The 56643-nt window shown below is 71.8% G+C and carries 54 protein-coding genes and 2 pseudogenes (2 of these 56 only partly in view); 19 read left to right on the top strand and 37 right to left on the bottom strand.

Annotation, left to right across the window (positions count from 1 at the left end):
* Both IE317_RS09705 and IE317_RS09700 read right to left on the bottom strand, forming a co-directional pair.
* On the bottom strand, window positions 1–1698 hold the 5' portion of the coding sequence (locus tag IE317_RS09705) for a WD40 repeat domain-containing protein (RefSeq protein ID WP_191308364.1). Its footprint begins 750 nt before the window's first position; the window shows 1698 of its 2448 coding nt (coding positions 1–1698); the start codon lies at window positions 1696–1698; its stop codon lies beyond the left edge, outside the window.
* Window positions 1695–3764, bottom strand: a complete 2070-nt coding sequence (locus IE317_RS09700; RefSeq protein ID WP_191308362.1) for an AAA family ATPase — start codon at window positions 3762–3764, stop codon at window positions 1695–1697. Before IE317_RS09700 ends, IE317_RS09705 begins: the two co-directional genes overlap by 4 nt.
* Before the next feature lie 134 nt (window positions 3765–3898).
* Here IE317_RS09700 and IE317_RS09695 point away from each other — a divergent pair, with 134 nt between their 5' ends.
* Window positions 3899–4234: a hypothetical protein gene (locus IE317_RS09695; protein ID WP_229902598.1), complete on the top strand. Its 336-nt coding sequence runs from the start codon at window positions 3899–3901 to the stop codon at window positions 4232–4234.
* Between the two features lie 151 nt (window positions 4235–4385).
* A complete protein-coding gene (locus IE317_RS09690; RefSeq protein ID WP_229902597.1) occupies window positions 4386–4538 on the top strand; it encodes a hypothetical protein in 153 nt (50 codons plus the stop codon).
* 433 nt (window positions 4539–4971) lie between these two features.
* On the opposite strand, the gene IE317_RS09685 is transcribed toward IE317_RS09690, so the two are convergent.
* Complete coding sequence (locus IE317_RS09685) at window positions 4972–5865, bottom strand: LysR family transcriptional regulator (protein WP_191308358.1); 894 nt, start codon at window positions 5863–5865, stop codon at window positions 4972–4974.
* A gap of 115 nt (window positions 5866–5980) precedes the next feature.
* On the opposite strand from IE317_RS09685, the gene IE317_RS09680 reads away from it, so the two are divergent.
* Together IE317_RS09680 and IE317_RS09675 are read left to right on the top strand one after the other, a co-directional pair.
* A complete protein-coding gene (locus IE317_RS09680) occupies window positions 5981–7012 on the top strand; it encodes an alpha/beta fold hydrolase (protein WP_191308356.1) in 1032 nt (343 codons plus the stop codon).
* Between the two features lie 153 nt (window positions 7013–7165).
* Window positions 7166–7432 (top strand): annotated as a pseudogene (locus IE317_RS09675) (response regulator); the annotation flags it as partial.
* 60 nt (window positions 7433–7492) lie between these two features.
* Here the strand turns inward: IE317_RS09675 and IE317_RS45565 are convergent.
* Window positions 7493–7660 (bottom strand): annotated as a pseudogene (locus IE317_RS45565) (GP88 family protein); the annotation flags it as partial.
* A 296-nt stretch (window positions 7661–7956) separates the two neighbouring features.
* Between IE317_RS45565 and IE317_RS09665 the strand changes: the two are divergent.
* Window positions 7957–8754 (top strand): alpha/beta hydrolase family protein, encoded by a 798-nt coding sequence (locus IE317_RS09665; protein WP_191308354.1) that lies wholly within the window; start codon window positions 7957–7959, stop codon window positions 8752–8754.
* A gap of 121 nt (window positions 8755–8875) precedes the next feature.
* Here IE317_RS09665 and IE317_RS09660 read toward each other — a convergent pair whose 3' ends face one another.
* From IE317_RS09660 to IE317_RS09625, 8 genes are all read right to left on the bottom strand, one after another.
* On the bottom strand, window positions 8876–9712 hold the full coding sequence (locus tag IE317_RS09660) for a molybdenum cofactor biosynthesis F family protein (protein WP_229902596.1): 837 nt from the start codon (window positions 9710–9712) through the stop codon (window positions 8876–8878).
* Window positions 9709–11190: an APC family permease gene (locus IE317_RS09655; RefSeq protein WP_191308351.1), complete on the bottom strand. Its 1482-nt coding sequence runs from the start codon at window positions 11188–11190 to the stop codon at window positions 9709–9711. Before IE317_RS09655 ends, IE317_RS09660 begins: the two co-directional genes overlap by 4 nt.
* A 55-nt stretch (window positions 11191–11245) precedes the next feature.
* Complete coding sequence (gene hpaD / locus IE317_RS09650) at window positions 11246–12289, bottom strand: 3,4-dihydroxyphenylacetate 2,3-dioxygenase (RefSeq protein WP_191308349.1); 1044 nt, start codon at window positions 12287–12289, stop codon at window positions 11246–11248.
* The gene (gene hpaE / locus IE317_RS09645; RefSeq protein ID WP_191308347.1) at window positions 12286–13791 is read right to left on the bottom strand and encodes a 5-carboxymethyl-2-hydroxymuconate semialdehyde dehydrogenase; all 1506 of its coding nucleotides are present in this window, start codon (window positions 13789–13791) and stop codon (window positions 12286–12288) included. The genes hpaD and hpaE overlap by 4 nt, the downstream gene beginning before the upstream one ends.
* Window positions 13788–14735, bottom strand: coding sequence for a 4-hydroxy-tetrahydrodipicolinate synthase (gene dapA, locus IE317_RS09640; RefSeq protein WP_191308345.1), 948 nt, complete (start codon window positions 14733–14735; stop codon window positions 13788–13790). Before dapA ends, hpaE begins: the two co-directional genes overlap by 4 nt.
* 17 nt (window positions 14736–14752) lie before the next feature.
* Window positions 14753–15421, bottom strand: a complete 669-nt coding sequence (locus IE317_RS09635; RefSeq protein ID WP_191308343.1) for a GntR family transcriptional regulator — start codon at window positions 15419–15421, stop codon at window positions 14753–14755.
* A complete protein-coding gene (locus tag IE317_RS09630) occupies window positions 15403–16824 on the bottom strand; it encodes a fumarylacetoacetate hydrolase family protein (RefSeq protein ID WP_191308341.1) in 1422 nt (473 codons plus the stop codon). Before IE317_RS09630 ends, IE317_RS09635 begins: the two co-directional genes overlap by 19 nt.
* 72 nt (window positions 16825–16896) lie before the next feature.
* Window positions 16897–18333: an aldehyde dehydrogenase family protein gene (locus IE317_RS09625; protein WP_191308339.1), complete on the bottom strand. Its 1437-nt coding sequence runs from the start codon at window positions 18331–18333 to the stop codon at window positions 16897–16899.
* Window positions 18334–18471: 138 nt separating this feature from the next.
* Between IE317_RS09625 and IE317_RS09620 the strand changes: the two genes are divergently transcribed.
* A complete protein-coding gene (locus IE317_RS09620) occupies window positions 18472–19911 on the top strand; it encodes a GMC family oxidoreductase (protein ID WP_191308337.1) in 1440 nt (479 codons plus the stop codon).
* Here IE317_RS09620 and IE317_RS09615 read toward each other — a convergent pair.
* The 3 genes from IE317_RS09615 to IE317_RS09605 are packed head-to-tail and all read right to left on the bottom strand — an operon-like array spanning window position 19898 to window position 22789.
* The gene (locus tag IE317_RS09615) at window positions 19898–20731 is read right to left on the bottom strand and encodes an alpha/beta hydrolase (RefSeq protein WP_229902595.1); all 834 of its coding nucleotides are present in this window, start codon (window positions 20729–20731) and stop codon (window positions 19898–19900) included. The genes IE317_RS09620 and IE317_RS09615 overlap by 14 nt on opposite strands.
* Window positions 20728–21675 (bottom strand): aldo/keto reductase, encoded by a 948-nt coding sequence (locus IE317_RS09610; RefSeq protein ID WP_191308335.1) that lies wholly within the window; start codon window positions 21673–21675, stop codon window positions 20728–20730. The genes IE317_RS09615 and IE317_RS09610 overlap by 4 nt, the downstream gene beginning before the upstream one ends.
* Before the next feature lie 10 nt (window positions 21676–21685).
* On the bottom strand, window positions 21686–22789 hold the full coding sequence (locus IE317_RS09605; protein ID WP_229902616.1) for a zinc-binding dehydrogenase: 1104 nt from the start codon (window positions 22787–22789) through the stop codon (window positions 21686–21688).
* Window positions 22790–22812: 23 nt separating this feature from the next.
* Between IE317_RS09605 and IE317_RS09600 the strand changes: the two genes are divergently transcribed.
* Window positions 22813–24135, top strand: coding sequence for an amidohydrolase (locus tag IE317_RS09600; protein WP_229902594.1), 1323 nt, complete (start codon window positions 22813–22815; stop codon window positions 24133–24135).
* Here IE317_RS09600 and IE317_RS09595 read toward each other — a convergent pair whose 3' ends face one another.
* Window positions 24136–24870 (bottom strand): SDR family NAD(P)-dependent oxidoreductase, encoded by a 735-nt coding sequence (locus IE317_RS09595; protein ID WP_191308331.1) that lies wholly within the window; start codon window positions 24868–24870, stop codon window positions 24136–24138.
* Between the two features lie 45 nt (window positions 24871–24915).
* Between IE317_RS09595 and IE317_RS09590 the strand changes: the two genes are divergently transcribed.
* Window positions 24916–25836, top strand: coding sequence for an aldo/keto reductase (locus IE317_RS09590; RefSeq protein ID WP_268246861.1), 921 nt, complete (start codon window positions 24916–24918; stop codon window positions 25834–25836).
* Between the two features lie 54 nt (window positions 25837–25890).
* Here IE317_RS09590 and IE317_RS09585 read toward each other — a convergent pair whose 3' ends face one another.
* The 5 genes from IE317_RS09585 to IE317_RS09565 are packed head-to-tail and all read right to left on the bottom strand — an operon-like array spanning window position 25891 to window position 31776.
* Window positions 25891–26610: an alpha/beta fold hydrolase gene (locus IE317_RS09585; RefSeq protein ID WP_444859537.1), complete on the bottom strand. Its 720-nt coding sequence runs from the start codon at window positions 26608–26610 to the stop codon at window positions 25891–25893.
* 12 nt (window positions 26611–26622) lie between these two features.
* Window positions 26623–27528 carry an ABC transporter permease gene (locus IE317_RS09580; RefSeq protein WP_191308329.1) on the bottom strand — a complete coding sequence of 302 codons (906 nt, stop codon included), beginning with the start codon at window positions 27526–27528 and terminating at the stop codon, window positions 26623–26625.
* The gene (locus tag IE317_RS09575) at window positions 27525–28469 is read right to left on the bottom strand and encodes an ABC transporter permease (protein ID WP_191308327.1); all 945 of its coding nucleotides are present in this window, start codon (window positions 28467–28469) and stop codon (window positions 27525–27527) included. The genes IE317_RS09580 and IE317_RS09575 overlap by 4 nt, the downstream gene beginning before the upstream one ends.
* Window positions 28466–30043: an ABC transporter substrate-binding protein gene (locus IE317_RS09570; RefSeq protein ID WP_191308325.1), complete on the bottom strand. Its 1578-nt coding sequence runs from the start codon at window positions 30041–30043 to the stop codon at window positions 28466–28468. The genes IE317_RS09575 and IE317_RS09570 overlap by 4 nt, the downstream gene beginning before the upstream one ends.
* Entirely contained in the window at window positions 30040–31776 is a 1737-nt protein-coding gene (locus IE317_RS09565) for a dipeptide ABC transporter ATP-binding protein (RefSeq protein ID WP_191308323.1), read from the bottom strand. Before IE317_RS09565 ends, IE317_RS09570 begins: the two co-directional genes overlap by 4 nt.
* Window positions 31777–32004: 228 nt before the next feature.
* Between IE317_RS09565 and IE317_RS09560 the strand changes: the two genes are divergently transcribed.
* Together IE317_RS09560 and IE317_RS09555 are read left to right on the top strand one after the other, a co-directional pair.
* A complete protein-coding gene (locus IE317_RS09560; protein WP_229902593.1) occupies window positions 32005–32979 on the top strand; it encodes a methyltransferase family protein in 975 nt (324 codons plus the stop codon).
* A complete protein-coding gene (locus tag IE317_RS09555) occupies window positions 32976–33899 on the top strand; it encodes an alpha/beta hydrolase (protein ID WP_191308321.1) in 924 nt (307 codons plus the stop codon). The genes IE317_RS09560 and IE317_RS09555 overlap by 4 nt, the downstream gene beginning before the upstream one ends.
* Window positions 33900–33901: 2 nt before the next feature.
* On the opposite strand, the gene IE317_RS09550 is transcribed toward IE317_RS09555, so the two are convergent.
* The 4 genes from IE317_RS09550 to IE317_RS09535 all read right to left on the bottom strand — a co-directional run bounded on the left by IE317_RS09550 (window position 33902) and on the right by IE317_RS09535 (window position 38168).
* Window positions 33902–34489 (bottom strand): TetR/AcrR family transcriptional regulator, encoded by a 588-nt coding sequence (locus IE317_RS09550; RefSeq protein ID WP_191308319.1) that lies wholly within the window; start codon window positions 34487–34489, stop codon window positions 33902–33904.
* Between the two features lie 67 nt (window positions 34490–34556).
* Window positions 34557–36158: an amidohydrolase gene (locus tag IE317_RS09545; protein ID WP_191308317.1), complete on the bottom strand. Its 1602-nt coding sequence runs from the start codon at window positions 36156–36158 to the stop codon at window positions 34557–34559.
* A 2-nt stretch (window positions 36159–36160) separates the two neighbouring features.
* Window positions 36161–36298 (bottom strand): hypothetical protein, encoded by a 138-nt coding sequence (locus IE317_RS09540; protein ID WP_191308315.1) that lies wholly within the window; start codon window positions 36296–36298, stop codon window positions 36161–36163.
* 7 nt (window positions 36299–36305) lie between these two features.
* Window positions 36306–38168 (bottom strand): primary-amine oxidase, encoded by a 1863-nt coding sequence (locus IE317_RS09535; RefSeq protein ID WP_191308313.1) that lies wholly within the window; start codon window positions 38166–38168, stop codon window positions 36306–36308.
* A gap of 113 nt (window positions 38169–38281) precedes the next feature.
* Here IE317_RS09535 and IE317_RS09530 point away from each other — a divergent pair, with 113 nt between their 5' ends.
* Both IE317_RS09530 and IE317_RS09525 read left to right on the top strand, forming a co-directional pair.
* A complete protein-coding gene (locus IE317_RS09530) occupies window positions 38282–38980 on the top strand; it encodes an SDR family NAD(P)-dependent oxidoreductase (RefSeq protein ID WP_191308311.1) in 699 nt (232 codons plus the stop codon).
* 13 nt (window positions 38981–38993) lie between these two features.
* Window positions 38994–39794 carry an SDR family NAD(P)-dependent oxidoreductase gene (locus IE317_RS09525; protein WP_191308309.1) on the top strand — a complete coding sequence of 267 codons (801 nt, stop codon included), beginning with the start codon at window positions 38994–38996 and terminating at the stop codon, window positions 39792–39794.
* Between the two features lie 20 nt (window positions 39795–39814).
* On the opposite strand, the gene IE317_RS09520 is transcribed toward IE317_RS09525, so the two are convergent.
* The 7 genes from IE317_RS09520 to IE317_RS09490 are packed head-to-tail and all read right to left on the bottom strand — an operon-like array spanning window position 39815 to window position 46424.
* Window positions 39815–40507: an ABC transporter ATP-binding protein gene (locus IE317_RS09520; RefSeq protein ID WP_191308307.1), complete on the bottom strand. Its 693-nt coding sequence runs from the start codon at window positions 40505–40507 to the stop codon at window positions 39815–39817.
* Entirely contained in the window at window positions 40504–42222 is a 1719-nt protein-coding gene (locus tag IE317_RS09515) for a branched-chain amino acid ABC transporter ATP-binding protein/permease (RefSeq protein ID WP_191308305.1), read from the bottom strand. Before IE317_RS09515 ends, IE317_RS09520 begins: the two co-directional genes overlap by 4 nt.
* On the bottom strand, window positions 42209–43069 hold the full coding sequence (locus tag IE317_RS09510; protein ID WP_191308303.1) for a branched-chain amino acid ABC transporter permease: 861 nt from the start codon (window positions 43067–43069) through the stop codon (window positions 42209–42211). Before IE317_RS09510 ends, IE317_RS09515 begins: the two co-directional genes overlap by 14 nt.
* 10 nt (window positions 43070–43079) lie before the next feature.
* A complete protein-coding gene (locus IE317_RS09505) occupies window positions 43080–44252 on the bottom strand; it encodes an ABC transporter substrate-binding protein (RefSeq protein ID WP_191308301.1) in 1173 nt (390 codons plus the stop codon).
* On the bottom strand, window positions 44249–44644 hold the full coding sequence (locus IE317_RS09500) for a nuclear transport factor 2 family protein (RefSeq protein WP_191308299.1): 396 nt from the start codon (window positions 44642–44644) through the stop codon (window positions 44249–44251). The genes IE317_RS09505 and IE317_RS09500 overlap by 4 nt, the downstream gene beginning before the upstream one ends.
* A 10-nt stretch (window positions 44645–44654) precedes the next feature.
* On the bottom strand, window positions 44655–45422 hold the full coding sequence (locus IE317_RS09495; RefSeq protein WP_191308297.1) for a MoaF C-terminal domain-containing protein: 768 nt from the start codon (window positions 45420–45422) through the stop codon (window positions 44655–44657).
* Window positions 45423–45479: 57 nt separating this feature from the next.
* A complete protein-coding gene (locus IE317_RS09490; RefSeq protein ID WP_191308296.1) occupies window positions 45480–46424 on the bottom strand; it encodes a helix-turn-helix domain-containing protein in 945 nt (314 codons plus the stop codon).
* A gap of 267 nt (window positions 46425–46691) precedes the next feature.
* Here IE317_RS09490 and IE317_RS09485 point away from each other — a divergent pair, with 267 nt between their 5' ends.
* Both IE317_RS09485 and IE317_RS09480 read left to right on the top strand, forming a co-directional pair.
* Window positions 46692–47528: a leucine-rich repeat domain-containing protein gene (locus IE317_RS09485; RefSeq protein WP_191308295.1), complete on the top strand. Its 837-nt coding sequence runs from the start codon at window positions 46692–46694 to the stop codon at window positions 47526–47528.
* Window positions 47529–47948: 420 nt separating this feature from the next.
* A complete protein-coding gene (locus IE317_RS09480) occupies window positions 47949–48086 on the top strand; it encodes a hypothetical protein (protein ID WP_191308293.1) in 138 nt (45 codons plus the stop codon).
* A gap of 81 nt (window positions 48087–48167) precedes the next feature.
* On the opposite strand, the gene IE317_RS09475 is transcribed toward IE317_RS09480, so the two are convergent.
* Window positions 48168–48722 carry a CGNR zinc finger domain-containing protein gene (locus tag IE317_RS09475; RefSeq protein ID WP_229902591.1) on the bottom strand — a complete coding sequence of 185 codons (555 nt, stop codon included), beginning with the start codon at window positions 48720–48722 and terminating at the stop codon, window positions 48168–48170.
* A 100-nt stretch (window positions 48723–48822) separates the two neighbouring features.
* On the opposite strand from IE317_RS09475, the gene IE317_RS09470 reads away from it, so the two are divergent.
* The 4 genes from IE317_RS09470 to IE317_RS09455 all read left to right on the top strand — a co-directional run bounded on the left by IE317_RS09470 (window position 48823) and on the right by IE317_RS09455 (window position 51988).
* On the top strand, window positions 48823–49602 hold the full coding sequence (locus IE317_RS09470) for a class I SAM-dependent methyltransferase (protein ID WP_191308289.1): 780 nt from the start codon (window positions 48823–48825) through the stop codon (window positions 49600–49602).
* Between the two features lie 58 nt (window positions 49603–49660).
* Window positions 49661–49882, top strand: a complete 222-nt coding sequence (locus IE317_RS09465) for a three-helix bundle dimerization domain-containing protein (protein WP_191308287.1) — start codon at window positions 49661–49663, stop codon at window positions 49880–49882.
* A gap of 585 nt (window positions 49883–50467) precedes the next feature.
* Entirely contained in the window at window positions 50468–51661 is a 1194-nt protein-coding gene (locus tag IE317_RS09460; RefSeq protein WP_191308285.1) for an AI-2E family transporter, read from the top strand.
* A 150-nt stretch (window positions 51662–51811) separates the two neighbouring features.
* Entirely contained in the window at window positions 51812–51988 is a 177-nt protein-coding gene (locus IE317_RS09455; protein ID WP_191308283.1) for a hypothetical protein, read from the top strand.
* 8 nt (window positions 51989–51996) lie between these two features.
* Here the strand turns inward: IE317_RS09455 and IE317_RS09450 are convergent, their stop codons facing one another.
* Window positions 51997–53469, bottom strand: coding sequence for an MFS transporter (locus IE317_RS09450; RefSeq protein WP_229902590.1), 1473 nt, complete (start codon window positions 53467–53469; stop codon window positions 51997–51999).
* Between the two features lie 45 nt (window positions 53470–53514).
* Entirely contained in the window at window positions 53515–54189 is a 675-nt protein-coding gene (gene wrbA, locus IE317_RS09445) for an NAD(P)H:quinone oxidoreductase (RefSeq protein ID WP_191308281.1), read from the bottom strand.
* A gap of 93 nt (window positions 54190–54282) precedes the next feature.
* On the opposite strand from wrbA, the gene IE317_RS09440 reads away from it, so the two are divergent.
* On the top strand, window positions 54283–54741 hold the full coding sequence (locus IE317_RS09440) for a MarR family winged helix-turn-helix transcriptional regulator (protein WP_191308279.1): 459 nt from the start codon (window positions 54283–54285) through the stop codon (window positions 54739–54741).
* Between the two features lie 226 nt (window positions 54742–54967).
* On the opposite strand, the gene IE317_RS09435 is transcribed toward IE317_RS09440, so the two are convergent.
* Complete coding sequence (locus IE317_RS09435; protein ID WP_191308277.1) at window positions 54968–55780, bottom strand: SDR family NAD(P)-dependent oxidoreductase; 813 nt, start codon at window positions 55778–55780, stop codon at window positions 54968–54970.
* Between the two features lie 54 nt (window positions 55781–55834).
* Window positions 55835–56643, bottom strand: the 3' portion of a protein-coding gene (locus IE317_RS09430) for a LysR family transcriptional regulator (RefSeq protein ID WP_191308275.1). Its footprint extends 91 nt past the window's final position; 809 of the gene's 900 nt are visible here — the last part of the coding sequence; the start codon falls outside the window, past its right edge; it ends in the stop codon at window positions 55835–55837.

Genomic DNA, 56643 nt, shown 5'->3' with positions numbered 1-56643 from the left:
CCGGGGGCTCCCGGTCACCACCACCTGGCGCTGGGCGATGGTGGCCACCGCGATGTCGGTTATCCGGAGGTCTCCGTGCGACAGCAGCGCCGTCCACGACCCGGTGCGGGCGTCGCGACAGTGGAGATCGCCGAGATGGCCGCCGCTGAGCACCACCGGATGCCCGCCGACCCGGGTCAGGGCGATGGACTCGACGCCGATCTGGTGGCCGGGAGACGGATCAGCCGGGCTTGAGTCCGACGGTGACAGGTCGGCTACCCGCAGGGCGCCGTCGTCGCACGCGGCGAGGACCAGGACGTGCCCGTCGGCCCGGGCGATCGCGAGATCGCCCACCCAGCCCCGGGCAACCCCGACGCGGAGCAGCTCGTACGCCTCGCCGACACTCAGGTCCCGTACGGTCACGGCACCGCTGCCGTCGCCGGCCACGAGCACCGCGTGGCCGTCCATCAGCGTCACCGCCAGCGCCGTGATCCCCTCGAACTGCGTCCAGGTGGGGAACCGTTCCTCTCCGGTGAACACGTCCCGGATTTCGACCTTGGGGTGATACCGCTGGCCGTTCATGTCGGTGTGCACGCCCCAGGGACCCAAGACGACGACCGGGCGGCCCTCGTGCAGGCCGAGGCGGGCGATCACCGTGCCCGACCGGGGTGAGCACCGGTGGACAGGGCCGATCCGGGCGCCGCTGTGCAGGTCGATGACGTGGCACGTACCGCCGGGGTCCTCGTCTCCGTATCGGCCGCTGTGGGTGGCGTAGACGAGGACAGGGTGATCACCGATCTCGCCGATCTCCAAGGAACAGACACGGTCCGACGGCGTCCGGATCGCCGGTCCGACGGGCGCCCCGGTGACGAGGTCGCGTACGAAAATCCCCGGACCCTCGTCGGTCGCGGCGACCGCGCGGCCAGCCAGCATCCCGGTGGCCAGGCAGTTTCCCTCGCCGGTGGGGTGCTCGCGCACGACCTGCCCGGTGGCCACCGACCGTACGACCAGCCCGCTCTCGGAGCGGAGGACCACAACGGCCTCGCCGTCGACCTCGGATGCCGCGATCACACGCTGGTACCGCGACGCCCGTCCCGGATGCTCGCGGTCGCCGGTGATCGTGATGGGCGGCAGCGTGGGCTCGCCCGTGCGCAGATCGCGAAACCGGATGATCGTGTCGTAGCCCTCCCGGTCGGTGCTGCTGGTGACCACGACGTGCCGGCCGCCGGTACGTGCCACCGCCACCGCGTACACCCGGAAGTCGCCGTCGTTGAACACGGCCCGGACGGCGGGCTTGATCTCGGAGCCGGTGGAGAACAGCGGCTCCAGCGCGAGGGCCGGCGATCCGAAGGGCCGGCTGAGGCGCCGGGCCAGCGCCCGGGCGCCGACGCGGGCGCCGCTGATGGCGAGGTACTGGCGGCGCCGCTCGGGCAGCGCGGACGGGAGGTCTTCCAGCACGCTGCGGTAGACCGTCGCGGCGATGACCGCGTCCGGACCGGATGCGCCGGGCAGCGCGGGGATCAGCGTGGCGGGGTCGGCGTAGACGAGGAACTCGGGGTCGGCAAGCAGCTCGTCGAGGCGTCCGCCCTCGACCGCGTGCTGCACGGCGTGCCGCAGCAGATACGGGTCGGCCTCCGCCCAACGACGTGACCCGTCGGGGTGTCGGCCTACCTGGCCGAGCAGGATGTCGGCGAGTGCTCCGCGGTCCGTACCGCTCATGTCGCCAACTCCGATGCCGCGTCGGCGGGTACGGCGCGGGGATGCTCGCGCAGGTACTCGACGAGGCTCTCGTGGAAGAGACGGAACACGCTGGTGCCGCTGTCATCGGCCGACTGGCGTAGGTAGAAGCGCCCGTCCGCCAGGGCGCGGCGCACGTCCCGGGTCGATGGTGATCCCAGGTCTTCCGGCGCGAACAGGGGTGCGATGGCCCGGATGATCTTCGGTGGCATGCCCACGCCGCGCGCGTGCGCCAGCGCCGCCAGGACCGGACGCATCCAGGGGCTGACCCCGGGCTGGGACAGCGTCATCTCGAGTACCTCGGGCAGCGAGGCGGGGACCTGGGCGAGCAGCCGCTCGGCCTGGGCCTGATCGGTCACCGGGGGCAGCGTGTGGGCGACGTACTCGGCGAACAGCCGGGCGATCAGGAACCCTCCCCACTGCGGCTGGGCATCGCCGGGACGAGTAAGCGTAGCGGCGACCCCGTCCGCGATCGTGGTCACGAACCAGTGGCCCTCCACCGAGCCGTACCAGCGGCCTGCCCGCAGGACGCGCTGGACGTACGCACGCAGGTTCCCGGCCAGCTCCGTGGCCGGGACCTGGTCGAGGTCCAGGATCGTGCCGCCCGCAAGGGCGACGGCCCGCCGGAGCGGCTCGAACTCCTCCCAGGGGCGCATGCCGACGATCAGCCGGCACGCCGCGGAGCCATCCGGCCGGCGTACGCGGGTGAGCGGCACCACCAGCCGCATACTCAGCTCCTCGGAGTCGATGGCCTCGTCCAGCGAGTCGATCACGATCACCGGGGCGACGGGACGGTCGGCGACCGCCTCCAGCAGCGCCTCGACCGACGGCGGCGCCGACTCGGACGCCGACTCCGGCGCGAGCTGCGTGAGCAGGGACGTCGTGATGGCGTCGACGGCCTGCTGCCGGGCGTGTACAGCCGCGAGGTGTGGCGTGGCGGCCGGCGCGGGCAGGTGGCCCCACACCTCCTCGGTCGCGTGTCGCAGCGTGGGGTGGGCCGCGCACACCAGCACCCCGAGCAGGGCCGATTTCCCCACCCCGGGGCTTCCTGTGATGATCCACGGCACTGCCGCAGCCGCTCCGTCGACCAACGCCGAAAGTGCCCGCAGCTCGCGCTCACGCCCCTGGAACAGCCCGGGCCGGCGGCCTGCTTCCCAGCGGGCAGCTGCACGGTCACGGAAATGGCGGGGGTCGACGAGGTGGTCGACCTCGCGCGCGAACTCGGCGAGCCTGTCGTCCATGGCGGCGAGGGCATCATCGAAGGCGGCGCGCCGGTAGTCCGGGTTCGGGAAGAACGGCAGATCGAGCCGGGCGGCCGTCATCGTGTCGATCGGCGTCCCGGTGGGCTCCTGGACCGGCAGCAGAACGTCGTCGCCGTCATCCCCCGCGACGAGGTCCCGGATCCTCGCGGACACCGCCAGGTACGGGACCGTGGGCCGGGACGGATGCGTGCAGAAGTCTCCCGCCGCGACCTCCCGAAGCACCTGGACGACGGCGCGGCTGAAGGCGCAGTCGAAGGCGTCGGAGTCGGGGGCCGACGCGGCGAGGACCCAGGCCCGGTTCGACGCCTGGAAAGGGCGGCGATGCCACCGAGGCACGGTGGCAACGCCGGAACGGCAGAAGTCGAGCAGGAACAGGGTCCGTGGTCGTGCGTCGCCGCCGGCGACCACGGTCCGGACCCACCCGTCGACGTTGCACGCCTCGTCGCGCCGCCCGTCGGCGCCGATCGCGTAGGCGGTGTCCAGATCCGGGGGCTGGTCGCCATGGGTGATCACGTGGACGATCACGACATCGTCCGGACCCGCCTCCTGGATGGTGCGGGTCACGGCCGCGCCCAGGTCGGCCGCCGCCGGCGCACTCGCCCCGGCCAGTAGGGTCACCCGGTAGCCGAGCTCGTCGAGCATCGCCGCGGTGCGGCCCGCCCAGTCGCCGGCCTCGGGCAATGGCGGCCAAGCCGGGGAGTCGGTCGCCTCGTCCGCGTCGAACACAGTCCGCGAGCTGGCGGCGAACTCCGCGATCCCGACCACAAGAGCGCGTCGCTGGCCCAATCCGTTCACCATCCGTGTCCCGGGGTCAAGGCCGATGATAGGCCGAACAGGCATCCGACGGAGCTTCGTACGGTGGTCCGGCCCGGTGAGCGGCGGAGGCAGGATTACTCGAAATCTCCTCTCAGGTTTTCATCGTGACGAGCCCTTCCGGTGGAAATAAGGTCAGCGAGCTGGAGGGAAGTCCCACCATGGCGAATCCGGTTGACATGATCGATTCGGGCGGCGACGCATTCCGGGTGGTACAGCCGGAGGGCGTCCTCCGGCTGCTGCACGGACTGTTCCATCTGCGCAGTGACCGACTGAAGGCCGGTGACCGCGGCGCGACGATCATCGAGGTCGCGCAGGTCCTCAGCGACTCGAGTCATGACGGTCGGGTGGTCAGCCGGTGCAACGACGGCGACCGCTGGTCAGTCACCGTTTCGGCTACAGGTGCCGCGCGGCCGGACGGAACTCGAACGGAGGTCCGGTGATCGACGATGATCCGGATGCAGTGCCCTTCGGCGAGTCCGCAGTGCAAGCGCTCGTCACCCGCTATGGCGAGACCGCGTTGGTGTCGAGATCAAGGGCACGGTCCGGCAAACCTGGCTGATCCCGCGCGAAGGGCAGTGCGAGATCACGCTGATGATCCAGATCGGCGCCCGCCAGCACCGCTTCCGCGCGCTGCTCATGCGCACCCACCGGGCATGGCTCACCGGGAAGCAGGGAAACCGGGACCTGAAACGTTCGCCACGTGCCGAGGCAGTCAGTCAATACGCGATCGACCTTGCACCCTGATCGACCTCCCGCCTGAGCCGCTGCGCAAACTGACACCCGATCAGCTGCGAGTCGTCTTCGGCCGGGACGGTATGCGCAAACGCATGATCGCGCTGTTCGGCTACCTGCGCGAAGAGGTGATGCCCCGGACGACGATCACCACCGTGGGCGCCGGCCTAGGCGATCCACTCAAGCGGGCACGCGAAGCCAAGCCAGACGTCCTCAAAGACCATGACCTGGTCGTACTGGTCGAGACCTGGCCAGTCAGACCTCGACGCCGCAGCCAAGCTTGGCCACGACCTCAAGAACGAGGCCTGGGTCGCAGTATCACGGGCAAAAGTCGCGGCGCTGGGCCTCAGCCCAGACGACTTCAGACACTGAGTCCACACCCACTCTCATCCCGCGAGCAATCCGGGGTGCTGTCGCCGACATGGTGCCGATGTGGACCGGCGCCTCAGCTCGGGCTGGGGTGTCGTTCGCCGAGCAGGTCGAGCAACGCCGTGGTGGCCGCGCCCGGGCGCCGCGCCGAAGCCGTGGCCACGGCGAGCCGCCACCGCAGTTCCTGGTCCGCGACCTGGACGGTGTCGAGGCCGGTCAGGTCGGGCACCAGCCGCTCGCCGAGGAACCCGATGCCCAGTCCGGCCCGGATGAAGTCGGCGACGGTGCCTACGTCGGGCACCTCGAGGGTCACCTCCCGCTGCACGCCCGCTGCGGCGAACGCCTGGTCGGCGATGGTGCGGTTGGTGAAGCCGGGCGGGGAGTCGATGAACGGGAACTCGGCCAGCCGCGCCAGTGACGCGCGGCCCTCTCCGGCCAGCGGATGCGAGCTGGGGACGTAGACGACCATGGGAGCCGAGGCCAGCAGCCGCGTGTCGAGGTCGGCCGGCGGGGGACCGGGCAGGGAGAGGATGGCGACGTCGAGCCGGCCTTCACGCAGGTGCTGAGCCAGGCCCGCCGATCCCTCCATCGCGGTCCGGAGCCGGACGGTGACCCCGGGGTGGCGGGTGCGCAGCTCGGCCAGCAGTCCGGGCATGCCGACGAAGTCGACCGAGATCTGGGTGCCGACCATGACCGTGCCGTGCACCGTGCCTTGGGTCCGGTGGACGGCGTCCTTGGCCGCGCGGGCCGCGTTGAGGGTCTCCCGCGCCCGGGGCAGCAGGGCGTGTCCGGCCGCTGTCAGGGTGACGGCCTGCGGGCTTCGGGTGAACAGCGCCGATCCGAGCTCACGTTCCAGTGCCTTGATCGTCGCCGACACCCCTGACTGCACGACGTGCAGCGTTCTGGCCGCCGGGGTGAAGCCGCCGGTGTCGGCGACCGCGACGAAGTACTCGAGATGACGGAGTTCCACGCCGCATTATCACTGATCGTGCTGGCATTCATCACCAAGCATCGTTGGACATGATGACTCGCCTGCCGTGAAGGTGGAAGGGCAAAGACCCGCGAGTCGTGACGAGGAGACCGGCGTGACTGTCGAGGAAACCAAGGAATTCCCCTGGCGCTACACCGAACTACCCGACCGGGCCCGGCAGGCGATCAAGCACTTCGTGCCGCCGGACGCCCTGCTGGCCGAGCGCCTTGAGCGCTACGCCGACGTGCGGCCGCGGCCGGCGGACCACGACGGGGACACCGAGGTACTCGACGGCCGGGTGTTCACGCACCGCTTCGTGGACGCCCCGGGTGACCAGGAAACAGTGCGGTGGCACTACGTGGAGACCGGCACCGGCGAGCCTGTGGTGTTCCTGCACGGCATGCCCGACTCGTGGTTCATGTGGCACCACCAGATGGCCGCGCTGTCGGACTCGTACCGCTGCATCGCGGTGGACCTCAAGGGCTACGGGCAATCCGGGAAGGATCGGGGCGACTACAGCCAAGCCGGTGCCGCCGCGCAACTCGTCACATTGCTCGACACGATCGGAGTGGACCGGTTCGTCCTGGTCACGCACGACCGGGGAACCGTGCAGGGCGACCACATCGCGGCCGCCCACCCCGCGCGGATCCGCCACTACGTGCGCGGCGAAGGGCACCTGTACCACTACCACCCCGACCTCGCCCCGCACGACGAACTGCTCGCCGAAGCCCCGTGGTCCGGGTTGCTGGAGGACCCGAACCGGTTCGTCGTCTGGGCCTACACCATGATCGGCGAATTGCCGGTGGCCGACGACGACATGCGCCGCGTCATCCAGGAGTTCTCCTATCCCGGCATCACCCGGGCGGTCCCGCGCTACAGCATGGCCTCCACGTTCCGCAAGGAGTGGATCCAGCGGTGTAGCGAGCTGATCCCCCGCTGGCGCTCGCCGGTGACCATCATCCAGGGCCGGGACTCCCGGACCCAGCCCCGCGAGTTCTTCACCGACGCCGCCGAACGCATCCCCCATGCGGCCCGCGTCGAAGTCCGCTACGTCGACGGCGGGCACTTCTGGCCGCTGGAGAACCCCGGGCAGAGCAGCACGGTCCTGCGCGAGGTCCTCGGTGCCGAGCAGGCGCCGGAACACTGACCGAAGGACGAGCGTGGATCTCATGCTCGAGGGCCGGACCCAGGCCGCGGTGCAGGACCCCACCGCTCGCCGGCCGGGGGCGGGTCAGAGATGGGGAGGCCTCGATACCGCAGCGGCGGCGCTTTAATCCTGGCCTCAGGTTGACCGGGGAGGATGAGCGGCAAAAGCGTCGACGGGAAGGGGCGGGCCGGCGTGCGGATCATGATCGCGGATGACGAGGCCGCCATCCGTGAGTCGCTGGAGCGGGTGCTCCAGGTCGAGGGTTACGACACCAGCACCGTCGCCAACGGTTTCGCCGTGCTCGACGGGGTCGATGCCGACGCGCCGGATCTGCTCATCCTCGACGTGATGATGCCCAGCCTCGGCCGGGTTGGAGACTTGCCGGCGGTGCGGGCGGCCGGCCGGGATCTGCCGGTGCTGATGCTGACCGCCCGGGATCAGGTCGCCGACCGGGTCGCGGGGCTGGACGCGGGCGCCGTGCCCGGCCAGCCGCTTGAGGTAGGCGGGGATGCGGTTGGCCGGCACGCCGACCAGCCGCGGGCCGAGGACCGCGAGCAGATCACTGGCTTCCGGCGAGGCCCACCCCGCTTCGGTGAAGTCCGGCGGCGCGTCCGGCTCGACGAACTCCCGGAATCGGGAGACTTCCTTGATTTTACCGACTGAGGAGGCAAGCTCTAGTCCGTCGGCCCGCGATAATGCGTAGTTACATGTTTGCGACGACCGAGCCCTGCTGTCGTTGACAAACCATCCGTCTCGGGTCGCTATGTGTTTACTGTGTCACGGCCTGGTTCTTCTTACTTGCATCGCGCCGGATGTGTTTGCCCGTTTGGGCAAACACAGTGATCTAGTGGCTGACCTTTACGAGACGTGCCAGTCGCTGTCACTGATTTCGCTGGTAGCGCAACGGATTCCCAGTACGCTGCCGCAGACGTTACCGTGGCCGCATGCATTCACCGATCACGGGCACGGCGGCCGGCGTGCCGTTCACCGCTCTGCCGCCAGCCGACGACGGCCCGGCGCCGTTGATCGTCACTTGGCACATGCTGGACGCGCCGCGGTCGGACGCTGCGTTCGCTGCCGCGTTGCCGATGAACGGCCTGCCCGCCTGGCGGGTGCACCTGGGATTGCCGATGTGCGGGGCGCGCATGGTCGACGGCAGCATGGACGCGGGTTTGGAGCTTCTCCGCAAGGACGTCCTGATGGCCGCTCTGTACCCCATCCTCGTGCAGGCGACCGAGGAGTTCCCGGCCGCGCTGGAGTCGATCCGTGCGCAGCTGCCGGTCGATGACGGCCCGATCGGCGTGCTCGGTGGCTCGCTGGGTGGGGCCGTCGCGCTGCGGATTCTCGCCGACACCGACATTCCGGTCTTCGCGGGCGCGGTCGTGAACGCCGCCATCCGGATGCGGTCCGTCGTCGGCCTGTTCCCGGGCGACTATCCCTATGACGCCGAGTCCGAGGAGGTCGTCGACAGCCTGGACTTCGTTGCCCGGGCTGGTTCCGTCGCCGGTCGCGCGCCGCTGCTGGTCGTCAGCGGCGAGCTGGATCACCCGTCGCTGCGCGCCGATGCGTTGGACCTCGTCAACGCGGCAGGGGATGGGGCCGAACTGCTGTCGATCCCTCAGCTGGCCCACCCGCTCGCCGACGAGCCCGGCATCGAGCCCGCACCCCAGCTGCCGCCGGCTCGCGAGGTCGACGCCGGTTTGACCACGTGGTTCCGACGCCACCTCGCGGACGCAGGCTAGGCGACTTCGACGACTTGCTTCACTTCGAGCTCGGCAATGCGTTGGATGGATTCGTCTGTCCATTCGGGCACGACGCAGTCCGCGACCGCCTCGGCGTCGCCGACGCGTCGAGGCTACGGCCTCATGACCGGTCTCCTCCAGGCTGTGCCGGGTCGAGGTGGGCGGGGTGGACGGTGGTGCTGAGCAGGCGGCCGAACGCGCCGAAGGTGAAGTGCGTGGTGTCCTGGCCGGTCTGGTCCAAGCCGAACAGCGCTCCGTGCGAGCGCAGGTCGTGGGCGTTGCGGTGATCGGCCACCGTCACCGCGGCGCACGGGATCACCTTCTCCCGCCAGGTGAAGACGTAGATGCCGGGGCGCAGCTGGTAGGCGGTGTTTTCGTCGGTGTCGGCCAGGCCGCGCTCCGGCCCCGCCAGGCACTGCCACGTGTACCACTGCGGGCTGAGGTAGACGTGCTCGTAAGCGTGGTCCTCGCTGTACACCCACAGCGCGCGCCGGCCGATCAGCGCGGTCGTGGGCGCCGGGGCCGGCCCGCTGACCGGCATCCCGTCGATGTGGCCGGGCACGAACACCTGCCGGACGCGGGTCCGGCCCGGCTGCGGCTCGGCGATCGTGGTGATCACCGAAAGGGTGTGCCCGGTGGTGAAGTCGAGGAAGAGGCTGACCGCTTCGTTCGGCTCGTGCGTGTGGTGGAACTGCGCGTAGACGAGTCCTTCGGCGACGTCGAAAGCTTCGTAGTGGTCCGTCCCGGTGGCCGCCGGGAGCGGGTCCGTGTCGCCGGGGGCGTAGTCCCAGCCGACCGTGTCGGCGCCGAAGCGGTGGGTGATCCGGGTGCCCCGGTCGTCGGTGACCACGATTTCGCGGTCGGCCAGCGCGGTCGAAGGCTCCGCCTTGTTGGCGTCGAAGCCGGATTCGAGCCCGTCGAGGGGCAGCCAGTTCGCGGTGTCGGAGAGGTCGGTCACGCGGTTTCCTCCATGGTGTGTCCGGCGGGGGTGGTGGCCGGTTGGCGTTCGAGGTCGGTGTCCAGGGCCTGGTAGACGGCCGGGCGGCGCTGGCGCAGCCATGCGGCGACCACCAGCCCGGCCAGGGCGACGATCAGGAGCAGCCAGGGCAGCTGGGGGACGAGGCCGTTGCTGGAGCCGGCCAGGGTGGGGAAGTTGATGATCGCCAGGGTCACGATGAGCCCGAGGCCCACCGCACCCAGGCCGGGCGCGATCAGCGTCCGGGTGAGCCGGGGGTCGCGGGTGCGGCGGAAGTGGACCAGGATTGCCAGCGCCGCGAGGAGTTGCAGGGCGAGGATGGCGAGCGTGCCGAAGCCGGTCATGCTGGCCGTGAGGTCGGCGACCGGGTCGAGTCCGGCGAGCCGGAACAGCAGCGCCACCACCGAGCCGAAGACCAGCTGGGCGAGGGCGGCGTGCTGGGGGGCGCCGGTGCGGGCGCGGGTGTGGCCCAGCAGCCGCGGCAGGACGCCGACCCGGCCGAGTGCGTAGAGGTAGCGGGTCGCCGAGTTGTGCAGGGCCAGCAGGGCCGCGAACAGGCTGACCACGAGCAGCAGCATCATCACCTTGGTCAGCACGTCGCCGAGGTAGTCCTGCGACACCGAGAACACCAGGTCCCCGGTGGACAGGTGCGCGGTGGCGACGTCCTGGGCCCGTGCCACGCCGATCGCGGTGACCACGGCCCAGGTGGTGAAGGCGGCGAAGACCCCGATGAAGCCGATGGCGATGTAGGTCGCCCGCGGGATCGTCCGCTGGGGGTTCTTCGCTTCTTCGCCGAACAGGGCGGTCGCTTCGAAGCCGATGAAGGCGTTCGCGGCGAACAGCAACGCCAGCCCGCTCGCGCCCTGGAGCATGACGGACGGAGTGAAGACGGCGAAGGAGAAGCCGTGCCGGAAAAGCACGCTGAAGTCCATGACCAGCAGGATGGACACCTCGAGGACCAGGGAGACGCCGAGGACCTTCGCGCTGACGTCGATGCCGCGCCGGCTGAGCAGGAAGACCAGCACGACCGAGACCGCGCTCCACACGATCCAGTCGAGGTCCACGCCGAAGACGTCCTTGAGGACCGTGCCGGTGAAGAAGCCGCTGGTGCCGATGGCGCCGGCGACGAAGCAGTTGTAGCCGAGCATCGCGACGAACCCGGCGACCAGGCCCATGGCCTTGCCCAGGCCCTTGACGACGTAGGCGTAGAAACCGCCCGCGCTGGTCAGGACCTTCGACATCTGGGCGTAGCCGACGGCGAACAGCAGCAGCACGACCGTGGCGAGGACGAACGCGGCGACCATGCCGCCGCCGTTGCCGACGGCGATGCCGATGGCCGCGATCACGACCATCCCGGTCAGCGGCGCCACCGCGGCCAGCACCAGGAACACGATGCCGGGCACACCCAGGACGTTCTCGGCGAGCGAGGTGCTGTCCTGCCCGGGACCCGATCCGCTCATGGCTCCTCCTTGGTTGACAGGACCGTCTTTTGTCCCTGCACGATCGGCTCGGGAGTCAGACCTGCTCGCCGAGCTTGAATTCCGCCTGCCCCGACGTGTATGAGAAGCCGTCCGCGCCGATGGTGACGTCGGCTTCGCGCGGCTCGGCCCGTTCGACGACCGGCTGGACGTGCCCGTCGAGGTCGAGCACGACCGACGCGTCGGTGTACCAGCTCGGCACCACCGGGTTGCCCCACCAGTCGCGGCGCTGGTTGTCGTGGACGTCCCAGGTGATCACCGGGTTGTCCGGGTCGCCGGTGTAGTAGTCGTGCGTGTAGATCTCGATGCGGTGCCCGTCCGGGTCGCGGACGTAGAGGTAGAAAGCGTTCGACACGCCGTGCCGGCCCGGTCCGCGCTCGATCATCCCGGACTTCCGCAGCGCGCCCAGGTGGTCGCAGATGTGCAGGATCTGGTGCCGCTCGTGCGAGGCGAACGCGATGTGGTGCAGCCGCGGGCCGTCGCCGCCGGTCAAGGCCACGTCGTGGACCGTCGGCTTGCGGAACATCCAGGCCGCGTACACCGTGCCCTCGGCGTCCTGGATGTCCTCCGAGACGCGGAAACCCAGGCCCTCGTAGTACTTCCGGGCCGCCGGGACGTCCGGGGTGTCCAGGTTGAAGTGGTCCAGCCGCGACAGTGCGCCGGCGCCGTGGACGTCGTAGCGCTGGGTGAACCGCTCGACGTGCTCGGCCTCGTGGAAGAACTCGACCGGGAACCCGAGCGGGTCGAGCACACGCACCGCCTCGCCGATGCCGCGGGTGGCGCCGGCCGGCCGCCGGGTGACCGGGCAGCCGAGCCCGCGGTAGTACGCCTCGGCCAGCTCGAGGTCGGCCGGGGTCCGCACCCGGTAGGCCAGCACGCCCAGCGCGGGTTCCGGGCCCTTGCGCAGCACCAGCGAGTGGTGCAGGTACTCCTCGAACGCCCTCAGGTACAGCGCGGAGGAGTCTTCGTGGGTGACGACGAGTCCCAGCACGTCGACGTAGAACGCCCGCGACGCGGCCAGGTCCGTGACGACGAGTTCGGCGTACGCGCAGCGGATGACGTCCGGCGGGGTGGCGGTCATGCGGTTTCCTTCCCGGCGCCGAACCGGGCCGTGTGCACCGGCCCGAGTGAGACGTGGATGGCCTGCTGATCGGTGTAGAAGTCGAGGGAGCGGTAGCCGCCTTCGTGGCCGAGGCCGGACGCCTTGACCCCGCCGAACGGCGTCCGCAGGTCGCGGACGTTGTGCGAGTTCAGCCAGACCATCCCGGCTTCGACCGACTGCGCGAAGGTGTGCGCCCGCGTCAGATCGGACGTCCACAGGTACGCGGCCAGGCCGTACTTGACGTCGTTGGCGAGCGCGAGGGCTTCGGCCTCGGTGTCGAACGGCGTCAGGGCGACCACCGGGCCGAAGATTTCCTCCTGGAAGATCCGCGCGGTCGACGGGACGTCGGCGAACACCGTCGGCGCCACGTAGTTCCCGGTGTCCAAACCGGACGGACGGCCGCCGCCGGCGAGCAGCCGGCCTTCGGTCTTGCCCAGCTCGACGTAGCTCATCACCTTGTCGTAGTGCTCGGGGTGCACCAGCGCGCCGACCTCGGTGGCCGGGTCGTGCGGGTCGCCCACGACGATGTTCGCGGCCCGTTCCGCGTATCGCGCGCAGAACTCGTCGTAGATCGACCGTTCGACGAGGATCCGGCTGCCGGCGGTGCAGCGTTCGCCGTTGAGGGAGAACACGCCGAACAGTGTCGAGTCCAGTGCCGCGTCGAGGTCGGCGTCGGCGAAGACGATCGCCGGGGACTTGCCGCCCAGCTCCATCGACATGCCCTTGAGGTGCGCCGCGCAGTTGCGGTAGATCGTCTGCCCGGTCGTGGTCTCGCCGGTGAACGAGATCAGCGGCACGTCCGGGTGCTTGACCAGCGCGTCACCCGCTTCCTCACCGAAGCCGTTGACGAGGTTGAACACGCCGTCCGGCAGCCCCGCCTCGGCGAAGATCCCCGCCCACAGGCTCGCCGAGAGCGGCGTGAACTCGGCCGGCTTGAGCACCACCGTGCAGCCGGAGGCCAGTGCCGGCGCGAGCTTCCAGCTCTCGAGCATGAACGGCGTGTTCCACGGCGTGATCAACCCGGCGACGCCGACCGGCTTGCGGTGCACGTAGTTCACCTGCCGCCCGGGCACCTGGTAGGTGTCGTCGGCCTGGGCGACGACGAGGTCGGCGAAGAACCGGAAGTTCTCCGCCGCGCGCTGCGCCTGGCCGAGCGCCTGGGTGATCGGCAGGCCGGTGTCGAACGTTTCCAGCTCGGCGAGGCGGGCGTCCTGGGCTTCGACGGCGTCGGCGATCTTGTTCAGCACGCGCGCCCGCGCTCGCGGCAGCATCCGCGGCCACGGACCGTCGGTGAACGCCTGACGCGCCGCCGCGACCGCGCGGTCGACGTCCTCGGCCCGGCCCGCGGCGGCGGTCACGTAGGGCGTGTTCGACACCGGGTCGAGGACGTCGAACGTCTTGCCCGAGACGCTGTCGACGAGCTCGCCGCCGATGTAGTGCTTCAGCTCGCCCGGCAGTCCGTCCGGGACGTGGTGGCTCATGGCTTTCCTTCCACGGTGTAGCCGTCGGCCGGCGTGAGGTACTGCGCGCCTTCGGCCATGAGGTCCTTGATCCGGGCGAGGCCGGATTCGGTCGGCGGGATCAGCGGCGGCCGCACGTGCCCGGACGCGATCAGCCCGCGCTGCTCCAGGACCCACTTCCCGGGCGCCGGATTGGTTTCGACGAACAGCAGGTCGACCAGCGGGTGCAGGCCGTAGTGGAGCTCGCGGGCGCGCTCGTGGTCACCGGCCTGCCAGGCCGTGTACATCTCGGCGCACGCGGCCGGGGCGATGTTGGCCGTCGCGCTGACGAACCCGGCGCCGCCGAGGGCCAGCAGCGGCAGGCAGAGCAGCTCGATCCCGGACCACACGACCAGGTCGCGGCCGCACAGGTGCAGCACCCGCGAGAAGTGCTCGAAGTCCTTCGTCGTCTCCTTGATCCCGGCGAAGTTGTCGCACGAGCGGTAGAGCCGCGCGACGGTCTCGGGTGCGAGGTCGACCGCGGTCCGGCTCGGCACGTTGTAGGCGATGATCGGCAGGTCCGGGAACTCGCGGCAGACCGTGCGGTACCAGACGAACAGGGCGTCCTGGGTCGGCCGCGCGTAGTACGGCGTGATGACCAGCGCCGCGTCGATCCCGGCGGCGCGCGCGGCCGCCGTGAGTTCCAGGGTTTCGTCGAGCTTCGCCGAGCCGGTTCCGGGGACGAACGGGACGCGGTCGCCGACCTCGGCGGCCACCGTCCGGATCGCCTCGGCGCGTTCGGCCACCGTCTGGGAGCCGGGCTCGCCGGTGGAACCGCCGATCGAGATGCCGTGCGTGCCCGAAGCCAGCTGCCAGCGCACCAGGTTCTTCAGGCCGTCGTGGTCGACGGCCCCCTCGGCGGTGAACGGCGTCATCAGGGGCGCGATCGACCCGCGGATGGCCCGGGGGTCGGAGCGGAATCGCATGGGTTTCCCTTCGTGCGTCAGTGGCGGCGGTGGGCGAGGTAGGCGTCCAGGGTGGCCAGCCGGTGGGCGCGGACGGCCTGTTCGATCTCCGGGCCCGGCGCGCCGCGTTCGAGCAGGCCGAGGATGGTTTCGTGCTCGGCGACCGACTCGCGGGCGCGGCCGGGCACGAAGCTGAAGGTCGAGCTGCGCAGGCGGCCGAGCCGGTCCCAGCCGCGGCGGACGAGGTCGAGGACCTGCGGGTTGGGACAGGCTTCGAACAGCACGGCGTGGAAGTCGCGGTTGAGGCCGGTGAACTTCGCGGGTTCGAAGTCGCCGAGGCAGCCGGCCAGCTCGGTGTTCAGCGCGCGGGCCTTCGCCAGCGTGCCCGGCGGGAGGACCGGCGCGGCGAGCGCGGCGGCGTAGCCCTCGACCAGGGCGAGGGTCTGCATCGTGTGCTGGTACTCGCTCTCGTCGACCATCGCGACCTGGGCGCCGACGTTGCGCTCGAAGGTCACCAGGCCCTCGGCCTCCAGCAGCCTGATCGCCTCGCGGACCGGCACCACGCTGACGCCGAGCTCCTGGGCGAGCTGGCCGAGGACCAGGCGGTAGCCGGGGGAGAAGGTGCCGTCGGCGATCCGGGCCTTGATCCACTCGTAGGCGATCCGCGACTTGCTCATCGTGGTGCCGTTCACCGGTTCGCGCGCCATGCCGCGTACCTCCCGCGCCAGTGCTCGTCCATCGGGTAGAGGCCTTCGACGCGCTCGCCGTCGGCGACCCGCTCGGCGATGAACGTCTCCTGCAGCTCCTGCTCGATCGCCGCGTCGACGACTTCTTCGACGAGGTCCGGCGGGATGACCAGGACGCCGTCACCGTCGCCGGCGATGACGTCGCCCGGGCGGACCGCGGCGCCACCGCAGGCGATGGCGACGTCGACGTCCCACGGCACGTGCCGCCGGCCGAGCACCGCCGGGTGCGGCCCGGCGTGGTAGGTGGGAATGTCCAAAGCGGACACCGCGGCCAGGTCGCGGACCCCGCCGTCGGTGACGATCCCGGCGGCGCCGCGCACCTGGGCCCGCAGCGCGAGGATGTCGCCGACCGTGCCGGTTCCGCGTTCGCCGCGGGCTTCCATGACGAGGACGTCACCGGGGCCGAGGCTGTCGATCGCCCGCTTCTGCGCGTTGTAGCCGCCGCCGCGGGCGGTGAACAGGTCCTCGCGGTACGGCAGGTACCGCAGGGTCCGCGCGCGACCGGTCAGCCGGGCGCCGGGCCTGGTCGAGGTGAGCCCGTCGATCGACACGGCGTCGTACCCGCGCTTGCGCAGCTGGGCCGACAGGGTGGCGGTGCCGACGGATTCGATCCGCTGCTTCAAGGAGGCCGTCAGCTCGAACTGCGGCTCGGCGGTCCCGTACGCGTCCGCGCGCTGCTGCTCGTCGATGCGGGGGAGAGCACCGAACGGTCCGAAGTGGACAGTCCCCTCGGTGATCGGTGTGACGAGCCGGCCGGTGGTGTGGCCGCCGCCGTCGACCTCCACTTCGACCACGTCGCCGGGGACCGCGACCGACGCTCCCGCGGGCGTCCCGGTCAGGACGACGTCGCCGGGCTCGAGCGTGATCAGCTGCGAGAGGTCGGCGACCAGCCGTCCGAAGCCGAAGAGCAGGTCGGCGGTGGTGTCCTCCTGGACGAGTTCGCCGTTGAGCCAGGTCCGCAGCCGCAGGGCCGCCGGGTCGACGCCGGTTGCGGGCAGGACCGACGGCCCGAGCGGGGTGAAGCCGTCGCCGCCCTTGGCGCGCAGGTTGCTGCCCTTGTCGGCGTACCGCAGGTCGTAGACGCCGAAGTCGTTGGCCGCGGTGACGCCGTCGACGTGCGACCAGCCCTCTTCGGGCGTGACGCGGCGGGCCGTGCGGCCGATGACGAGCGCGATCTCGCCCTCGAAGCCCAGCAGCTCGGTGCCGGCCGGTCGTTCGAGGGCGGTGCCGCTCGCCGCGACGGACGTCGGGGGCTTGAGGAAGTACGACGGCTGCTCCGGTACCCGGCCGCGCTGGGCGGCGCGGGAGCGGTAGTTGAGGTGCAGCGCGATGATCTTGCCGGGCCGCTGCGGGAGAGGCGTCATCGGTGGTCCTGCCTGCCGGTTCGGGACAAAGTATCTCAAATAATATACGATCTACGGTGCGGGGAAACCCCTTCAGCTGCCGTAGTGGAGCCAGACGGACTTGGTTTCGGTGTACGCGTCGAGGGCCCACGGGCCCATCTCGCGGCCCCAGCCGGACGCCTTGTACCCGCCCCACGGCGCCGCCATGTCCGGGATCGGGGGCATGTTGACGAACACCGCGCCGGCCCGGAGGCCGTCCGCGTAGCGCTGCGCCGTGCGGATGTCGCGGGTCCACACCGTGGCGGCCAGGCCGTATTCGGTGTCGTTGGCGCGGGCCAGTGGCTCGTCGCCGTCGTCGTAGGCCGTCACGGCGAGCACCGGGCCGAAGATCTCCTCGCGCATGATCGCCATGTCGTCGCGGACGCCGGCGAACAGCGTCGGGGTGTAGAAGTAGCCGTCGCCGTCGACCGGGTTCCCGCCGGTCACCAGGTCGGCGCCCTGGTCGCGGCCGGTGCTGACCAGGAAGTCGACGTGTTCGCGGTGCTTCTCGGACACGAGCGGCCCGACCTGCGTGGTCTCCTCGGTGCCGGGCCCGAGCCGCAGACCTTCCAGGCCGCGGGCCAGCTTGTCGACAAATTCCTGCTCACGCTTGCGGTCGACGTAGAAGCGCGTGTACGCGGCGCAGACCTGGCCGGTGTTGAGCGTCGCGCCGGCGAGGTTGCCCGCGACGGCGGCGTCGATGTCGGCGTCGGCCGCGATGATGCTCGGGGCCTTTCCGCCGAGTTCGAGGGTGAGCCGCTTGAGGTTGGACGCCGCGCTCGCCGCCGTGATCAGCTTCCCGACCGCCGTGGAACCGGTGTAGGAGACGTGGTCGACGTCCGGGTGCTCGGTCAGGAGAGCGCCGACGGCGCCGTCGCCGGTGACGAGGTTGACCACGCCCGCCGGGATCCCGGCCTCGTGCACCAGCTCGACCAGCCGGATGCTCGTCAGCGGCGTGACCTCGCTGGGCTTGATCACCACGGTGTTGCCGGTGGCCAGCGCGGGGGCGAGCTTCCAGGCGAGGATCATCAGCGGGAAGTTCCACGGCGTGATCAGCGCGTTCACCCCGACCGGCTCGCGGCGGGTGTAGTGCAGCGTGTCCGGGAAGGACACCGGGTTCGTGGTGCCCTGCAGCTTGGTGACCCAGCCGGCGAAGTAGCGGAAGTGCTCCGCCGCACCGGTCACGCTCACCTGCCGGGACACCCCGATCGGCTGGCCCTGGTCCAGGGTTTCCAGCCGGGCCAGCTCCTCGTGGTGCTGCTCGACGAGCTCGGCCAGCCGGAACAGCAGGGCGGCGCGCCGGATCGGCAGCAGGCCGGCCCACCCGGGCGCGGAAAGCGCTCGCCGGGCGGCCGCGACGGCGGCGTCGACGTCGGCCCGTGAAGCCGTGCCGACCTCTTCGAGGATCCCGCCGGTGGCCGGGTCGCGGGTCGGGAGCGCGCCGCCACCGGCCTCGGTCCACTGTCCGTCGATGCAGAGGCGTGTCGCCATCCCGGTGTCCTCCTCGGCCTGGGGTGAACCGAGTATCGGCCGCCGGGCCGCCGCGGGTCTTGTCCGCTCCCGCACGCCCGTTGACCGACCGCGAAGGGATCCCGCGCGGGTTCCGGGCCGCGCGCCACGCTGGGCCGCATGGACGTGATCGTGGTGGGCGCCGGCTCGGCCGGTTCGGTGGTGGCGCGGCGGCTGGTGGACGCGGGCGCGGCGGTGACGCTGCTGGAGGCCGGGGGCGAGGACGTCAACCCGGCCATCCACGACCCGGCCCGGGCCGGGGAGCTGTGGCACGGTCCCGAAGACTGGGACCTGTACACGGTTCCGCAGGAGCACGCCGCCGGACGGCGGCTGCACCTGCCGCGCGGCCGGGTGCTCGGCGGGTCGCACGCCCTCAACGCGATGATCTGGGTCCGCGGCGCCCCGGCCGATTACGACGGCTGGGGCCTGCCCGGCTGGACCTGGGCCGACGTCGAGCCGATGTTCGCGCGGATCGAGAAGGACCTCCTGGAGGTCGTCCCGAACGAGCCGCTGCACCCGGTCCAGCAGTCCATAGTGGACGCCTGTGTCGCGGCCGGGCTGCCGCTGAACCCGGACTGCAACAGCGGAACCCTGGACGGCGTGTCCGTCGAGCGGATCACCCTGCGCGGCGGGCGGCGGTTCAACACCTGGCACGCCTACGGTTCGCCGGTGGCCGCGCGGATGACCGTCCACACGGGAGCGCTGGTGCACCGGCTGCGGTTCTCCGGCTCCCGCGTGACCGGTGTCGTCGTGTCGCTCGGCGGTGTGCTGCAGGAGCTCTCCGCGGATCTGGTGGTCCTCGCCGCGGGGGCGCTGGCCTCGCCCGCGATCCTGCTCCGCAGCGGCGTCGGCCCGGCGGACGAGCTGCGCGCGCTCGGCCTCGACGTCGTCGCGGACCTGCCGGGTGTGGGGCGCAACCTGCACGATCACCTGCTCTCGCCGGTCATCTTCTCGACCACCCGCGAGGTCGTGCCCGCGCCGGGCCGTCCGGTGACGCAGGTGCACTGGTTCTGGCGCAGCCGGGACGGCCTCGCGGTGCCCGACACCCAGCCGATCTGCTTCAGCGTGCCGATGTACGAGCCGTGGATGTCCGGGCCGCCCACCGGGTTCTCGCTGATGGCGGGCATGGTCACGCCGGAGAGCCGGGGCAGCGTGAAGCTGTCCGGGCCCTCGCCCGACGACGAACTGCTGATCGACCTCGCCGCCTTGTCCGCACCGGCGGACTTCGAGAGCCTGGTGGCGTCGGTGCAGCAGTGCCTCGAGGTCGGCCGCGCGCCGGCGCTGGCGGGGGAGTGGGGCGCCCGGCCGCGGTACCCGGCGCCGGGTACCGACGTCCGCGAGTACGTCCGCCGGACGGCGATCACGTACCACCACCAGGTCGGCACCTGCCGGATGGGCACCGGCCCGGACGCGGTCGTGGACCCGCGGCTGGCCGTGCACGGCCTGGACGGCCTGGTGGTCGCCGACGCGTCGGTGCTGCCCCGCGTGACGACGGGCAACACCAACGCACCGGCGGTCCTGGTCGGCGAGCAGGCCGCCCGGTTCCTCACCGGGAACTGAGCAACCGCCGCAGCCAGGAGGACCGCGCGGCCAGCGCCGCGCGGGTCACCTCCGCCTCCGGATCGAACCGGTCGAAGCCGTGGTGCGCCTCCGCCCAGACGTGCAGCTCGGTGGGAACCCCCGCTCGGGCCAGCCGCTGGGCGTAGGCCACGTCCTCGTCGCGGAACAGCTCCGCCCCGCCGACCTCGACGAAGGCCGGCGGCAGGCCGCTCAGGTCCGCCATCCGCGCCGGGGCCGCGTACGGCGAAACCTGCCCGTTCAGCAGGCTGCGCCAGCCGAAGTCGTTGGCTTCCTTCGTCCACACGAGGTCCGGGAGGTCGGCCGACGTCCGGTCGTCGAGCATCGGGCACAGCAGCAGCTGCCCGGCCAGCGCCGGCCCGCCGCGGTCGCGGGCCAGCAGCGCCACCCCGGCGCTGAGCCCGCCGCCCGCGCTGCCGCCCCCGACGACGAGCCGTTCGAAGCCGAAGGCCGACGCGAACCACACGAGGCCCGCGTAGCAGTCTTCGAGCGGCGCCGGGTGCGGGTGCTCGGGCGCGAGCCGGTACTCGACCGTGGCGCAGACGAACCCGAACTCCTCGATCAACGGCACCAGCCGCGGCAGGTCGGCGAACCGGTCGTCCATCACCATCCCGCCGCCGTGGATGCTGTACAGGCCGGGGGCGTCCGGCCGCGGGTGCCGTGGCTGCAGCACCGTGACCACGACCCCGCCGTCCAGCGTGTGGTCCGACCAGGTGATGTCCCGGTCGCCGATGGCCTCCGGCGGTGTGGGGTTGCGGAAGGACGCGCGGATCGCGGGGAGCGTCTCGGCGGAGAGGTTCACGGCCCCTCCGGATCGACGGCGTCCCGGTCCGCCCAGAACGGTTCCACCAGCGTCCGCAGGTCCGCCGCGCCCACCCGCTCGGCCAGCGCGACCGCCTTCAGGTTGTCCTCGAGCTGCCGCACGCTCGTGGCGCCGAACAACGTCGTCGTGTTCGCCGGGTGCGTGAGGGTGAACGCCAGGCACAGCTGGGCCGGGGTCGCCCCGACGTTCTCGGCCACCTTCGCGAGCTCCGCCGCCGAGTCCGCGATCCGCTGCCGCACCCCACCGGGGTCGCGGCCGACCTGGCGCCCGCCCTTCCCGAGCAGTACCCCGCCTTCGAAGACGTCGGACGCCTGCAGCGACACCCCGAGGTCGAAGACCGAAGCGAACGGCTCCCCGTCCGGAATGGACCGCCGCGCCACGCTGTACTTCAGCTGGGCGATCGCCGGACCGGGCACACCGTCCGCGGCCGCGAAGCCGTGCACGGCCTTGATCGCCGACGCCGACCAGTTGTTGACGCCCCACTGCCCGATCAGCCCCGCGGCGTGCAACTCGGCGAGGTCGGTGACGAGGGCGTGCAGGTCGGTGTCGTCGCGCCGGAGGTCGCCGAGGATCACCAGGTCGGCGTGGGTGACACCGGCGCGGAAGAACGCGTTCTCCAGCTGGGAGCGCAGGCTGTGCTCCGGGTAGCCCTCCAGCCACAGCTTGGCCGAGAGCAGGTAGTCCTCCCGGCGCAGGCCCGCGGCCCGGACCATGGCCGAGAACAGGACGTCGGTGAACACCGGCGGGCTGCCGGGCAGCCCGTAGACGCCGACGTCGAAGAGGGTGATGCCGGCGTCGACGGCCGCCTGCAGCAGTGAGACGGCTTCGCGGAAGTCCATCCGGTCGTAGGTGTGCCACGAGCCGAGGGACAGCACGCCGGTGCGCGGGCCGTCGCGGCCGATGCGGCGCTGGGGGATGGGCACGGGAACCCTCCTAGGGCAGTCGGGGGTCGATGACGGCTTTGAGCTCGTCGAGCCGGGACATCGACTCGACGGCGGCGGACGCGCCGGCCAGCCCGACCGGCGGGCTGAACAGCTCGTCCCAGGGCATCCGATCGGCGAAGGCGCGGAAGAACCCGACCGAACGGTGGTAGTCGGCGATGTCGCCGTTGAGGGAACCGGCGAGCGTCAGTTCCTTGCCCATCACCGTGCCCAGCGGCACCGGGACGGGCACCGGGCCGGTCGATCCGACGAGGGCGACCGTCCCGCGCTGGGCGGCGAAGGCGACGGCCTCCTCGCCGATCGTCGGGCCGCCCGCGAAGTCGAAGACGTGGTCGGCGCCGCGGCCGCCGGTCAGCTCGCGCACCCGCTCGATGCGTTCGTCCGGAGTGGACTCGACGGAGACGGTCGCGGTGGCGCCGAACCGTTCGGCCACGGCCAGCCGCGACTGCGGGCCGCCGACGGTGATCACCACCCCGGCGCCGCAGAGACGGGCGACCGCCGTGGCGAACACGCCGAGCGCGCCCGCGCCCTGGACCACGACTGTCGCGTTCGGACGGATACCGCCGGACCGGGCGACCGCGCGCAGCACGGTCTTGCCCGCGCAACCGGACATCGACGCCCATGTGTCCGGGACGTCGCCGGGCAGCAGCAGTTTCGCCGCGCCGGGCGTCACGTAGCAGTAGCGGGCCAGGCCGCCGGTGGCGTACGGGAACCGGTCGGCGCGCTGGAGGAAGCCGTAGCCGCGGTGCTCGCAGGCGACCGGCTCGCGCAGAACCGCGCAGCCGTAACACTTCCCGCACGTCGACTCGGACCAGCCGATGCGGTCGCCCGGCTTGATCTCCCGGCCGAGGGTGTCGGTGGTACCCGGTCCGGTGGCGACGACTTCGCCGACCATCTCGTGGCCCAGCACCATCGGGAGCATGCCGGGCAGGCTCATCTGCCCCGACCACAGGTGGACGTCGGTGCCGCACAACGTGGTGCAGGTGAGCCGCACGAGCGCGGCACCGGGCTCGGGCTCTTCGGGCAGCGGGAGCTCGCGCAGTTCGAGGGGAGCGCGGTGGCCGGTGAGAACGGCGGCCTCCGTGTGGGTGGGCAGGGCCATCTTTTTAGTCTACAGTCGTGGAAGAAAAAGTCCAGGGCCGGGAGGAAACCATGACGGCGCAACGGATCCAACCGGCGGACCTGGTGGTCCACGGCGGGGTGGTGCACACCTTCGGCCCCGCGGGCACGGTCACCGGTCTCGCGGTGCGCGACGGCCGGATCGCCGCGACCGGAGGCGGCCTGACCGGCCACATCGGACCGGACACCGAGGTACTGGACCTCGTCGGCCGCACGGTGCTGCCGGGCATCAACGACGCCCACTTGCACGCGACCTGGCTCGGCGCCCGGTGGCCGCACCCGCTGCTCGGCGTGCCGCACGGGGAAACCCCGATCGTCACCGCGGAAGACCGACGGGCCGCGATCCTGCGGGCCGGCGACGTCTGTGCGGCGCTCGGCATCACGAGCTACACCGAGCCCGGCCTCGGCCCGGGCGAGACCGGCTGCTTCTCGGCGGACGTCCTCGACGAGTACGCCGCCCTGCACCGCGAAGGGCGGCTGCGGGCCCGGGTCACCGTGCTGCGCCTGTTCGGTCTCCTCGACGGCGCCAGTTCGCTGGGGGACTTCGAGCGTGGCCTGGCCACGCCGGTGCCGACGGCGGACCCGGAATGGCTGGCCGTCACCGGCGTCAAGATCTTCGCCGACGGCATCCCGCCGATGCGCACGGCCTGGACCCACCACTGCTACGCCGACGGCACGCGCGGAACCCTGCTCGTCGACGGTCCCGACGACGACGGGCGCGCGGCCAACCTGGCGAAGATGATTTCCCTGGCCCATGAAGCCGGTCTCGTGGTCGGCGTCCACGCCACCGGCGAACGCAGCATCGAAGCCGTCCTCGAGCACCTGCGGGCCGGCGACCACCTCGTGCACGGCGACCTCGTCACCCCGCCCCAGCTGCGGCGGATGGCCGCTCGGGGCGTCGGGCTGACCACGCAACCGGCCATCGCCACCGCGATGCGGCCGATGGTCGCCACCGCGCTCGGCGAGGACGTCGCCGCGAAGGCGTGGCCGTTGCGGGACATCCTCGACCTCGGGGTGCCGCTCACGCTGAGCAGCGACGCGCCGGTCGTCACGCCCGACTGGCGCGTCCACCTCGCGGCGGCGGGGGAGCTGCTGGGCGCGCGAGGTGTCACGCCTGAGCTCACCGCGAGGCTGCTTCGCTGCTACACGACCGAAGCCGCGGCGCAGGACGGATCCGCGGCGTGGAAGGGGTCCCTGGAACCGGGAAAAGTGGCCGACTTCTGCGTCCTCGGTGCCGATCCGGTGGGTGTCCCCCTGGCGGGCCTGCCGTCGGTCACCGTCGAGCTGACCGTGACCGGCGGCCGGATCGTCCACAAGGGATAGTCAGGTGAGCAGCTGGCCGCCGTCCACCGCCAGGCTCACCCCGGTGATGTGCCCGGCGGCGGGCGAGGCCAGGAACACCACCGCCGGGACGACGTCGCCGACGGCGGCGATGCGGCCCAGCGGGATCCGGGCCTCCCAGGCCGCGCGGGCGGCGGGGTCCGCGGCGAACCCCGCCGTCATCGGCGTCAGCACCGGTCCGGGTGCGACCGCGTTGACGCGAATCCCGTGTGGAGCCAGCTCCAGGGCGGCGGACCGGGTCAGGGCGTCGACGGCCGCCTTGGTGGCTTCGTAGTGGCCGAGCCCGGGCGTCGGCTGCCGGGCGCCGATCGAGGAGATGTTCACGATCGCCCCGCGCGTCCCCGCCGCGGCCATGTGCGCGCCCACCGCGCGGGTCATCAGGAACGTGCCGCGGAAGTTGACCCGCAGGCAGCGGTCGAAGACCTCGACGTCCAGGCCGGTCAGCGGACCACCGCCCCCGGCCAGCCCGGCGTTGTTGACCAGCACGTCCACCGGCCCGAACCGGTCCGCCACCAGGGCGGCCGCGGCCTCGACCGACGCCGGGTCCGCGATGTCCAGTTCGACGTGCTCGGCGCCGATCTCACGACCGGCGTCGTGCGCGGCCCGGGCGTCCACATCGGCCACGACCACCCGGTCACCCGCGGCCAGGAACCCTTCGGCGACCCCGCGGCCGATTCCGCTCGCACCGCCCGTGACCACCACAACCCGTGTTTTCATTCTACAATCGTAGATGAAAGATGTGCTGCGGCGAAAGGAAAAACCGTGCTCGGAAGATCGGCCTTCGGCCTCGGCTCGTGGAACACCTGGGACCGGATGGACTCCGGCGACGCCGTCCGGCTGATCAGGGCGGCCGTCGACGCCGGCGTGACCCTGTTCGACGTCGCCCACTACGACTTCGGCCCGCACGCGGAGAACTCGCGCACCGACATCCTCTTCGGCGAGGCCGTGCGGAAGGCCGGGATCGCGCGCGAGGACTACGTGCTGTGCGGCAAGCTCTGGCTCTGGGACTACCCGCGCAGCGGCTTCGCCGAGCAGCTCGGGACGTCGCTGGGCCGGATCGGCACGGAGTACGCGGACCTGGTCGTGGTGGGCGACTACCGGGAGCGGCCGGACGTCCCGCGGGTCGTCACCGAGGTCGCGGAGCAAATCCGGGCCGGGCGGATCGGCGGCTGGGGCGTCAACAACTGGCTCGCCGCGGACCTGGACGCGGCACTGGAGTTCGCGGATCGCGAAGGTCTCCCGGGGCCGGAGTTCGCCCAGCTGAAGTACTCGATCGCCCGCCGCTCGATGGCCGAAGGCGAGCCCTACCGCGAGCACTTCACGAGCGGGCGGCTGGCGCTGCAGGCCTCCGACGTCTTCGAAGGTGGAGTGCTGCTGGGCAATGCGTCCCCGAGCCGGAAGATCGGCGCGGACGTCGGCGGGATCCGGTCGGCCATCGTGGACGCGTCCGCGGAGGTCGGCCGCGTCGCGGCGGACTTCGGCGCCACCCGCGCCCAGCTCGCGCTGGCCTTTTGCCTGGCGTACGAACCGGTGGCGAACGTCCTCTTCGGAGTGAGCCGCGTGGAGCAGCTGACCGACAACCTCGGCGCGCTCCTCCTGGCCCGCGAGCACGGGCCCGAGATCCGCGCGGCCCTCGACCACCTCCGCCTCGACCACGCCGTCAACCCCGACGGCTCCTGGTGAACCCTCGTGAGTGAGAAACAGTGTCAGAACACTGTTTCTCACTCACGAGGGCGGTCAGGGGGTGGTGAGGAAGGCGAGGGCCGCGGTGCGGAAGGGGGCGCCGCGCAGGGCGCCGCCGTGGTCGCCGGGGACCGTCAGGAGGTCGCTGCCCGGCACCAGGGGGACGAGGGTTTCGATGCCCTGGCTGACCGGGTCGTCCCGGCCCGCGACGAACCGCGTCGGCACGGTGAGGGCGCCCGCCTCCGGCGCGAACGGCTCCCGCCGCAGCCCTTCGATGCACCGGGCGAGGGCGGCCGGGTCGCGGCCGGGCGCGGTGATCATCCGGGCGATCGCCGCCGTCAGCGGGTCGGCGGGCAGCCGCCCGCCGGCGGCGAAGGCGAGGGCGGCTTCGACGTCGACGGCGCCGAACGGCTCGTGCGGGCTGAGCCCGCCCAGCACCAGCCGCCGGACCGGCAGCACCGCGGGCAGTTCCCACGCCAGCCGCGCCCCGAGCGAGTAGCCGACCACGTCCACGTCGGACACATGGCCCACCGCGGCCGCGAGTTCCTCGGCGATCGCCTTCGGAGTCGTGTCGGCGAGCGCCGGACTGGAGCCGTGGCCGGGCAGGTCGGGCACCAGCACCGGACGACCGGCGGCGGTGAGCGCCGACGGCCAGCCCGTGCTGATCCAGTCGGTGGGCCCGTCGGAGGCGAAACCGTGCAGCAGCAGCACCGGCGGCCCGGCGGGCGGCCCGTCCGGGGCGAACCGGCGGACGGCAAGGGAGGTGAGCGTCAAGGAGGTCCTTTCTCACGAAGCCCGGCGCAGGCGCTGCAGCTCGCCGAGCGTCCGGGCACGGGCGTCGACGGCGATGCGCAGCGCGGAGCCGATGAGGTTGAGCAGGAGCACGCAGGCCATGATCGTCACGCCGGGCACGACGACCAGCCACGGCGCGGTGACCAGGTACGACCGGCCCTCGGCGATCATGTTTCCCCAGGTCGGGGTGGGCGGGGCGATGCCGAGGCCGAGGAAGCTCATGGCGCCGTCGACGAGCATCGCGGCCGCGGCCAGGATGACGACCTGGACCAGCGCCAGCGGCAGCACGTTGGGGAACACGTGCACCAGCAGGATCTTGCCGCGGCTCATCCCGGACACGCGGGCGGCACCGATGTACTGCCGCCCGGCGATGCCGAGCACGCGGCTGCGGATCACCCGGGCGGTGAACGGCGTGAAGATCACCGTCAACGCGATCAGCTCGGTCCAGATGCTCGCGCCCAGCGCGATGGCCAGCGCCATCGCCAGGATGATCGCCGGGAACGACATCCACGCGTCCATCAGCCGCATCAGCACCGCGTCGGCGGCCCGGTAGAAGCCGCTCACCAGGCCGATCAGCATCCCCGAGAAGGCCGCGCACACCGTGATCAGCGCCGACAACCCCAGCGACGCGCGGCCGCCGGACACCAGCCGGGCCAGCACGTCCCGGCCGAACGAGTCGGTGCCGAGCGGATGCGCGCCCGAAGGCGGCAGCAGGCGGTGCACCGGATCGGTCGCGCTGACGCTCGGCAGGAAGAACGGCAGCACGACCACGGCCAGCACGATCAGGCCGAGCAGGACCGAGCACACGACGAGGGTCCGGTTGCGCTGGAACACCCGGGCCGCGCGCCCCGGCGGGGGAGCGTCCACCGCGGTGGCGGGTTCGGCGACGGCGAGGCTCATGCGACACGCACCTTCGGGTCGAGCAGCGCGTACGAGAGGTCGACCAGCAGGTTGACCACCACGAACAGCACCGCGACGAACAACGTCACGCCCTGGATGAGCGGGAAGTCGCGGGTGGACACCGCCCCCATGAGCAGGTGCCCGAGGCCGGGCACCACAAAGATCGACTCGATGATCACGATGCCGCCGACGAGCATGGCGAAGTTGCTGCCCAGCTGCGTCACCAGCGGCATCAGCGCGTTCGGCAGAACGTGCTTGAGCATGACCCGCCGCTCCGGCAGGCCCTTGACGCGGGCGGTCCGCAGGTAGGCGAGCGGCAGCTCGCCGAGCACGCTCTCGCGCAGGGTGAGCACGAACAGCGCCGTCTGCCCGACGACGAGCACGGTCACCGGCAGCACCAGAGCCGGCACCGCGGCCACCGGGTCGGTGAGCAGGTCGTGGTAGCCGCTGGAGGGGAACCACCGCAGCGTCACCGAGAACACCAGCACCAGCACCAGCGAGATCCAGAAGTCCGGCATCGCCATCCCGAGCGAGGACAGCCGGTCGAGCGCGCGGGCCACGAGGTTGCGCGGCGACACCGCCTGCCACGCCGTGATCGCCACCGAGAGGCCGAAGCTGATCACCGTCGAGAGAACGGCGAGTGTCAGCGTCGGCACGATGTGCGCGGCGACGACGTCGAGCACCGGCCGGTGGTAGGTGATCGACGTGCCGAAGTCGCCGCGCAGCACGTGCCCGGCCCAGCTCAGGTACTGCTGCCAGAGCGAGCCGTCGAGGCCCAGGCTCGTGCGCAGCGCGGCGACGTCGGCCGGGCGCGCGGTCGGGCCGAGGATGGCCTGGGCCGGGTCGCCCGGGATCAGCCGGATGACGAAGAACATCATGGTGCCGACGATGACCAGGATGATCGCCAGGTCGCGCAGCCGGCGCAGCAGGACCCCGGTCATGCGGCCAGCCAGGAGTTCCAGAACACCCGGTAGAAGTCGCCGTAGCCCTTGAGCCGCGGGGTGTAGGCGGCCCAGAGCTTCGACTGGCTCAGCGTGATCACCGACAGCTGCTTCCAGGTGAACGCCTGGAGCTTGTCGATGACGGCCTTGGCCTGCTCGGGTGTGGTCGAGGCGTTGAACTCGGCCAGCAGCCCGTCGAGCTCCGGCGACGACGAGCCGTTCAACGTGCCGAGGGTGAGCGCCGGCATCTGGGCGGGCGAGGTCAGCGACGAGTCGAAGAACAGCGTGGTGATGTCCCAGCCGCCCGGGTCCTTGGTGAGGGTGCCGAGCATGGTGGCGAAGTCGAAGGTGTCGATCTTGGTCTGCAGCCCGATCTTGCCGAGCGCGTCCTGGATGAGCACGGCCCACTTGCCGAACTCGGGGTAGGAGTTCGTGGTGACGATGTGGATCGTCGCGCCGGTCGTGATCCCGGCCTCGGCGAGCAGTTCCTTCGCGCGCGCCGGGTCGTACTGCCGGTAGACCGACTCACCGGCCGTCGAGTAGGACGCCTTGTTGTCCGGCGAGGCGAACGCGCCCGTTTCGATGGTCAGGTCCTTGCTGCCCCCGGTCGCCGCGTTGATGGCGGGCTTGTCCAGCAGGAGGTTCAGCGCCTGGCGGGCCCGGGGGTCGGCGAACTTCGAACCGGGGTTGAAGTTCGGGATGACGACGTTCTCGTTGCCGCCGGGCAGGTTGTGCACCACCAGGTTCGGGTTGGCCTTGAGCTGTTCGTACTGGTCGTTGGCCGGCATCGCGTGGTCCCACTGGCCGGTCTGCAGGCCGTTGATCAGCGCGTCCTGATCGCCGACGACCTTGTAGGTGACCGTGTCGAGGTAGGCGTGCTTGGCGCCGGCCTGGCCGCCCCAGTCCTCTTCGGATCGCGATTTGTAGCCGTCGTAGCGCTGGAGCACCAGCTGCTGGCCGATGTCCCAGCTCTTCAGCTTGTACGGGCCGGTGCCGACGGCCTTGTCCTGGCCGAACCCGGTGGCGGGCAGGCCCACCAGGTTCTTCGCCTCGTAGATCTCGGTGCCCGCACCGGCCAGCTCGTCGATGAGCGGGTAGCGCGGCCGCTTGAGGCCGATGACCACCGTCGCCTGGTCGGGCGCGGTGATGGCGGCGATGTCCGGGGTGACGAGCTGCCCGGTGCGGTGGCTCTTCTGCCAGCGCTGCAGGCTCGCGACGACATCGTTCGCGGTCAGCGGGTTGCCGTCCTGGAACGTGACGTCCTGGCGCAGCTTGAACGTGTAGGCGAGCCGGTCCGGGCTGGTCGTGTAGGTGTCGACGAGCATCGGCCGGGCGACGAAGTGCCGGTCGACCTCGAACAGCTTCTCGTACATCATGTTGCCGATCTGCGCGGTCACCTGGCCGGGATTGGCGACCATGTCGAGCGACTGCGGATCGGTCGGGACGGCGACGGTGAGGTTGCCGCCGCGGACCGGCGGCCCGTCGGCGGCCGGGGTTGTTCCGGCGCTGCCCATGCAGCCGGCGAGCAGCGTGGCCGCGGCGGCGAGGGCGGCGAGCAGGGGAGTTCTCTTCATGGGCGCGTCGATCCTGTGTGGGGGAGGGCGGGCAGGTCGGGGTTGGCGGCGAGCAGCCGCCGGGTGTAGTCGTGCCGCGGGGAGAGGCGGATCTCGTCGGGGGTGCCGGTCTCGATCAGCTCGCCGCGGTACATGACGCCGACGCGGTCGGCGACCGAGAGCACGAGGCTGAGGTTGTGGGTGATGAACAGCAGGCTGAGCGTGCGGGTGCGGCGCAGGTCCAGCAGCAGGTTCATCACCTGGCCCTGCACCGAGACGTCCAGGGCCGACGTCGGCTCGTCGGCGACGATCAATTCGGGCCCGGCGGCGATCGCCCGCGCGATGGAGACGCGCTGCCGCTGCCCGCCGGACAGCTGCGACGGCAGCTTCCCCGCGGTGTCCTTCGGCAGCCCGACCTCGTCGATCAGGTCGGCGACCCGGCGGTCCAGCTCGGCGCCGCGCAACGACGTGAGCTCCTTGAGCGGCTCGGCGATGATCCGGGCGGCGGTGTGCCGTGGGTCCAGGGAGCTCTGCGGATCCTGGAAGATGAGCTGGACGCGGCGGCGGAACGCCCGCTCGTCACCGGTGAGCCCGGCCGGGGTGATCCCGTGCGCGCCGAAGGCGACCGTGCCGGACGTCGGCGGTTCCAGCGCGCTCACCAGCCGGCCGAGGGTCGACTTGCCGGAGCCGGATTCGCCGACCAGCCCGAAGAACTCCCCGGGCGGGATCTCCAGGGAGACGTCCCGCACCGCTTCTACCCGGCGTCCTTTTCGTCCGTACACTTTGGACACAGCGGTGATGCTCAGCGACGGCCCGTCGTGGTTCCGTGCCGGACGTGCCTTGAGCGGCCGGGTTTCGACGGCTTCGGTCGCTTCGCCGGCCATGGCCGATTCGAGGAGGGTGGGCGAAATGGTGGGGAACCCGTCCCGGCGGTCGACGCCGAGCTGCGGCACGCAGCCGAGCAGCGCCCGGGTGTACGGGTGCTTCGGCCGCGTCAGGACTTCGTCGCTTGAACCCACCTCGACCAGGCGGCCGCGGTACATCACCGCGATCCGGTCGGCGACCTGCGCGGCGACGCCCATGTCGTGGGTGATGAACACGCAGGCGGTGCCGTGGTCGCGGCGCACGCGGTCGAACAGCGTGAGGATCTCCGCCTGCGTGGTGACGTCGAGCGCGGTCGTCGGCTCGTCGGCGATGAGCAGGTCCGGATCGGCCATCAGGGCCAGCGCGATCATCACGCGCTGCTGCATGCCGCCGGACATCTGGTGCGGGTACAGCCGCAGGATCCGCTCGGTGTCGGTCAACCCGACCTCGGTCAGCAGCCGCTTCGCCTTGGCCTCGGCCCGCTTGCGCAGCGGACTGCCGCGGCGGGCCGCCTGGCCGGGCAGCGACCCGGGTTCGCGGTAGGCCTCGGCCAGCTGCGAGCCGACGCGGCGGCTCGGGTTCAGCGAATCGAGGGCCTCCTGGAAGATCATGCCGAGCCGCGGCCCGCGGTAGGCACGCATCGCGTCGGCGGGCAGCTTCGTCACGTCCACGCCGTCGAAGGCGATTTCGCCGCGGGTGCGCACGGGGGCGACGAATTCGAGCAGGCGGATGATCGACAAGGCGGTCACGGTCTTGCCGCTGCCGGACTCGCCGACCACGCAGAGCGTCCGCCCTTGCCCGAGATCGAGGGAGAGCTCCCGCACGAGTTCGCGTTCGGTGTCGTCGGCGACGAGGCCGACAGTGAGCTCCCGGATTTCGAGCAGCGTCATGGATTCCCCTTCCTCGCGCCCGCCGCGACGGGCGGGCCGGACTGCCGGGCACCGGCAGGGGTAGTTCTACGCATGTTGACACTGGCCGGGGACCGTGTCAATGGTTTTATTCTACGAACGTAGGAAGTTGAAACATCACGGGTTTTTGTTGCTGCACGGCGGAAATTCGTCGCTGGACTCTTTTATCTACGCATGTAGAGTGTCTGGGTCGAACACAAGGAGGACGACGTGACGCCCACCCCAGCCGCGCCCGACCGGATCGTGGAAACCGCCACCGGCTACATGGCCGCCCAGCAGCTCTTCGCCGCCAACCGGATCGGCCTGTTCCCGGCGCTGGCGGCCGGCCCGCTCGGCCCGGCCGAACTGGCCGAGCGCACCGGCAAGCCGGAAAAGATCGTCCGGATCCTCGGCGACGCCCTCGCCGCGCGCGGCCTGCTGTCCCGCGTGGACGGTCGCTACGCGCTCACGCCCGACACCACCGAGTACCTCGGCGGAGGAGGTCTGGACCTGGCGCCGTTCCTGACCTTCCTCGAGACGATCAGCTACCCGCACTGGCTGCAGTTCGCGCACACCACCGACACCGGCGAGCCCGGCGAACTCGATCTCGAAGGCGACCGCTGGACCACCTTCCTCGGCGGGGTCATGGTGTATAACGCCCTGCACGCGCGCATGCTGACGCGCGAATTCGACTTCGGCGGGTACAAGAACCTCCTGGACCTGGGCGGCCTTTCCGCCGAGTTCGCGCTCCAGGCCCTCCACGCGAACGACGTCCTGCGGGTGACCTTCGTCTACGACCCGCGGTCGGTGGACTCGGTCACCGCGGCCGTCGCGGAGTTCGCCGGCCGGACGACCGTCGTCGGCGCACCGACCCCGGACGCCGAACCCGAGGGCGAGTTCGACCTCGTCATGGTCAACCACGTGGTCCACCGGTTCTCCGTCGACGAGAACCGGGCCATCCTGCGGCACGCGCGGGCCGCGGCTGCGCCGGGTGCCCGGCTGCTGCTACTGGACTTCTTCCTGGACGAGGACGACTCCCCGCGGGCGCTGGACGCGCTGCACGCGGGGGAGTACCTGGTCATCGACGGCACGGTCGTGTACCCCGAGCGGGACGTCCGGGGCTGGCTGGCCGGGGCCGGGTGGCGGCCGGTGGACCGGCTGACGCTGCCGGGTTCGCCGCGGGTGCTCGTCGCGGAGGCGGTGTGAGCATGGGTCTCGACCCCGCGGTGCGGGAGCTGCTGGCCCGCAGCCCCGACGCGCCCGCCCGCCCGATGACGGCCGCCGAGCTGCGGGCGGCGTTCGCGGCGTCGCGGCCGGAGCCCGGCCCGCTGGCGCCGGTGGCTTCGGTGACCGAGGTGTCCGTGCCCGGCCCGGGCGGCGACCTGCGCGTCCGGCTGTACCTGCCGGACGCGCCGGGCCCGGTGCCGGTGTTCGTGTGGATCCACGGCGGTGGCTGGACGATCGGCTCGATCGACGAGAACGAGGTCGCCTCCCGCGCGGTGTGCGCGGCGGCGTCGGTCGCGGTCGCGGCCGTCGAGTACCGCCTCGCACCGGAGGACCCGTACCCGGCGGCGCCCGAGGACTGCTACGCGGTGCTGGAATGGCTGGCGGCGGGCGGCGCGGGCCCGGCGGTTTCGCCGTCCCGGATCGCGGTCGGCGGCGAGAGCGCCGGCGGCAACCTGTCCACAGTGGTCTCCCTGATGGCCCGCGACCGCGGCGGCCCGCCGATCGCGGCGCAGGTGCTGATCTGCCCGGTGTTCGGCCACCCCGACGACGGCCATGCGTCCTATGTGGACTTCGCGACGGGTTACGGCATGACCGCCGACGCGATGCGGTTCTTCTTCGCCCAGTACGCCCCGCCTTCGTTGGACGACCCCTACGTGCTGCCGTCGCGGGCCGGTGACCTCACGGGCCTGCCGCCGGCGCTGGTGCTGACGGCGGAGTATGACGTCCTGCGTGACGAGGGGGAGGCGTTCGCCCGCCGGCTGGCGGAGGCCGGGGTGGCGGTGGACCTGCACCGGTACGCCGGGCAGATCCACGGTTTCTACGGCCTGTACACCGGCTTGCCCGCGTCCGCCCGGTCGCACGCCGAGGTGGCCGCGTACCTGCGGGGGATCTTCGCCTGAGGTCAGGGGCGGGTGAGGCGGTCCAGGAGGGACTCCAGGTGCCGGTGCTGGAGGTCGATCGTGGAGAACTCGCCCGCCACCAGGCTCATCACGTTGGCGCCGGCGTTGAGCAGGACGATCTCGTCGACGATCTGCTCGTCGGGGGTCGCGGTGACGATTTCGCCGTCTTCGCGGCCCTCGGCGAGGAAGCGGTGCAGCAGCCCGCGCCACTCGCGGACGTGCTCGAGGTACTTGTCGTGCATGGTCCGGTTGCCCAGCGACATCTGCCAGAAGATGAGCAGCACCCGCCCGGCGGTGATCCGCTCTTCGTCGATCGGCATGGACGAAACGCAGATCTCGCGCAGCGCGGTGAGCCCCCGCAGGCCGTCGAGCTCGACGTACTGGCGCATCATGTCGAGGGCCCGCTCGTAGGTGGCCGCGATGATGTCTTCCTTGCTGGGGAAGTAGAGCTTCAGCGCCCCATTGGCGAATCCGGCGGCGGCGGCGATCTCCCGCATGGTGGCGGCTTCGATCCCGCCCCGCACGATCAGGTCCCAGGTGACGTCGACGATGTCGCTGCGCCGCTGGTCGTGGTCGATGATCTTGGGCACCCGGCACCTCCCGCACTGGTTTCTCTACCAGTGTAGGAGAAAGTGTGCGCGCGGACAGCGCCGGGGGTCAGCGCCGGAACACGCGCCGCCCCGCGAACCACGTCTCCACGACCTTCGTCTCCGCGACCTCCGCCGTCCGGAAGGGATTGCGGTCCAGGACCACGAAGTCCGCCGACCGCCCCGGTGTCAACGCGCCCGTCACGTCGCCCAGGCCGCACGCCCGTGCCCCGCCCAGGGTGAACACCTCGATCGCCTCGGCCAGGGTGATCGCCTGCTCCGGCCAGAGCGCCCCCGGGCGGCGGCCGTGCGGGTCCGCACGCGTCACCAGGCCCGCGATGCCCTCCCAGGCGTTCGGCGACTCGCTCACCGGCCAGTCCGAGCCACCGGCCACCAGGGCGCCGGTGTCCAGCAACGTCCGGTTCGGCTGCATCCGCGACGCCCGGGCGGCCGGGAGCACCTCCGCGATCGCTTCCGGGATGACCCCCGGCACCCACAGGAACGGCGAGATGTCCGCCGCCACGCCCAGCGCGGCGAACCGCGGCAGGTCGTCCGGGTGCACGAACTGCCCGTGCGCCACCTGGAACCGCGTGTCGGCGTACCCCGCCGCGCGCACCTCCTCGACCGCGTCCAGGAACTGCCGCACCGACGCGTCGCCCGTGCAGTGGACCTTCGCCGAGAAACCCGCGGCGGCCGCCGTGAGGAGCCAGCCGGTCAGTTCGGCCGGGGGCATCGTCGTGGCGCCGTGGAAGCAGCTGCCGTGGGTGTCGTCGGGCAGGTACGGCTCCAGGAACGCCGCGGTGCGGGTCGGCGGCACGCCGTCGAGGAAGATCTTCACGAAGTCCGGCCGGTGGTGCTCGGTGCGGTACTCGCCGGCGAGCTCCAGCAGGGGCGCCCCGATCGGGTCGAAGCCGAAGATCGGGTCGTTGACCAGCAGCGACGACACCGCCCAGGCGTCGAGCTCGCCGGCCAGATCCAGCGAGCGGAGCGCACCCAGGATGTCGGTCGAGACCCCGGCGTCCTGGAACGCGGTGACGCCGAAGCCGTGCAGCACCTCGATCGCCCGCCGGGACGCCCGCCGGTGCTGCTCCGGGGTCAGCCCGGCGATCACGCGCTCGACCAGCACCCCGGCGGCCTCCAGCAGCAGCCCGCTGGGCTCGCCGCCGTCGCGGACGACGACCCCGCCGGGCGGGTCCGGCGTCGCGGCGGTGATCCCGGCCAGCTCCAGGGCCCGGCTGCTCACCCAGCGGTTGTGCCGGCTGTCGTCCGACAACGACACCGGCCGTCCGCCCGCGGCCTCGTCCAGTGCCCGCCGGGCCGCCGGAACCGACAGCTCCGCGACCAAAGTGGACGCCCAGGCGCCCCCGGTGAGCCATTCGTCCGGGCCCAGCGACGCGGCCCGCGCGCGGACGGCGGCCAGGATGTCCTCGATCCCGGCGTCCGCGCCGAAGGTGAGTTCGAACAGCTCCGCCCGCCCGGCCATCGCGTGGTGGTTGTGCACGTCGACGAGCCCGGGCATGACGAACTCACCACCGAGGTCGAGCACCTCGGTGTCCGGGCCGGCGACGTCGTCGACGACCTTGCCACCGCTCACGGCCAACGAGGACGCCCACGGCCGCGCGTTGTCCAATGTGTACACGACGGCGTTCGTCAACACCAAGTCGGCGGCCATGGTCAGCTCTCCGCCGGGTCGAACCCGGCACCGAAGGTGAAGTGCGCCGGTCGCTCACCGGTCGCGTCGAGTTCGAAGAGGACAGCGTGGTGGTCGAGGTCGTCGAGCGGCAGCCAGGTCGAGGTGTCGGAGAGCGTCATCTTGTCCTCAGTGTGCGCAGTGGTCGCCGGCCGGGAGGTCGAGCGCGGGGTTGCGGTCGAGGAACCCGGCCGGCCGGAACAGGAACCCCGAGCGGTCGACCGGCATCACCGGCCAGTCCTCGGGACGGGGTACGTGGGTCGGGCCGAAGACGTGCCACAGCACGAGGTCGGTGTCGACGAGGTCGCGGTCGGCGGCCGTCCACGCCGGCAGGCCCGCGCCGCCGGGATGGGCGTTGGGGCGCTCGCCGGCCGGGAACCGCTCGTCCGCGCGGTACGGCGTCGCCCACAGGTGCTGCGTGGCGAAGGTGGCGCGGGCGTGCACGGTCGCCTCCGGCTGCGCCATCAGCGTCGCCGAGGGCCGCGGCACCAGCTGGTAGGCGGTCGGCTTGCCGAGCCGGTTGACCCGGGACGCGCTGCGGACCTCCCAGACGCGGGCGCGGGCCGGGTCGGCCCGGCGCATCGCCTCGCGTTCGGTCCGCAGCGGTGTGGTCTTCCAGGTGAACGCGTTGCCGTACGGGTTGCGCGGTCCGGTCGGCACGCCTTCGACGTCGACTTCGTGCAGGCTGGTGCGGTCGCCGTCGACCTCGACGTCGAGGCGCGCGCAGAACAGGTGCTGGTGGACCGGTGCGAACAGGCCGGGTGCCAGCTCGGTGGCGTGCGGCTGGTCTTCGCCCGGTGTCCCGGCGCCGCAGAAGACGATGCCGGTGGCCTTCGCCTCGAACTCGATCGAGCCGTCGAGGTGGAAGTACCAGTAGTGGCCGTAGTCGTAGTTGCCGATGGTGGAGATCGACGACACCACTAGCCGCCGCGACCGCCGGACCTCGGGCCGCCCGGCCAGGTCGGTGTGCTTCCAGAGGATCCCGTCGTCCTCCTCGTGCAGGCAGACCGCGCGCGGGATCTCCACCGGCTCGCCGCGGTCGTCGGCCACCCAGGCCGGGAAGTAGTGGATTTCGCCGACGCAGTCGCAGCCCAGGCGCAGGTCGTTGCCGTTCTTGCCGAACTGGTACTCGCCGGCGTCGAAGTAGCTGATCCAGAACCGGCCGGGCGCGACGTCCCCGTACGGGACCACCATCTCCGGGACGGAGGCCCGGTACAGGACCGGCCGGCCCTGGAAGCTCACCTGGTGCAGCGTCAGCCCTTCGCGGGCGTTGAACCCGACGCGCAGCCGCCAGCCCTCCCAGCTCACCTCGGAGCCCTCGACGGTGAAGCTCGGCCCGGCGGGCTGGGTGATCTCGACCGGCTTGAGCGTCGTCCGCGCCGGGACGCCGGTGTACCGCCCGCTCTCGGCGGGCACCGGGACGTCCCCCTCGTCCTCGACGCGCAGCACGCGCTGCTCGGTCAGGTTCAGGTGCACGACCAGGCCTTCGACCGGGTGCGCCCAGGGGCTGTCTTCGGCGTCTTCCCGCAGGAAGGTCAGGGAACGCAGGACGCGGCCGGTCTCGTCTTCGCGCCCGAAGTAGCCGGGCGCGAGCGGCGCGCAGAAGGCGTGTTCGATCCGGTCGGCGAGGCCGCGCCGGGTCATCGCGGCCTGCCACTGCGCCGACGCCTTCGTCAGCCGCTCGGCCAGCGCGTACTCCTCGAACAGGTATGACGGCTGCCCGTCGGCCTCGGCCCAGTCGTCCCAGGACACCAGCTCGCCCCCGGTCACCGAGACGACGGCCTCGCCGGCGCGGCCGGTGGCGGTGTCGAGGAGCGTGTACCGGATCCGGCGGTCGCCCCCGCCCGCGCGCACCTCCGCCTTGGCGGGCTCGACCGGCAGGACCTGCGGGACCCGGATCGTGGCGCCGGTCAGCCCGGCCGCGGCGAGGATCGCGCGGCCGGCGGACAGCTCGGCGGCGGTCAGCGGGTCGAGGGGGTGCGGCGTGCTCACCCTGACGAGTCTCGGCCCCGGTCGCCGTGCGCGCCATCGACCTTGCGGCGCCGGACAACAACGCTGCGCTCGCGGCCAACCGTCCGGCGGCCGCCCGCGGTGAGGATGGGCGCATGCGAACCGAACTCGCCGGGAAGGCGGTGCTGGTGACCGGCGGCGCGTCCGGCATCGGCCTGGCCTGCGCCGACGCGTTCCGCGCCGAGGGTGCGCGCGTCGGCGTCGTCGACCGCCGGGCCGGTCCCGGCGTCGTCCAGGCGGACGTCACCGACGAACCCGCGCTGGCCGCCGCCGTCGACGCCGTAGCCCGCGGCTTCGGCGGCCTCGACGCCGTGGTCGGCTGCGCCGGGATCTCCGGCCCGGTCGGCACCCCGCTGTCCGCGACCACGGCCGACGACGTCGCCCGGGTGCTCGCGGTCAACGTCACCGGGCAGTTCCTGCTGGTCAAGCACGCGCTGCCGTGGCTGGCCGACGGCGGCGCGGTGGTCCTGCTCGGCAGCGACTCGGCGTTCACGGCGGCGCCGGGCATGGTGCCCTACTGCGCGTCCAAGGGCGCGGTGGTCGCGATGACCCGCGCGCTGGCCGTCGAGGTGCCGGGCATCCGGGTCAACTGCGTCTGCCCGTCGGTGGTGGACACGCCGATGGCGCGCGCCGACCTCGGCGCGGTGCTGGACGACCCGGCGTTCCCGGTGCAGGCGGCCGGCGATGTCGCCCGGCAGGTGCTGTTCCTCGCGTCCCCGGCTTCGCGGCCGGTCAACGGCCAGGCCCTGCTGGCCGACTTCGGGATGTCGGCGCGTTCCGCGTTCCCCGCATAGGAAAGGATCCATAGTGGACTCATCAGGCAAGGTCGTCGCGATCACCGGCGGCGGCACCGGCATCGGCGCGGCGGTGGCCCGCCGGTACGCGGGCGAAGGCGCGCGCGTGGTCGTGCTGGGACGGCGTCGCGAGCCCCTCGAGAAGGTGGCCGCGGAAACCGGTGCGCACGTCATCACCGGCGACGCGAGCGTGCGCGAGGACGCCGAAAGCGCCGTCGCCGAGATCATCGGCACGTACGGACGGCTGGACGTCGTGGTCGCCAACGCCGGCGGCCACGGCCTGTCGTCGGTGGTCGACACCGGCGACGACGAGTGGGAACTGGCCCTGCGCTCGAACCTCTCCAGCGCGTTCGTGTTCTGCCGGGCCGCGCTGCCGTCGCTGGTCGAGACGGGCGGGCAGGTGGTCGTGGTGTCGTCGCTGGCCGGGCTGTTCGCCGGGCCGAACGTCGCCGGCTACACGGTCGCCAAGCACGCGCTGATCGGCCTGACCCGCTCGATCGCCCGCGACTTCGGGCCGCGCGGGGTGCGGGCTAACGCGGTGTGCCCTGGCTGGGTCCGCACCCCGATGGCGGACGGCGAGATGGCCCAGTTCGCCGCGGCGGCGGGCTTCACCGGCGGCCACGAAGAGGGCTACCGCCGCGTGACGGCCGAGGTTCCGCTGCGCCGCCCCGCCGAGCCGGAGGAGATCGCGGCGATCGTCCGGTTCCTGGGCTCGGCGGAGTCGTCGTACATCACCGGCGCGGTCATCGTCGCCGACGGCGGTGCTCACGCCGTGGACCTGCCCACCCTGGCCTTCGAGCGCGCGGGCATGTGACCCCCTGGGGGCGTGAACCCTCACGCCCCCAGGTAGGCGCCGTGCAGGGTGGCGGGGGAGTCCAGCAGCGTCTGCGCGTCACCGGTGTAGGTGACGCGGCCCGACGAGACCACCACCGCCTCCTGCGCGACGCCGAGGGCCAGGTGCGTGAACTGCTCCACCAGCAGGATCGCCGCGCCCTCGGCCGCGAACCGCGTCACGACCGGCAGCAGGCGGGTGAAGACCACCGGGGCCAGGCCGAGCGACATCTCGTCGATGAGCAGGTACGCCGGGCGCGCGGCGAACGCCCGCGCCAGCACGACCATCTGCTGCTCGCCGCCGGACAGCAGGGCGGCGGGGGAGTCGCGCCGCTTCTCCAGCTCGGGGAACAACCCGAGGACCTCGTCGACGACCGCGGGCGTGCGTGCGGTCAGGCGGAGGTTCTCCAGCACCGTCAGCCCGGGGAACACCGCGCGGCCCTGTTCGATGTGGGCCAGCCCGAGCCGGGCCCGCGCCACCCGCGAATGCCGGGTCACGTTCACCCCGCCCAGGTGGACGCTGCCCGCCGACGGCGGCACCACGCCCGACACCGCCTCCAGCAGGCTCGTCTTCCCGGCGCCGTTGGGCCCGACCAGCGCCGTGATCCGGCCCGGTTCGAGGACCAGGTCGACGTCGCGGATGACCGGGCCGGCTCCGCGTTTCACCGTCAGCCCGTGGACTCGCAACGCGTTCACAGCAGCTCCGTTTCACCCATGTACGCCTTCAGCACGGCCGGGTCGGCCAGGACGTCGGCCTGCGGCCCGCTCGCCAGCACCCGGCCGAAGTCGAGCACGGTGAGCGTGTCGCAGACCGACCGGACGAGGTCGAGGTCGTGCTCGATGAGCAGCACCGACACCCCGAACCGCGCGGGCACCTGCCGCAGCCGCCGCCCGAACGCCACGTGCTCCTCGTGCGGCAGGCCGGCCGCCGGCTCGTCGAGCAGCAGCACCCGGGGTTTCGCGAGCAGGTGCCCGACGACCTCGACGAGCCGCCGCGCGCCCGCGTCCACCCGCGACAGCGGCGTCCGCGCCGCCGGGCAGCCGAAGAACTCGAGCGCGCCGTCGAGCTCGCGGCCGGTGAGCCGCCGCCGGGCGACGAACCGGACGTAGGCGCCGACGGTGAGGCCGGGCGGGACGCGGTCCTGCTGGAACGTCCGCCGCAGGCCGTCACGGGCCCGCCGGGTGGGCGAGCCGGTGAGCGGCCGTCCGCCGAGGGTGGCGGTGCCCGTGGCCCGGGGCAGGAAGCCGCTGATCGCGTCGACCAAAGTGGACTTCCCGGCGCCGTTCGGGCCGATCACGCCGAGGATCCCGTGTTCCGGCACCGCGATGTCCACTTCGGACAGTGCGGTGACGTGCCCGAAGCAGACGCTCAGCCCGCGGACCTCGAGCACCGGGTCGCCGGGAGGCAGCGGCTCGACGTCAGTCACGGCTTCGGTGAGCCCGACCCCGGCGGTCCGGCCGGAGCGGCGGCGGTACCAGAGGGCCCGCACGGCGGTGCCGAGGTTGCCGCGGCCGGTCAGGGCCTGGACGCCGAGCACGCCGAAGACGACGAAGCCCCAGTCCTGCGGCACGCCCCAGCGTTTGAGCAGCTCGGGCACGGCGACCCAGAGCAGCGCGCCGAACACGGCCATGTCGATCAGGTGCGCGCCGGACATGATGGCCAGCACGTACAGGGCGAGAGACTGGATGGCGGTGAAACTGGCCGGGAAGGCCAGGCCGACCTGCCCGGTGAGCAGGCCGCCGCTGATCCCGCCGAGGGCGGCGCTGACCGCGAAGGCGGTGAGCTTCGACGTCCGCACGCCCGCGCCGACCGCCGCGGTCCCGCGTTCGGAGAAGGCGACGAGGTGCCAGCTGCTGCCCCACCGCCCACGACGCAGGAAGTGCACGACCAGCCCGCAGGCGACGAGCACCAGCACGGCGAACAGGAAGTAGGAGCGGTCGTCGGAGAACGCCTCGGGCCGCTCGACGGAGAGGCCTTCGGTGGCGCCGGGGAACTGGATCTGCACGAGCGTGAGATCGGCGGCCGCGGCGAGCCCGAGGGTGACGACGGCGAGGGTGATGCCCCGCAGCCGCAGCGCGGGCAGCCCGACGAGCACGCCGGCCACGGCGGCGGCGAGGCCGCCGAGCAGCAGCCAGGTGCCGAACCCGCCGGGCACCCCGGCGACGTTGCAGGCGGAGACGACGAACGCCCCGACGGCGGCGAAGGTCAGCTGGCAGAGCGAGATCATCCCGGCGGTCCCGGTGACGACTCCCAGCCCGAGCAGCGCGATGGCCGCGACGACGGCACTGACCCCGAGGTAGACGAAGTACCCGGCGAGCCCGACGCTGAGCGCGTAGCCGATGCCGACGGCCGCGGCCGCGACGAGGAAGGGCAGGCCCGCCCGCGCGAGACGGTGTTCAGCGAGCCGCATCCCACACCTCCTTGCGCTGCGTCCACAGCAGCAGCGCCACGATCACCAGGAACGGCAGGAAGTACCGCAGGACCGAAAGCCGGTCACTCTGCGCCACCGCACCCTGCGCCATGCCCAGCACCAGCCCGCCGAGCACCGCCAGATCCAGCCGCCGGAAGCCGCCCAGCAGGGCCGCCGCCGCGGCCGGGACCACCAGCATCGCCAGCGACGTCGGGTCGTTCGACTGCGACGGCGCCACGATCGACACCGCGAGGGTCGCGATCACCCCGGTCGCCGTCCACACCCCGACCGACAGCGGCCGGGCCGGGATGCCCAGCAGCTCCGCCGTCGTCGGGCGCTCCGACAGGGCCCGCAGGCGCACGCCCAGCGCCGTCCGGGCCAGCACCGCCCGGCAGCCCAGGGCGACCAGGATCGCCAGCGCGACCGTGAGCACCGTGACCTGGCTGACCACCACACCCCCGATCGTGAACGCCGGGCCGGCCAGCAGCGGGTGGAACGGCTGCGGCTTGTTCCCGAAGAGGATGAACGCCAGCGAAATCAGCAGCAGGAGCACCGCGACCGTCGTCGCCGAGCGCGTGCCGGTGTCGGCCTCGGCCAGCCAGGTGGAAACGATCCAGCCGAGCACCGCGCTCAGCGCGCCGCCGAGCAGGATGCCGGCCAGGGTCGCCAGCCACGACGGGACACCGAGGTGGACGGCGAGGAAGACGGCGACGTAGCAGCCGAACATCCCGGTCGCGGACTGGGCGAAGTTGACCACCCGCACCAGCCGCGACATCAGGGTCAGGCACACCGCTAGCACCGCGTAGAGCCCGCCGGCGGCCAGACCGGCCAAAGCGCCCTGCAGCATCGACGTCCTCCTACTGCTTCGGGATCCGGAGCCAGTCCTGCGCGGCCAGGTCCCACTTGTTGGCGCCGGTGGCCAGCTTGATCGGCCAGCCCGCGGTGTTGTCGTGGTGCGCCTGCGCGGGCCCGAACACGTACGGGGTGCCGACCATCGGATCGCTGATCGGCTTCATCTCGCGCAGCGCCTTCGACACCGTCTCGCGCGTGATGTCGCCCTTCATCCCGCGCAGCACGGCGAGGAAGTACTTCGCCGCCAGGTAGCCGCCCTGGCTGAACGACGTCAGCGGGATCTTGTTCTTCGCCATCAGCTCCCGCCAGTCCTTGTTGGCCGGGGCGGCGGCGTCGGTGAACGGGTAGAACTCGGCCGGGACGTACACGCCGGCGCCCGCGTTCGAGATCGCCTTGGCGTAGTTCTCGCTGTAGACGCTGGTCAGCAGCAGCCAGGTGACGTCGGTCCAGCCCTGCGCCTGCGCGGCCTTGAGCTGGCCGATCGAGTCCGGCTCCACCGGGTTGACCGTGATCGCCTTGCAGCCCGCCGCGCGCGCCTTGACGATGTAGGGCGTGTAGTCCGATCCGCCGTAGGGCACGGTCGAGTCGAGGTACTTCAGCTTCTTGCCGGTGATCTTCGTCCACTCGCCGATGGCCGCCTGGTACGCCGGCAGCGTGTTGCCGGCGATCTCCAGCAACGCGCAGATGTCGTCCTGTTTCAGCACTTCCGAGCCGTAGAGCAGGGTGAGTGTCATGTCGTGGAACGGGCCGACGTTGACGGGCGCGATGTTCGGGCTGGAGAAGCACGCCGGATCGACGCCGATGCCCGGCATCGAGAGGATCTTCTGCTGCTCGTAGTACTTCTCGTTGATCTCGCACTCGATCAGGCTCGATGACCCGACGAGCGCGACGGCCCGGTCGCCGCCGACCACCTCGCGGGCGGCCGCCGCGGCGGCCGCCGGGTCGCCCTTGTCGTCGATCGCCTTGTACTCGATCTTGCGCCCATTGACACCACCGGCCGCGTTGGCCGCGTCGAACACGGCTTTCGCGGCCTGGGACGCCTCCGGGAAGGTGGCCGCGCCGGACAGCGCGTTGACCGACCCGACCACGATCGGGCCGTTCGAGCCGGCGTCGGAGCCGGCGCAGCCCGCGGTGGCCAGGAGCACGGCCGCGGACAGGGCGGGCAGGAATTTTCTCATTGCTGCTCCCGGAGGGCGGCCACGACGGGCGCGGAGTCGACGATCTGCTCGAAGGACACGACCTCGCCGCTCGCGAAGCGCCACAGGTGCGCGACGCGGGCGGTGAACGACCGGCCGGTCCGGCGGTGGGTGCCGGTGTAGGTGCCGACGCCGACCACCACGTCCCCGGCGTCGAGCAGGTCGCCGAGGGTGAAGCGGTAGCCGTCCCAGTCCCGGCCGATGGCCTCGAACACGCGCTCGCGCACCTCGTCCGGGCCGGTGTACGTGCCGGCGTAGGGGAACCCGGCCGCCTCCGTCCACGTCGTCCCGGGGCCGAGCGGGGCGAGCATGCCGGGCAGGTCGCCGGCGTCGCTGGCGGCGTAGTGCGCGCGGATGACGTCCACATTGGACACGAGGGCTCCTTCAGACGGGCTGGGCGTCGGGGTAGGCCACCGCGCCCAGTGGGTAGATGTGCCCGCCGGCGCGGGAGTGCTCGGACCGCCCGTCGCCGGTCAGGCCGAGGAAGACGCCGGTGGTGCGCAGGGCGTAGCCGAGGTCGTGCAGCCAGACGCTGGCCACGGCGATCCGGAACTCGCGGAAGCAGAACAGATACAGCCCGTCGGCGAACTTCCACACCGTCGACAGGTCCATGTCGCCGTGCCCGCGCTGCACGCCTTCCAGGCACTGCCAGGCGTAGCGCTGCGAGGAGACGTAGACGTGCTCGTAGAGGTGGTCGGGGCTATAGCGGTAGAGGTTCCGCTTGCCGATCAGGTCGCGCGACGGCCCGGGCACGGCCCCGGACGGCTCGCCGCCGTCGGTGACACCGGCCCGGAAAGTCTGCGAAACCCGGGGAACGCCCTCGACGTCCTCGGCGCCGATCACCGAGCGGACGGCGAGGGCGCGGTGCGTGGCCGTCGAGTACACGACGGTCAGCGCTTCGCCGTCGACGCCGGCGAGCGGCAGGTTCACGAAGAAGACGTCGTCGCGCACGGCGACGGCGTCGTACGGGTCTTCGACGCCGTTGCACCGGACGTGCTTGGCGTCGGTGAAGCTCAGGGCGAGGACTTCGCCGTCGTCGAGGGTGATCGTGACGTCCCGGCCGGTGAGGTCGGCGTTCGGCAGCCGGTAGGTGGCGATGCCGGCCGCGAACTCGTCGTAGGTGCGCCAGTCGTCGGAGGGGGCTTCGGGCATGGCCTCATCGTCGGGCGGCCCCGGGGTCCGGGCGAGCGGTCACGCGCTGGCGGGCAACTACCGGACGCTGACGGTCAACTCCCGGCGCACCTCGCTCGGCGCCCGGCCGAACGCGCTCTTGAACACCCGGCTGAAGTGCGCGGCGTCGACGAACCCCCAGCGGGCGGCGATGGCCGCGACCGGGCGGCCGGCGTGCACCGGGTCCAGCAGGTCGCGGCGGCAGTGCTCCAGCCGCCGGGTGCGGATCCAGCCGGACACCGTGGTGCCCTGCTCCTGGAACAGCCCGTGCAGGTGGCGGGTCGAGATGAAGTGCTCGGCGGCGATCCGCGCCGGGGTGAGGTCGGTCGACTGCAGGTTCGCGTCGATGTGGGCGCGGATGCGGCGCATCAGCTCGTGGTGCGGGTCGGCGTTCGCGCGCGCGAGGTCGAGTTCGGTGGCGACCAGGGTGGACAGCAGGTCGACGGCGCTGTGCGCCAGCCGCGCGCCGGCGGGGCCGCCCAACTGCTCGAGGTTGCCGCCGAGCTGGGCGAGGAACGGCACGACGACGTTGCCGACGCCCTCCTTGCCCGACATCCGCACCGCGGTCAGCCGCCCGACCAGCTCGGCGGGCAGGTCGATCAGCCGCTGCGGGAACATCACGACGAGGGTCCGGAAGTCCTCTTCGAACACCAGCGAGTACGGCCGGTGCGTGTCGTAGAGGGCGACGTCGCCGGGGCGCAGCACGGCCTGCCGGTCGTCCTGCACCAGCAGCCCGGTACCGGCCAGGATCAGGCTCAGCTTGTAGTAGCGGCGCTCGCCGCGCGCGATCAGCTCCGGCGTGCGCTCCACGACGTGCGGTGAGGCGGTCACCTCGGAAACCTGCACGTCATCGGCCGCCGAGGAGCGGATCCGGCCGCGGAAGCCGTCACCGCCCGCGGTCACGTGCAGCGGCACGAAGGACTGGGAGACGGCGGCGCGGAATTCGGTGAAGTCGCGGGCGATGAGGGTCGTCGGGGCAGGCACGGGTCACCTCGCAGCGTCGGGAGGAGGTAGCGTCGTATACGATAAGCGATACGATCACCGGCGACAATGCTCGGCCGGCTGCCAGCAGACGGCGACGCGTTCGCGGCCGTGCTGACGGGACCGGAGGAGTCAGGCGATCCGCGGACAGCGGCCCCCATGACAAACACCGACGCTTCCTCTATTCATGAGTGCCGTGGGCTGCTCATCATCCGCCCTGACGCGCGCGGAGTCTTCAGCGTGACGAAGCGCGGTACTGGGAGGCGAAGCGTGGGAGTGAAGGTCCGTACGGTCAACGGCGCGAAGGAGCTCCAGGTCCAGGACGTGCCCTGGACCCCGGAGCTGAGCGAGCGCTTCGCGGCTGAGGGCTGTACGGGCCTGCTCGTCGGCTCGCCGGGCGGCCCGGCCGTCCCGGACCTCGGGTTCGTCCGCGACCTGCCCGGGCTGACCCGGGTCCGGCTGCTGCGCGGCGTGGCGGACTGCTCGGCGGTGGCCGATGTGCCCGCTCTGGAGGAGCTCGCCCTGGCCACCGACTACCACGGGCCCCTCGCGCTCGCCGGCTTGACGCGACTGCGGGTGCTCGGGATGCCGTTCCTGCCGGCGGTCGCGGACCTGGCAAAGCTGCGCGAGCTGCGGGAGCTGACGGTGTGGGACTGGCCCAAGACGGAGCCGTCCCTCGAGGTGCTCGGGGACAAGCCGTCGCTGGAGTTCCTGCGCTTGGAGCTCAAACGCACCACGACGTTGACCCTGGCCGGCCTCGCCGCGCCGAAGCTGCGGACGCTGTGGCTCTACGACGGCAAGGTGACGTTCGCGGGCGAGTTCCCGGACCTGGAGATCGTACAGCTGAATAGCACGAAGGTGGCGTCCCTCGACTTCGTCCGCACCCTGCCGCGGCTGCAGGAGCTCGATCTCCAGAACGGGGGAGAGGTCGAGAGCCTGGCACCGCTGCGGGGCCATCCGGCGTTGCGCACGGTGGCGTTCGGTGGCCGGACGACGTTCCGCGACGGTGACCTCAGCCCGTTGCGTGAGCTGCCCGTCGTGGAGAACGTGTCGTTCGAGCGCGGGGCGCCTCACTACAACCTCAAGCCCGCGGAGGTCCGCAAGTAGCCCCGCCGCGCAGGGGCACCGGTGTCATGCTGAACGAGGTTCGGCGAAGCCCGGCGCGTCCGTGCGCTTTGCCTCGTTCGCAGCGTCGCCGCCTCGGGCCTGGTCTGCGCCTGAGGCGACGACGTGGTGCCGGGGCGTTGGTCGGCGTGGGGTTCCAGATCAAGATGATCGAGGCGTGGGTCGTCCTGCCCGCGCTGGTGGCCGCGTGCCTGGTCGCTCCTGGGCGGCGGATGTGGCGGGCGACCGTCCTCGGCGGGACCGCGCTCGTCGTGTCACTGGCGTGGCTCGTGGTGGTCGGCTTCGTCCCGCGCGGCGAACGTCCGCACGTCGACGGCAGCCGTGGCGACTCCTGGTGGGAAATGGTCTTCGGCTACAACGGCCTCGGCCGCGGTCTCACCGGCGGCACCGTCGCGATCCTTTGTGGACACTGTGGGGCTGCTGGTGCTGAGCTTCCTGCCGGGCCTGCACCCGGGACAGCTGCGGTTCCTCTCTCTGACCGCGGTACCCGGTTTGCCGGGCGTGCTCGGCGAACGCGCGACATGGGCGCGCGGCCACTGAGCGCCGGTGCCGCTCCGGACGCCGAGCGGCATGACGTTGTTCGACTGCGCGTCTGCGCCGCATTACCGTTGACCGCCCGGCTCAGCTTCGGTTGCGGGCTCGGAAGGCCGCGGTCTTCACGCGGTTCTGGCAGGCCGTCGAACAGAACCGGCGGCTGCCGTTGTGCGAGGTGTCGACGTAGACGCGATCGCATCGCGGCGCCGTACAGATGCCGAGCCGGTCGCGGGCCGCGCTGCCGAGGACGACCGCCAAGGCCGCGGCGCACGCTCCGGCCCACTCGCCGGCGACGCCGCCGCGGGTTCCGGCGAAGTGCAGGTGCCACCAGTCCTGGCCAGGATGGCAGACCAGACGGGGCTGCGCGGCGTAGTGCTCCATCAGTCGGTTGGCTCCCGCGGCAGCACCGTCGTAATCCGCCTCGGCGGCCGAGGCGAAGATCGAAGCCAGCTCGTCGGCCACGCGCACCATCGCCTCCGCCTCCGTGCTGGTGAGCAGCGGCAGGTCTTCGGTGCTTTCCCCCGCCGCGCGCAAGGCCGTGGTCGCAGCCTCCCGAAGGTCGTCGCCGACGGGGACGACCAGTGGGCGGCCGCGTTCTTCGCCGCTGGTCAACGCGTTGGCCAGTAGTGCAGCGACGCGCACTGGTCCGCTGTAGTGACTGTCGAATTCCACTTGACCAGTTACACCTACCTCTGCGAGCGTGACTGTCACTGATCATAGAAGACAGTTACGGGAGGCTGGGATGCCGGTTTCGAGCGAGCACGCGCGGACGTGGATCAGCCGGTGGGACCGCCAGCAGGAAACCTACGTCCCGCATCGCGAGGCGCGCTTCACGGTGTTGCTCGATGCGCTCGAAGCCGCGTGCGGCAGGCCGGATCCCTCGGTGCTCGACCTCGGTTGCGGACCGGGGTCTCTGGCGGTGCGGGTGCTCGACCGCATCCCGGCGGCGACGGTCGTCGCGGTCGATGCCGATCCGCTGCTGCTTGGCCTGGCGCGCGCCGCTCACCACGATCGGTCCGGCCTGCGCTTCGTCGAAGCGGACCTCGGCCGCCCAGGGTGGGGCGCCGAGCTGGCGTTGGGCGGACCCGTCGATGCCGCAGTCAGCACGACGGCCTTGCACTGGCTGCCCGAGCCGCAACTGGGAGTCGCGTACCGCGAGCTGGCCGGGTTGCTGCGGCCCGGCGGGGTCCTGCTCAACGGCGACGACCTCAGCGTGGAGGACGCCGCGCCCGGGCTCGCGGAGCTCGAGCGGCACCTGCTGCGGCAGGCGGCCGGCCCGCGTGGGGAAAACCTCGACGACTGGCGGCGGTGGTGGGACGGCGTCACCGAGGACCCTGCTCTCGCGGAGCTCGTCGCTCGGCGAGGAGACGGCCCGGCCGCCGGCCACCGTGGCGCCGAGTCGGCGCAGCTGTCCGCGCACGAGCGCGCCTTGCGAGCCGCCGGGTTCGCCGAGGTGGGCACGCTCTGGCAGCACGGTGGGAATCGGCTCGTCTGCGCGATCGCCGAAGCGCCGGCGGTTTGAGCCGGGTGATCGCCGGGCAGTTCGTGACCAAGATTCGTCGACGCACGGAGGACGTGGCATGGCGCACCACCCCGCGATGGACGAGCTGACCAAGAAAGGCGAGGACGAGAGCTTCGAAGCGCTGGCTTCACGGCTCATCGACGAGTTCGGACCTGAACGTCGTGACGACGTCCAAGCGGCGATCGCGGCGGAACGCCGGCGGTTCGACGACGCCGGTGTCCGCAGCTTCCTGCCCGTTCTGGTCGAGCGCTCGGCTCGGGACCGACTCGAACGAGCCTGAGTGCCGCGTGGGCCCGCCAGTGCGCGGGCCCACGTGAAGCCGGTCATTGCGAGCAGCGTCTGCCGGCTGCGGAACGTTCTTGAGCTCCGGCCGGTCGGCTCGCGGGACAGGAAGAACCAGGCGTGCGCTCGTCGAGTTCGTTGTGGGGCACCAGGCAGCCGCCTCGCAGTGACTTCGGGTGGCCGCGCGCTAGTCGTGGTCGGGGATGTCGTGCAAGTGGTGGTCGGCGGCGTTCATCGCCTCCACCAGCAGCCGGCGGACGTGCCCGCCGCGCGCCCGGTACAGGACCCGCCGTCCGGCACGGCGTTGGCTGACCAGCCCGGCCAGCCGTAACCTCGGTTGCTTCGAGCTGGCAGGAAGGCGGGGTCGATGAGCCTGTCCACGCGGTCGCGCTGACTGTTGGCGGCGGCGGGTGCAGCCGTCCCGCACTCCTCGAGCGAGCGCCCGTCGGATGAGCCCGGGAGCGATCGTCCACTGTGGTCGGCTGGCCGGACGCGGAAAAGTTGTCTCGCCGGTTCCGCTTCAAACCACCGGAACGGGGGAACTCACGCCCGTTGACATCCGGCGGTACGGAGGGACTCGACCATGGCAGCGTCTTCCGGTGACGAGCCCGGCGACCGCGGGGATGCCGCGCGCGAGGGGCACCACGACCTGGTGGCCCAGCCCCACACCGAGGATGAGGGCACGGTGGCCGAGGCGGAGGCGGAGGCGGCGCAGCTGAGCACCCTGGTCCAGCCGCTGGGCGAACCCGGCCGCCGGCTCGACCGGAAGTCGCCGTTCTTCGTCGGCCTGCTCGGGGCCGCCGGGGTGGCGGTGGCCTACGTGCTCGCCCAGGCGATCGTGACCGCGCAGGACACCCTCGTGCTGATCGGGCTGGCGCTGTTCCTGGCGATCGGCCTGGAACCCGCGGTGTCGTGGCTGGTGGGCCGCCGGTTCCCGCGGTGGGCGGCGGTGCTGGCGGTGCTGCTCGGGCTGCTGGTCGTGGTCGGCGGGTTCCTCGCCCTGGCGATCCCGGTGGTCGTGGAACAGGCGACGGCGTTCGCGCACCAAGCTCCGCGGTACCTGCAGACGTTGCAGGACCACAGCTCGCCGCTGGGGCAGCTCAACGACCGCTTCGGGCTGCAGCAGCACCTGCAGCAGCTGCTCAGCGGTGGATCGGGAGTGCTCGACACCGCGCTGTCGGCCGGCAAGGCCGTGCTCGGGACGCTGGGGGACCTGCTGATCGTGATCGTGCTGACGATCTACTTCCTGGCCGACCTGCCGCGCATCCGCCGGGGTTTCTACCGGCTGGTGCCCCACTCGCGCCGACCGCGGGTGATCCTCATCGGCGACGAGATCTTCGCCAAGGTCGGCGCATACGTGCTGGGCAACGCGCTGATCTCCCTGATCGCCGGGTCGGCCGCGTACGGCTGGCTGCTGATCTTCGGGGTGCCGTACGCGCTGCTGCTGGCGATCCTGGTCGCCCTGCTCGACCTGATTCCCGTCCTCGGTACGGCCATCGCCGGGATCGCCGTGTCGTTGGTGGCGTTGACGGTTTCCTGGCCGGTCGCGGTGGCCACCGTGGGGTTCTTTCTCGTCTACCGGGTGCTCGAGGACTACCTGCTGGTGCCGCGGATCATCGGGAAGGTCGTCAAGGTGCCTGCACTGGTCACGGTGGTCGCGGTCCTGCTCGGCGGGGTGCTGCTCGGGGTGATCGGCGCGCTGGTCGCGATCCCGATCGCCGCGGCGGTGCTGCTGATCCTGCACGAGGTCACGTTCCCGCGGCTCGATCAGGCCTGACCCCTGCCGCCGTCGAGGTCGCCGCGGCGACCGGAAACGATCCGCCACTCCCGGCCACCAGCTCAGCCGTCGCCGGCGGAGTCGACGCCGGCACCACCGGCGCCGGACCGAGAACCGCCGCCAGGATGCCCAGCACCAGGCCCGTCACCGATGCTGCTGCGCGCGCTGGAAGACGACCTGTCTACCGGGACGGCGCTGCTCGACCCAGCCCATGCCGATGCAGAACGCCACGAGAAGCTTGCGTCCCTCAACGCGGATCAAGCGAAGGCCGTTGAGGACCTGGTGGGCAGCCAGTTCAATCGGCAAGGACGAGCCGGAGGGGTGTGAGCTGATCTTCACCTCGGCAATGCACCAGGAGGCTGGCTTCGCCGTCTCCTGGTCGCTGCGGGCCGGTGTCGTGGCAGCAGCAGGCCGGCCGCCGCGATGGCCAGTGCGAATCCGGCCGCGATGAGGAAGACGCGGTCGTAGCCGGTGGCGAGGGCGGACGGGGAACTTCCGCCGTCCGCCGTCTTGGTGGCGGCGGTGGCGAGCACCGCCAAGCCCAGCGATCCGCCTGCCTGGCCGGCGGTCTGGGCCAGGCCGCCGATGGTCCCCGCGTCGCGGCCGGGGACGTCGGCGGTGGTGGCGGCCATGAGGGTGGGGAAGGTCAGTCCGATGCCCGTGGCGATGAGCAGGGTGGGACCGAGGATGCCGGTGAGGTAGCCGCTGTCGGCCTGGGCCTGGGCGAGCCAGCCGAACCCGGTCAGCAAGCACGCGCTGCCGGCGAGGATCAAGGGGCGTACGCCGGCGCGGGGCAGCAGCGCGGCGGCTGATCGCGCGATCATCATGAACGTCACTGCGGCGGGGGTTTGCCCGAGCCCGGCTTGGAATGCGCCGTATCCGAGGACGTTCTGCAGGAACAACGAGGTGAAGTACCACATCGCGATGGCGGTCCCGCCGAAGAGCAGCAGCATGCCGTTGCCGACGGCCACGCCGCGGATGCGCAGCAGCCGCAGGGGCAGCATCGGGTGGGTGGCGAACCGTGCTTCCACCACGGTGAAGGCGGCCAGCAGGAGCAGGCCCGCCACGGCGGGCCCGAGGACCGTCGGGGACGCCCAGCCGTGGTCGGTGCTGCGCATGATCCCGTAGATCAGCGCGGCCAGCCCGGCCGTGCCGGTGACCGCGCCGGCGATGTCGAGGGTTTCTTCCCGGGCGGTTCGGGTGCCGGGCAGCGCTCTGACGGCCACTGCGATCAGCACGGCGCCGATCGGCACGTTGATCAGGAAGACCCACCGCCAGGACAGGCCGGCGGTGAGGGCGCCGCCGGCGACCGCGCCCGCCATGCCGCCGACACCGCCTGCGGCCGACCACGCGCCGAACGCGCGGGCGCGCGGGCGGCCCTCGGCGAAGCTGGTGTTGATCACGGCCAGTGTCGCCGGGGCCAGCAGCGCGGCTCCGACGCCTTGTGCGACGCGGGCCGCCACCAGGAGCTGCGGAAGGGGCGCCAGGCCGGCGACCAGGCTTGCGGCGCTGAACAGCACCAGTCCGGCGGTCAGGATCCGGCGCTGACCGAACAGGTCGGCGGCGCGGCCGCCCAGCAGCATGAAGCCGGCGAAGGTGAGCAGGTAGCCGTTCACCACCCAGGCCAGGCCGGCGGGGGTGAAGCCGAGGTCGCGGTCGACCGAGGGCAGCGCGACGTTCACGATGGAGGAGTCCAGGATCACCATGAACTGGCAGGCGCACACCAGCGCCAGGATCAGCCACGCGGATCCGGTTCGTGCTTCGACAGGGCCGCCGGGCAGGGCAGCCGCGGAGGGTGGGGTGGTCACAAGAGTCTCCTAAGGGAGGGAAGAGGCTGGGGTGATGACGTCCGGTCACGCGGTCCGGAGAGGCGTTTCGGGCGCGGCCGCGCGGGCGTTGCCGTCGGACTCGGTGTCGGCGACGTGGCGGCCGGTCAGCAGCCTGATCGTGATCTGGGCCAGCCGCTGTCCCTGGTAGCTGGCCGCGTCCAAGGCCGCGGTCTTGAGGTCGTCTCCGGTCGGTCCGGTCACGGCGGAGACGCCGTAGGGGTTGCCGCCCGCCGCGTACACGGCCGGGTCGGTGAACCCGGGCGGGACGATCAGCGCGCCCCAGTGGTAGAACACGTTGCCCAGCGAGAGGATTGTGGCCTCGCTGCCGCCGTGCCGGTTGTACGCCGAGGTGAAGGCCGTCACCGGCTTGCCGGCCAGGGCCCCTTCCTGCCACAGCCCGCCGGCCTGGTCGATGAACTGCTTGAGCTGCGCGGCCGGCGTGCCGAACCGGGTCGGTGTCCCGAACGCGAACGCGTCAGCCCACGCAAGGTCCGCCATCGTGGCCTCGGCGCTCGTGGTGGCGGCAGCGTGCTCCCGCCACTGCGGGTTCTGGTCGATCGCGGCCTGGGGTGCCAGTTCGGCGACTCGTCGCAGCCGCACCTGGGCCCCGGTCGAGGCGGCCCCCTCGGCGACGGCTTGGGCAAGGGCGTGCACGGTGCCCGTGGCGCTGTAGTAGATGACGGCGACCTTCGCGGTCATGTCGGCTCCCTGATGGTTGCGCAGCGTTGGTTATCCGGATAACGTTATGTGCATAATAATTATGCGGGTAACCAACTTGTCAAGGGAGTGCTCGTGGACTTCGACCAAGCCGACGCCATCAACCAGGCCATCCGCATGCTGAGCCTGCGCCACCGGGCCAGGACCGCCGAACTGCTGGCCCCGCTCGGACTGCACCCCGGCCAGGAGGCCCTCCTGCTCGAACTCGCCCGGTCCGGGCCCATGATCCAGGCCCAGCTCAGTGAGGCGCTCGGGGTCGAGCGGCCCAGCGTCACGCTGATGGCCCGCAAGCTCGAAGCGGCCGGTCACATCCGCCGCAGCTCTGCTCCTGACGACCAGCGCGCCACCGTTGTCGAACTCACCGACCGCGGCCGGGCCCTGACCGACGGGATCAAGCAGCTGTGGTGCGCCCTGGCGCAGCAGACCCTCGCCGGCCTGCCTGCGCAAACGGTGGCCGAGCTACCCGACCTTCTCAAGACCCTGGCCGGCAACGTCGACACCCGGCGTGCCCGCCAGCACCGCGACGCCGGATGAGCCGCCGGGTGCCATCCCGAGTTGATGGGGACACCCGCTGACGCGAGCCGCGTGGGCCCGATCCGCAGGCCGGTGCTCCTCCCGCTTGTTCGGGCGGGTGGGGCCGGACGTGTTCGGTGCACGATCGGCTTGAGGGAAAGATCCCCAGCTATACGAAGCACGTTACCGAAGCGAACCGGCGCGTCTTTGTCAGCGGTTGGATCTTCTCGCTCTTCGTGCCACGGGACTACCGGACGGTTACGCGACGGGGATCGAAGACACGGGTCATCGTCAGGGCGGCTCGCCGGCGGCTCAGGAGCCGGCTCGCGAGCACGCCGAGGCGGTTCGCGCGGCCGTCGACGACGACGGGGCCCGGGTCGCGGCGCTCCAGGTGGTTCAGCGCGGTGGTGACGACGTTGTCGGGCGTGCGTAGTTTTCCGGCGGTCAGCACGGCCGCGTCCGGGCCCATGTCCGACGTGAATTCGGTGGCGGTGGCGCCGGGGCAGACGGCGAACACGGTGACGCCGGTGCCGCGCAGCTCGGCCCACAGTGACTCGGTGAAGCTGAGGGAAAACGCTTTCGTGGCGCCGTAGACCGCCATCCGGGGCGAAGGCAGGGAGGCGGACACGCTGGCGACGTTGATGACGAAGCCGTGGCGGCCGTTCACCATGCCGGGGAGGAAGGCGGCCGCCAGCCGCATCGGTGCCAGGGCACCCACGGCGATCTCGGCGGAAAGGCGGCCGGGTTCGGACTCGAGGAACGGGGCGAATGATCCGGACGCGGCGTTGTTGATCAGGCCGGTGACGTGGAGGCCCTGCTCGGTGACCGCGTGGTGCAGTTCATCGGCGGCGCCGGGCCCGGCGAGGTCCGCCGGGATCACGTCGATGCGGGCGTCGGTGGCGCGGCGGAGTTCCTCCGCCAGCGAGGTCAGCCGGTCGGCGCGGCGGGCGACGAGCACGAGGTTCGCGCCGCGCGCGGCCAGTGTTCGGGCGAACGCGGCTCCGATACCGGAGCTCGCTCCCGTGAGCAGCACGGTCTGGGCGCGGTAGTCAACGGTCATGCCACCAGCGAACCGGCGGCCGGCGCGCGGGTCCAAGACCTGTTTCGCACCTGGTCATGCACGAGCGGCATCGCGGACGAGCAGCTTCTGCGCGGAACGGACGAACTCCGCGACGAGCGGGTTGGTCTCCCCGGCACGGCCGGCGACGACGACCTGGCTCGGCTCGGCCCCCTCGAGGGGAACGGCGACCAGATCGGGACGCAGGGTGAAGCGCCGGTCGTCGGCGGGGACGACCGCGATGGCCGTGCCCTCGGCGATGGCTTCCAGTTTGTCGTCGTAGGTGTCGGCGAGGGTGGGTCCCAGCGGGGCCGGACCATGGCCCTCGTGGGGTTCGAGGCGCCAGAAGCCGGTCCAGTTCGCGCCCATGCCGGTGCAGCCGACGAGCGGCTCCGACCGGACGTCGGCGACGTTGATGGACTCCTTGCCCGCGAAGCGGTGGGTGGTGGACACCAGGGCGACCAGAGGCTCGGTGTAGAGCGCGGTCACGGCGAGGTCGTCTTCGGGTATCGGCAGTGGTGCGCGGATGACCAGAGCGTCGATCTGCCGATCCACCAGCGCGCCCGCCTCCCGCGAGCTGAGATGACGGGTGCGGACGTGGGCGCCGGGATGGTGGTTTCGCAGGTCGCGGACGGCGGGGGTGATGACCAGGTCGTCGGCGTACCCGACGGTGATGGTGCGGGCCGGCGCCGCGGCGCGCGCGGCGAGCACGGCCTGCTCGGCGTTGTGCACCAGGTGCTGTGCCCGGGGCAGGAACGCCGCGCCGGCGGCGGTGAGCCGGCTGCCCTGGCTGGTGCGTTCCAGAAGGCGTACCCCCAGGGCGTTTTCCAGCCGCTGGATCTGGCGGCTCAGGGACGGCTGGGCGA

This window comes from Amycolatopsis bullii, from assembly GCF_014654205.1.
GTDB classification, from domain to species: Bacteria; Actinomycetota; Actinomycetes; order Mycobacteriales; family Pseudonocardiaceae; genus Amycolatopsis; species Amycolatopsis plumensis.
Note: the sequence above shows the minus strand (reverse complement) of the source record. Positions and strands in the feature narration are given on the sequence as shown.

Coding starts and splice junctions, on each gene's coding strand:
- IE317_RS09690 (WP_229902597.1), top strand. CDS start 4,386: ATGATCCAGATCGGCGCCCGCCAGCACCGCTTCCGCGCGCTGCTCATG.
- IE317_RS09665 (WP_191308354.1), top strand. CDS start 7,957: ATGCATTCACCGATCACGGGCACGGCGGCCGGCGTGCCGTTCACCGCT.
- IE317_RS09655 (WP_191308351.1), bottom strand. CDS start 11,190: ATGAGCGGATCGGGTCCCGGGCAGGACAGCACCTCGCTCGCCGAGAAC.
- hpaD (WP_191308349.1), bottom strand. CDS start 12,289: ATGACCGCCACCCCGCCGGACGTCATCCGCTGCGCGTACGCCGAACTC.
- hpaE (WP_191308347.1), bottom strand. CDS start 13,791: ATGAGCCACCACGTCCCGGACGGACTGCCGGGCGAGCTGAAGCACTAC.
- dapA (WP_191308345.1), bottom strand. CDS start 14,735: ATGCGATTCCGCTCCGACCCCCGGGCCATCCGCGGGTCGATCGCGCCC.
- IE317_RS09635 (WP_191308343.1), bottom strand. CDS start 15,421: ATGGCGCGCGAACCGGTGAACGGCACCACGATGAGCAAGTCGCGGATC.
- IE317_RS09630 (WP_191308341.1), bottom strand. CDS start 16,824: ATGACGCCTCTCCCGCAGCGGCCCGGCAAGATCATCGCGCTGCACCTC.
- IE317_RS09625 (WP_191308339.1), bottom strand. CDS start 18,333: ATGGCGACACGCCTCTGCATCGACGGACAGTGGACCGAGGCCGGTGGC.
- IE317_RS09620 (WP_191308337.1), top strand. CDS start 18,472: ATGGACGTGATCGTGGTGGGCGCCGGCTCGGCCGGTTCGGTGGTGGCG.
- IE317_RS09595 (WP_191308331.1), bottom strand. CDS start 24,870: ATGAAAACACGGGTTGTGGTGGTCACGGGCGGTGCGAGCGGAATCGGC.
- IE317_RS09580 (WP_191308329.1), bottom strand. CDS start 27,528: ATGAGCCTCGCCGTCGCCGAACCCGCCACCGCGGTGGACGCTCCCCCG.
- IE317_RS09575 (WP_191308327.1), bottom strand. CDS start 28,469: ATGACCGGGGTCCTGCTGCGCCGGCTGCGCGACCTGGCGATCATCCTG.
- IE317_RS09570 (WP_191308325.1), bottom strand. CDS start 30,043: ATGAAGAGAACTCCCCTGCTCGCCGCCCTCGCCGCCGCGGCCACGCTG.
- IE317_RS09565 (WP_191308323.1), bottom strand. CDS start 31,776: ATGACGCTGCTCGAAATCCGGGAGCTCACTGTCGGCCTCGTCGCCGAC.
- IE317_RS09545 (WP_191308317.1), bottom strand. CDS start 36,158: ATGGCCGCCGACTTGGTGTTGACGAACGCCGTCGTGTACACATTGGAC.
- IE317_RS09540 (WP_191308315.1), bottom strand. CDS start 36,298: ATGACGCTCTCCGACACCTCGACCTGGCTGCCGCTCGACGACCTCGAC.
- IE317_RS09530 (WP_191308311.1), top strand. CDS start 38,282: ATGCGAACCGAACTCGCCGGGAAGGCGGTGCTGGTGACCGGCGGCGCG.
- IE317_RS09515 (WP_191308305.1), bottom strand. CDS start 42,222: ATGCGGCTCGCTGAACACCGTCTCGCGCGGGCGGGCCTGCCCTTCCTC.
- IE317_RS09510 (WP_191308303.1), bottom strand. CDS start 43,069: ATGCTGCAGGGCGCTTTGGCCGGTCTGGCCGCCGGCGGGCTCTACGCG.
- IE317_RS09505 (WP_191308301.1), bottom strand. CDS start 44,252: ATGAGAAAATTCCTGCCCGCCCTGTCCGCGGCCGTGCTCCTGGCCACC.
- IE317_RS09495 (WP_191308297.1), bottom strand. CDS start 45,422: ATGCCCGAAGCCCCCTCCGACGACTGGCGCACCTACGACGAGTTCGCG.
- IE317_RS09470 (WP_191308289.1), top strand. CDS start 48,823: ATGCCGGTTTCGAGCGAGCACGCGCGGACGTGGATCAGCCGGTGGGAC.
- IE317_RS09465 (WP_191308287.1), top strand. CDS start 49,661: ATGGCGCACCACCCCGCGATGGACGAGCTGACCAAGAAAGGCGAGGAC.
- IE317_RS09460 (WP_191308285.1), top strand. CDS start 50,468: ATGGCAGCGTCTTCCGGTGACGAGCCCGGCGACCGCGGGGATGCCGCG.
- IE317_RS09455 (WP_191308283.1), top strand. CDS start 51,812: ATGCTGCTGCGCGCGCTGGAAGACGACCTGTCTACCGGGACGGCGCTG.
- wrbA (WP_191308281.1), bottom strand. CDS start 54,189: ATGACCGCGAAGGTCGCCGTCATCTACTACAGCGCCACGGGCACCGTG.
- IE317_RS09435 (WP_191308277.1), bottom strand. CDS start 55,780: ATGACCGTTGACTACCGCGCCCAGACCGTGCTGCTCACGGGAGCGAGC.